Raw genomic sequence first — 47,830 nt, 5'->3', positions numbered from 1 at the left:
AACTTTATAATTGGACACTACAAAGTTACTTAAAATCAACGAGATGCACAACTTTTTCTCCATAAAAATATACTAATTTTCAGGCGGTTTTTTAATTCCGCCAACAGGTAGGTATATATGATTATGAAGAAAAATACAGCTATTGCGCGTTTCGCAATATTCATTTTCACAGTAATGTGTTCTCTGCCTGTCATGGCGCAAGACGAGAATATCGGATTTCATCAAGCTCTTAAGACGAAGTTCATAGAGGGTAATGCCGGCTTTATGTCGCTCGTTGCCATCGCTCTCATCGTGGGTCTGGCTTTCTGTATTGAGCGCATTATCTATCTCAGTCTTTCTGAAATCAATGCCAAGAAGCTGATGCAGGATATCGACCAGAAGGTAGAGGCAGGGGATGTGGAAGGTGCCAAGGAACTTTGCCGCAATACCCGTGGACCTGTAGCTTCTATCTGCTATCAGGGATTGATGCATATGGATGAGCATCTTGATGATATCGAGCGCTCGGTAAGTGGATATGGTACCGTGCAGGCTGCCAACCTGGAAAAAGGATGCTCCTGGATCAAGCTCTTCATCGCCATGGCTCCTTCCCTCGGATTCCTGGGTACGGTGATTGGTATGGTGATGGCTTTCGACCAGATTCAGCAGGCGGGAGATATCAGTCCTACCATCGTGGCTTCGGGTATGAAGGTGGCGCTGATTACTACCATCTTCGGTATCATTGTTGCCTTGATTCTGATGGTGTTCTATAACTATATCCTTTCCAAGGTGGAGCATCTCACCAGTCAGATGGAAGAATCGGCTGTAACTTTGATGGATATTATCGCCAAGAATAAGTGAAGAGTGAAGAAACAACGTTCAAAGTTGAAAGTTCCATGTTGAAAGTTCAAAGTTCAAAGTTCAAAGTTCAAAGTAACAAGTCTGCCGAACAGATATCTCAGAAGGTTTTCCGTCTGATGATAGGTTTGGCTGTGCTGGTTTTCGGTCTGTTCTATCTGATAGGCTATGATTTGCCTTTCGATGAGAACCCCGACTTCAATGCCCCTCTTTTTACCGATGTGCTCATCTTCCTGATGTGGCTTTTCCTGATAGGAGGAATAGGCTTGGCGGTCTATTCGATGGTGAAGGATTACCGGAGCAGCAAGTCGGAAGCTGTGGTGAATGGTGTGCCGGTGCGTCGTATCTTCCGTATCACCTGGCTTACCTTGCTGGCAGTTCTGATTCTTACCTTCCTCTTGGGAGGTTCCGCCCCGATGCTCATCAACGGTGAAAACTACGCCGACTGGTTGTGGCTGAAACTTTCTGATATGTTTGTCATCACCTCGCTGCTGATGTTGCTGGCAGGCATTGGAGCCGTTTGCTTCGGTGCCACCCGATATATCCGAAAGAAGCAATAACAGTCTGTAATTATCAAACAAAAAAATAGTTAGTATCATATCATAACGCAATGCTGATAAGAAGGAATCGTAACGAAACTCCGGGATTGAATACCACCTCAACAGCCGACATCTCGTTTATGCTGCTGATATTCTTCCTTGTAACCACATCCATGGATGTGGATAAGGGATTGTTGCGCCAGCTTCCTTCGCCTGAACCTCAGAAGAAGGAACAGCAGGAATCGGTGGTGGATAAGAACAATCTGATGGCGATTCATCTTACGGCTGGAGATACGCTGCTGGTGAACAACCAGCCGATGAAGCTGGAAGATCTGAAGCTGGAAACCGTCCGCTTTGTACATCGCCTGGGTAAGAAACATCTGATTTCCATAGAGAGCGATCGTGATGCCAACTACAACCTTTATTTCCAGATGCAGAATGAATTGATGGAAGCCTATGCGCAACTTCGCAATGAGGCAGCCCAGAAAAAATATCATAGAGACTATGCGCTTTTGAGCAATGATCAGAAGGAGCAGGTGCGTAAGCTCTGTCCTCAGCGCATTACGGAGTCGTATGCCAATGCGATGACTCATGAAGACAAGAGTGTAGATGCTGATGCGGAAGAGAAACAGGAAACCCAGTCAACACCGGAGAAAGGAGGCACCAAATGATGAATTTTCGTAAAAAATCGCATTCGGTTCCAGAATTGAATACCTCATCTTTGCCGGATTTGATATTCTCGGTACTCTTTTTCTTTATGATTGTTACCCACATGCGACAGGTTACCTTAAAGGTGGAATGCCGTATGCCTGAAGGAAAGAATCTCACACGCCTGACCAAGAAGTCGGCTGTAAGTCATATTTATATAGGAAAGCCAACCAAGGACCTGCAAGGCAAATACGGCTCAGGTACTCAGATACAGATGAATGACAAGTTTGTCAGTGTTTCAGATGTGCAGGATTATATCTCTGCCGAGAAGAAGCGGATGTCGCCTGAAGACCAGAAACTGATGACCGTTTCCATCAAGGCAGATCAGGACACCAAGATGGGAGTGATTACCGATGTGAAGCAGGCGCTGCGCCAGGCAAAGGCACTGAAAATAAGCTATTCTGCTGTTGAAAATAGGAAATAATATGCTCTAAAAGGAAAAATAATATTAATTTATTATTTTTTTTATTAGAAAAGTTGCTTTTTTTAAAGAAAAGTGCTACCTTTGCAGGCAAATAATAATTAATTATGGCAAAACAAGTATTAGATTCATTAGATAGGCATATTCTGAAGCTGATTTCTCAGGATGCCCGAATTCCATTTCTGGAAGTAGCACGTGCTTGTAATGTAAGTGGTGCTGCCATTCATCAGCGTGTTGCTAAACTCACTAACCTTGGCATTATTAAAGGCTCTCAATTTGTTATCGATCCAGAGAAGATTGGTTACGAAACCTGTGCATATATGGGACTGTTCCTCAAGGAACCTGAGAAGTTTGATCAGGTGGTTGATGAACTCAAGAAGATTCCTGAGGTAGTAGAGTGTCATTATACTACGGGCGGTTTTGATATGTTCATCAAGATTTATGCAGTCAACAACCACCATCTCCTGGAGATTATCCACGATAAGTTGCAGCCATTGGGGCTTTCTAGAAGCGAGACCATCATCTCCTTCAATGCAGCCATCGACCGTCAGCTTTCTCTGAAGGATATTCAGCAGGTTGCTGATGAGGATGATGAGACAACAGAAGAATAGGAATTTATTCAACCGTACTGGTCGAATTTATTTTCTGATATAGGTGAGGAATGAGAACGACAATCCGTTTTCATTCCTCATTTCTTTTTCCGTCACTTCCCAGGCAGAACTGTCGATGGCAGGGAAGAAGGTATCTGCCTGTTCCGGCTCCTTATCTACGATGGTGAGATAGAGTTTCCGGGCAGCAGGAAGAGCCTGGCGATAGATGCTTTCTCCGCCAATGATGAAGATTTCTTCCGGACTGGCTATTCCTGCATCTTCCTTGGGGGCAGACAAGGAGTCGCCTTGTGCAGCCCTGAGTGCTTCTTCCAGGGTAGGATATACTTCGCCCCCATCTATCTCTTTCAGACTTTTAGAGACAACGATGTTGCGGCGATGTGGAAGAGCACCGTTAGGGAGAGAATCAAATGTCTTTCTGCCCATGATGATGGTATGCCCCGTGGTAAGTTCACGGAAGCGTACCATATCTGATGGTAAATGATAGAGCAGTCGGTTCTGGTAGCCGATGGCCCTATTGTCTTTAGAGATACAAGCGATGATGCTGAGCATATTCATTCCTGATGATTGGTTCTTCTTGATGAATTCTTATCTTGTTTCTTGATATTTATTTATTGCTGATAACACAGGGCTCTTCCGGCACGTGGCTGCTCTTGATTTTCCACTCTTGTGGATAGAGGTTGTTGGCACGGTTGCCGATGTTCTTCTCCCAGCCCAGAGGCATCTGCTGATAGGTAACGAGCACGTAGCCTTTAGGGGTGTCTGCAGGAAGATTCACAGCCTCTTTGCGCAGGTAGCGGATGGCATCCTCGTAGGAGAGTTCTACCTGTGGGAAAACCTCTGTGTTGAGTTCGGTGGAGAGTGCCAGACTCTGGTCGGGAATGATGTCTTTGCCCTTGGTTGTTCCCAGTTTGATGCCGGCATGTATCACCTTCAGGTTTCTGGCAGCATCCTCATAGATGGCTTTCCATCGGCTTGGGATGGCATAGAAGTTATCGTCTTCGGTTATCGTTTCATAGTCGGAAGACTTCAGCCAGTCTGTTGGAACCTGCAGACCCTTTCCCTTGTTTCCTCTGTTCTTTCCTTTATCCTTGTTCTTGTCTTTTTTCTTCTTTTTATCTTCCTTCTCCATTTCCGGTTCTCCCTCTTTTCTGAGTACCGCGAGGAAGATGCCTTCTCCGCGGGTCTTGCCTGGGAGGAAACGATAGACTGGGATGTCTGTGCCTATGAGATTGCCCGTGATATTCCAAGCTTCATCGATATCGTTGAGTGCAATAGCATCAGCCCCTAGCTCCTCACAGATCCAGGAGATATTCTCTTCGTCTTCGTGGGCATTGAAAGTGCAGGTGGAGTAGATGAGGATACCGCCGGGTTTCAGACAGTTCCAGATATCGCTCACGATTTCACGCTGCAGATGCCAGCAGTTGTCCACATTCTGCAGACTCCATTCACTGATGGCACCATCATCCTTGCGGAACATACCTTCGCCGGAGCAGGGAACATCAGTGAGGATGACATCAAACTGAAGCTTCGACTTCTTGTAGTCGCGTGGATAGTTGTTGGTGACGATCATGTCGGGATGACCGAACTTCTGGATATTCTCTGCAAGAATCTGCGATCGGGTGCGCATCGGTTCGTTGCTGAAAAGAAGACTACCTTCCGGCAGGGCAGCACGGACTGCGGTAGATTTTCCACCTGGAGCCGCACAGAGATCAAGCATCATCACGGGTTCGTTAACGAGTTGTCTAATCACCAGATCCACGAACATGGAAGAAGCTTCCTGCACATAATACTTTCCGGCATGGAGCCATGGATCGAAGGTGAAGTTAGGACGGGTGGAGAGATAGCGACCGGTGGAAGGGCACCATGGAATCGGTTCGCCCTCTACTAGCCGTTCTCCATTTTCGGGAGAATTCTCCATCCTTACATCTTCTCCCTCCTTGCATTTGAAAGGATTGAGGCGGATACTGGTAGGTGCTTCTCCCTCGGTGATGCCCTGTTTCAGTTGCTGGAACAGTTCATCGCCCATCAACTCTTGGGTATATTTGATGAAATCTTCTGGTAATGTCTTCATTTTATGCCTTTATTCTTGATTTTGTTTGCAAAAATAAGAAAAATTTTGTTTCTTTGCAACTTATTTCCCAAGAGATGCGTCTAAGACATAGAAAAAATAATAAAAAACAAGGTAAAACTATAAAAATATTGTTAGATATGAAGAAAGCGATATTAACATTGGCGCTCATTATGAGCATCGGAGCTACCCAGGTATCTCTGGGATCTTCTGCTCCAAAACATCGGTATCATCCAACTACCCAACAGGTGGATAAGCAGGCTTCTCCTGCCGCAGCAAAGCAGGAAGACAAGCAGGCTACAGCCGAGCAGGCATCCGCGGCTCAGGATGATGAGGCTATTGAAGCCTATTCTGATACAACCGCAACGGATACTTCCGACTATGCTGATGCAGATGACAATGACAACCGTGCTTATCATTCCAAGTATAGTCTGGGCAACTATGATGATCCTTTCGATTTCATCGGTTCGGTATTTGGTGGCGGAGCGCTGTCGGTTATCATCATCTTCTGTATCATCTTCGGACTGCTGTTTGTCTTTGCTCCGCTGATCATCGTGTTTCTGGTTATCAGATATCTGATTCGCCGCCACAACGACCGGATGAAGTTGGCGGAGATGGCGATGGAGAAGGGCATCAATGTTCCGGAAGGCGACCGTCCGATAGACAAGCAGAGCGATGAATATCTGGTGAAGCGAGGATTGAGAAATGCCTTTCTGGGAGCTGGCTTGTGCGCCATGTTCTCATGGTGGGATGCTGACTTCCTGGCTGGTATCGGAGCCCTGGTCTTCTTCTATGGATTGGGACAGACCCTGATAGGTTCGCTTCCAGCCATCAAGGATTGGTGGAAAAACCGTCATGGCGATCAGGGCACAGGTTATAATGGAACTCCGGTGTAAAGAATCAAGGAAAGATAAATTATTAGTTAATATATAGTGGAAAAGTTATCCGATATTTCTCTCGTCACGAAGGTGGTGATGCTTCACGACCGCAAGTCGTTCGACTTGCTGGTCAAGAAGTATCAATCACCTATTCGTGGGTTCTTCCTGCGGCAGACGCTGGGGGATGCGCAGCTGAGTGACGACTTGGCGCAGGATACCTTTGTGAAGGCTTATACCCATCTGGCGAGTTTCAAGGGTACAGCCAGCTTCTCCACTTGGCTTTATCGTATCGCCTATAATGTGTGGTATGATTATACCCGCAGTCATAAGGAAACACAAGACATCGATACGCCGGCTGTTGCCCGACAGAATGCGCAGGGAGTGAACGCCGGACTGAAGATGGATTTGCTCAATGCCCTACGGATATTGAGCGATAACGAACGGACATGCATCACGCTGCAGCTGATGGATGGTCTCTCTATAGATAAGATTGCAGAGGTGACGGGAATGGCGCAAGGCACCATCAAGTCGCATCTCTCTCGTGGAAAACAGAAACTTGCAAGTTACTTAAAGCATAATGGTTATGACCGATAAAATGATTGATAATATGAATGGTATGGAGCTTGAACCGCTGAGCGCCACAGACGATCAGCTCCTTCAGGCTTTCTTTGCTGATAACAGGATGGAGGAGGTTCCGGATGATGGATTCTCTGATAGGGTGATGCAGGCATTGCCGGGTCTTGAGCCGGAAAAGACCTTGCTGGCTCTTGATCAGGAAAAGACCGTGCTGTCTCTTGAGCAGGAGCAGGCATTGGCTAAGCGTCGCCGATTGGAACATCTGTGGACGGCAGCCTGTGTGGCTGTCGGCATAGTTGCTGCTGTGGTTTGCCAGGGATGGGAGCAGATTCAGGGATGGCTCTTCTCTATGAAGATAGATTTCCTGCTGACCGGTTCACGTGCCCTTACCCATTTGGCTGATGCAATCACGCCGACGCAGAATCTCCTGATGATGCTGGCAGGTATCGTAGTACTCGTGATGGTCTGGGGATATAATGAGCTGGCGGATGCCAGATGATAGGACATATTAGATTACAGGTGATAGATTGTTCCTATTTATTGAATCATCAATCGATAAGATAAGAAAAAACTCTTTCTGCTAGTAGAAGAATGGTCTTCTGCTAATAGAAAGAGTTTTTTTATAGGGATGAAAGTTATGTTCAAAGCTTTTGAACCTATGTTCAGCAGTGTTGAACTTATATTCAGCAGTGCTGAACTTAAGTTCAACACTGCTGAACATAGATTATGCCTAGGAGAAAATACTTTTATTCCCTATCAAAGTTGATTTTATATCCGTAGCCTTCGGATTCTTTCTCTTGTCTTGGCTTTGACTTTGGCGGGTTCTGCAGGTTACCATCGTGGTCGAACATCTTATAGGTGGTACGAAGAACAGTAAACTCGGTACGGCGGTTCAGCTGGTTGCATATCTCCTGATGCTCCTTGGTCTGCTTGAGGATGAAATCCTGGGTGAGCACATCGTCTTCCTTCAGCCAAGGATATTTCTCCGTGAGCTTCCTGCGGATTGTCTTCGGGCGTTCCTTGCCATATCCCACAGGGGTAAGGCGCTCTTTTTCGATGCCGTGATCTATGAGGTAATCTACTACCGACTGGGCGCGGCGCTGAGACAATCGTTTGTTGTACTCGCTGTTGCCTTTGTAATCGCAATGGGCACTCAGTTCGATGGTTACGTGGGAATTCTCTTTCAGTAAGGCTACGAGTTTATCCAGAGCATGGGTGCTGGCTGGCGTTAGGGTAGCTTCGTCAAAATCATAGAATATGTTGTCGATGAGTACTGGGGCTGAGATGGAAGCCAGAGGGAACTGGAGCACATACTCCTTGCTCTCCTTAGCCGAATCTATCCGCAATTCCTCCTTGTGGTTGAGGAATCCCTTGCAGGAAGCCATCACAAGATAATCTACCTTAGGATGGACAGGCATCGTAAACGAACCGTCGCCCTTGACCGGTAGTTTCTTGTAGGTTCCATCGTTGCCTACTACCATCACCTGGGCAGCAGGAAGTTCGTAGCCGTCTTTTTCGTAAACCCATCCCTTCATCGTGGTGACAATCTCCGGATTTTCGAAAGAATAGATATGATCGTAGCCGCGGCCATCCTTCTGTTGGAAGAGAAGAAGCCACGGTTGTGCAGTCCCTCGAAGGTCATTCCGAAATCATCTGCTTCTGAATTGAGGGGATAGCCGGGGTGCTCTATCTTATACTGCTGGGTCTTTTCGTCTGTTCGGGCGATGTAGATGTCGAGACCGCCCATTCCGATATGACCGTTACTGCTGAAATAAAGGTCGCCATTGGGACGGAAGGTAGGGAACATCTCGTCGCCCGGAGTATTGATAGGGGCACCGAGGTTTTCCACACCTCCCAGACCTGAAGGAGTGATGCGCACACGCCAGATATCGTAACCACCCAATCCACCCGGCATATCGGAGACGAAATAGAGCCATTCGCCATCAGGACTGACGGCAGGGTGGGCGTAGGTACTCAAGGTATCCTGGGTGATTTCCAGTTTCTGAACCTTTCCCCAGGCAGCATTCGAACGGGAAGAGGTGACAATCTGGGCAAATCGGGGAGAGGCAGGATCGGTGACGCATTGGGTGAGATACATTTCCCTGCCATCGGGAGTGAAGCAGCAGGATCCCTCATCATAGTCGGTATTCAGACCGGTGGCGATGGCTTCCGGTCTGCTCCATTTTCCCTTGTCGTCTTTTTCAGAATAGAAGATATCGCCTGCCTTGGTTCCGGTGATTCCGCAGAGTTCATCTCCCTGTGCTTCGTTGCGGGTGGAGGTGAAGTAGATCTGTTCGTATTCATCGCCCAGGAGCATCGGTGAATAATCGGCTCTTCGGGAGGTGAAGATATCCATCTTCTTTACCTGATATCTGCTTCCGGCTTTTTTCCAGCTGGGAGCCATCTGGGCAGATTTCAATCCGTTCTGGGCAAGAATATTGTTGGGCATGGAATCCACGAGGATTCTGAATTCCTTTTCAGCCTGCTTGTAATCACCGTTTTTCTGGAGCAGACGGGCGTAAGCCAGACGATCATCGAGGGAAGCCTGGTTATAGCGGATGGCATTGCGGTAAGCATTCACAGCCTTGGGGGTAGCATTGATCTTGTTGTAGCAGCGCGCCATCTTCAAGGCTAGCTTTCCTCGGTTTTCACGCTCCTTGGGAGGTGTCTTGGTGTAGGCTTGCTTGAATTGGTCGGCAGCATCATAGTATTCGCCTAAAGAAAGGAACTTCTCTCCCTTCTTCAGGTTCTTGTCAATGCCGCAGCTTATCAGAAGGAGGCAGCAGACGGCTGTTATGATTTGGTATAATCTAATCTGCTTCATATAATATTTAAATCTGCTTCATAAAAAATCTAATCTGCTTCATATAATTTAGAAATAGAAACCCCTGATTTTAAAAACAGGAAACTACATCTGTGAGAATGGCTGGCGATATTGACAGCCAGATTTCCAGTTGCTGCAACCATAGGCGGTCTTGCCCTTGATGATGACGCCCTTGCCGCAGAGCGGACAAGGCTTGCCTACCATTGGGTCGGCTGAAGCCTGAGGAGCAGGAACTGGTTGAGAACTTGCATTCTGGGCTGTATCTTCATCCTTCTTCTTGGCTGGTGACTTCCTGGCTGTTGCTTTCTTGGTTGCCGGCTTTTTCTTGAGATCTTCCTCTGTCATGATGGTTACTCTTCGGTTGCTGTTATCCGATAAGACATCGATGACAATCTGGTTGATCTGCTCTTTCAAACCGTTGATGAATTCGGCTGGGTCGTAGGTCTTGTGCTCGATGTCTCGGAGCTTCTTCTCCCAGATACCGGTCAGCTCACAACTCTTCAGAAGTTCCTCGTGGATGGTGTCGATGAGCTCGATACCTGTCGGGGTTGCCATCAGATTCTTACGCTGGCGGCGGATGTAGTGGCGCTTGAAGAGAGTCTCGATGATGCCGGCACGGGATGATGGACGACCGATTCCGTTCTCCTTCAAAGCTGCACGAAGCTCCTCGTCTTCCACGAATTTACCCGCAGTCTCCATCGCACGGAGCAGGGTTGCCTCGGTGTAATACTTAGGTGGTGTGGTCCATTTCTCGGTCAGGGTAGGCTGATGCTCGCCCGATTCGCCTTTTGTGAAGGATGGGAGGGTTCTTTCTTCTACCACTTCCTTCTTGGCGCCGTTTCCTGAGTCTGCATTTCCGATGGTGTTATCAGAAGCATCGTCATCATCGGCATTCTTCGCATCCTTGGCATAGACTACTCGCCAGCCTGGTTCCAAAATCTCCTTGCCGCTCACCTTGAACTCTATCTTCTCCGGTTTGGGACCATCTTCGTTGATTACCTCGCCCAGAACGGTGGTGGTTGAGAATTTACAGTCCGGATAGAACACGCTGATGAATCGCTTGGCGATGAGATCATAGACATTCGCCTCCATATCGGTGAGTCCGGTTGGCGGAACACCGGTTGGGATGATGGCGTGGTGGTCGGTCACCTTGCTGTTATCGAAAACCTTCTTGCTCTTAGGCAACTTCTTGCCAGTGGCTGCGAGCTGCTGGATGAGCGGCAGGTATTTCTGCTGACTGGCTATCTTTGCCTGGCTTACGCCATTCAGAATCTGCGGACATTTCGGATAGATATCGTCTGTGAGAAACTGGGTATCTACACGAGGATAAGTGGTGTACTTCTTCTCATAGAGACTCTGGATGAGCTTCAGCGTAATATCTGCAGAGTAAGCAAACTTCTTGTTGCAATCCACCTGCAGCGAGGTGAGGTCGTAGAGATGAGGTGGCGCCTCGTTTCCCTTCTTCTTGCTTACGTCGGTAACGGTGAAGGGTTTGCCGGCGATGGTGCTGAATGCCTTCTCGCCTTCCTCCTTGCTGGTAAACTTGCCGCTGGTAGCCGTAAATTGGGTGTCGCGATAGATGGTGGCGAGTACCCAATAAGGCTCGGAAACAAAGTTGTCGATTTCCTTCTGGCGGTTTACGATCAGGGCAAGGGTAGGGGTCTGCACTCTACCGATGCTGAGCACCTGTCGGTTCTGACCATATTTCAATGTATAAAGTCGGGTGGCGTTCATACCGAGAATCCAGTCGCCGATGGCACGGGAAAGTCCGGCAAGATAGAGCGACTGATATTCTCCCTGGTCTTTCAGTTCCTGGAATCCCTGCTTGATGGCTTCATCGGTCATGGATGAAATCCACAGTCTCTTGACGGGGCATTTCGCCTGCGCCTTCTGCATCACCCATCTCTGGATGAGTTCTCCTTCCTGTCCGGCGTCACCGCAGTTGATGATGCTGTCGGCAGCCTGCATCAGTTTCTCGATGGTGGCAAACTGCTTCTTGATGCCTTCATCATTGATGAGCTTGATGCCGAAGCGCTGTGGAATCATCGGCAATGCCGAAAGGCTCCAATGCTTCCACATTGGAGTATAATCATCCGGTTCCTTCAGCTCACAAAGGTGACCGAAAGTCCATGTTACTTGGTAACCATTACCTTCCATATAACCGTCGCGTGCCGACGTAGCCCCGATGATTCGGGCAATATCCTTAGCCACGCTAGGTTTCTCTGCTATACAAACTATCATTCTTTATTTTTATTTCTGTTTGCAAAGGTACAATAAAATAATGAGATAGCCATCATTTCGCCTCCTTTTTCTCATTGCAGGGAATAAAAAAAGCCCTGTAAGGCTTGGGCACAATCATTGGTCTGTGCCTTGCCTTACAGGGCGTATTCATATAAATCTGTGAAATCTGTGGGAATTTTACTCGTACTCCTGCCAGCTCTTGATCTGAAGCTGATCCTGGCTCAATGTGCAGAATGCCTCGATGAAGGCTGAAGCCAGACGGGCATTGGTGAACAGAGGAATGTTGTGGTCGATGGCGCCACGACGGATTCTGTAACCATTGGTCAGCTCACGCTTGGTGTGATTCTTAGGGATGTTGACGATGAGGTCGAACTTGTGATCGGCAATCATCTGCATCACGTTAGGAATATCCTTGTGGTCCTCATCAGGCCATCCTACGGCTGTTGCCTTCACGTTGTTCTCGTTCAGGAACTTCGCTGTACCTGCTGTAGCGTAGATGGTGTAACCGTTTTTCACCAGAGCCTGGGCACCGTCGAGCAGAGAAGCCTTCTCCTTAGCACCACCGCTTGAAAGCATGATGCCCTTGTCCTTTGAAGGAATCTTGTAGCCGGTGGCAATCAATGAGTTGAGCAATGCCTCCTCGAAAGTATCACCCATACAGCCTACCTCACCGGTAGAGCTCATATCTACGCCCAAAACTGGGTCGGCGTTCTGCAAGCGGGCAAATGAGAACTGTGAAGCCTTCACACCCATGCGGTCGATATCGAAGGCAGACTTATCCGGTTTCTGATATGGAGCATCGAGCATGATGCGGGTAGCAGTCTCGATGAAGTTGCGCTTCAATACCTTGCTCACGAATGGGAATGAACGGGATGCACGGAGGTTACACTCGATAACCTTCACATCACGACCCTTAGCCAAGTACTGGATATTGAAAGGACCAGAGATGTTGAGCTCCTTGGCGATGGCACGTGAAATCTTCTTGATCTGACGGGCTGTAGCGAAGGAAATCTGCTGAGCAGGGAAGGTCATGGTAGCGTCACCTGAGTGAACACCTGCATACTCTACGTGCTCAGAAATACCATACTCTACAATCTCACCATTCTGGGCAACACCGTCGAACTCAATCTCGTTGGTCTCGGTCATGAACTGAGAGATAACCACTGGGTACTCCTTAGAAACCTCAGAAGCTGCCTCCAGGAAGCGACGCAACTCGTCGTCATTGTGGCAAACGTTCATGGCTGCACCAGAAAGAACGTAGGATGGACGAACGAGAACAGGATAGCCTACCTCGTCGATGAACTTCTGAACATCCTCCATAGAAGTGAGGGCGCTCCACTTAGGCTGGTCGATGCCCAGCTTATCGAGCATGGCAGAGAACTTACCACGGTTCTCGGCACGGTCGATGTTGACAGGAGAGGTACCCAGGATTGGCACAGACTGGCGATGAAGCTTCATAGCCAGGTTGTTTGGAATCTGACCACCCACAGAAACAATCACACCACGTGGTGACTCCAGGTCGATGACATCGAGTACACGCTCGAATGAAAGCTCATCGAAGTAGAGACGGTCGCACATATCGTAGTCGGTAGATACAGTCTCTGGGTTATAGTTGATCATGATTGACTTGTAACCCAACTTGCGGGCTGTGTTGATGGCGTTTACAGAACACCAGTCGAACTCTACAGAAGAACCGATGCGGTAAGCACCAGAACCGAGAACGATGACAGACTTCTCGTTCTTGTAGTAGTTGATATCGTAACCCTCTACGGCATAAGTCATGTAGAGATAGTTGGTGAGGTCTGGATGCTCGCTAGCCACAGTAGGGATGCGCTTCACGGCAGGAAGAATGTTCAACTTCTTGCGCAGTGCACGAACAGCGAGAACCTCCTTTTCCATGTTGGTATCCTTGGTCTTCAATACGAAGCGGCCAATCTGGAAGTCAGAGAAGCCCAATACCTTAGCCTCGCGCAATACCTCTGCAGGAATCTCCTCCAATGTTTTGTATGTAGAAAGCTTGTGCTTGTAATCTACGATATTCTTCATGCGCTCGATGAACCAAGGGTCAATCTTGGTCAACTCCTCGATGCGCTCGATGGTGTAGCCTTCCTCCAGAGCCTGGGCAATGGCGAAGATACGGAGGTCGGTAGGGTTGGAAAGCTCCTCATCCAGGTTTTCGAACTTGGTATGGTCGTTGCCTACGAAACCGTGCATTCCCTGACCAATCATACGGAGACCCTTCTGGAGCATCTCCTCGAATGAGCGGCCGATAGACATGATTTCGCCTACAGACTTCATGGAAGAACCAATCTTGCGGCTTACACCGGCAAACTTGGTAAGATCCCAACGAGGAATCTTGCAGATCATATAGTCGAGTGATGGAGCTACATAAGCTGAGTTAGGAGTACCCATCTCGCCAATCTGGTCGAGTGTATAACCGAGGGCAATTTTGGCAGCAACGAAAGCCAGAGGATAACCTGTAGCCTTAGAAGCGAGGGCAGAAGAACGGCTCAAGCGAGCATTGATCTCGATGATACGGTAGTCGTTGGTCTCAGCATTGAAAGCATACTGGATGTTGCACTCACCCACGATGTTGAGGTGACGGACGCACTTCACGGCGATGTCCTGCAACATCTTCACCTGCTCGTCGGTAAGAGAACAGGTTGGAGCTACCACGATAGACTCACCTGTGTGGATACCCAGTGGGTCGAAGTTTTCCATAGAGGCAACGGTGAAGCAACGGTCGTTGGCATCACGGATGCACTCAAACTCAATCTCCTTCCATCCCTTCAAGCTCTCCTCAACGAGTACCTGAGGTGCGAAAGTGAAGGCTGATTCAGCAATCTCCTTGAACTCCTCTTCGGTCTTGCAGACACCAGAACCGAGACCACCCAGTGCATAGGCAGAACGGATCATGATAGGGTAGCCGATGTTGCGTGCCGCAGCCACAGCCTCCTCCATGTTCTCGCAAGCGTGGCTTACTGGAACCTTGAGGTCAACCTTATTAAGCTCCTTCACGAAGAGGTCGCGGTCTTCCGTATTCATGATAGCCTCTACAGAGGTACCCAACACATCCACACCGTACTCCTTGAGCACCCCGCTGAGGTAAAGCTCTGTACCAACATTCAAACCAGTCTGTCCACCCCAAGCGAGCATGATGCCGTCTGGGCGCTCCTTCTTGATAATTTCAGTTACAAAAAAAGGTGTCACCGGCAAGAAATAAACCTTGTCAGCAATACCTTCACTCGTCTGAATTGTAGCAACATTAGGATTGATGAGGACGGAACTAATACCCTCCTCGCGCAGCGCCTTGAGAGCCTGCGAACCGGAATAGTCAAACTCACCTGCCTGGCCGATCTTCAAAGCACCGGAACCCAGGACGAGGACTTTCTTAAGCTGTTTCTTCATCTTTATATAACTATAAGTTTATTCTTAATAATAAAAAGTCTCTTCTGAAAATGTCTTGTTTAGTATCTATTTAGTTTCTTAGTCAGATTACTAAGGAAGATACACTATTTCGGGCAGCAAAGATACGTTAAATATCTGAATCATCCAAATTTTCTGCCATTCTTTACAGTTAAATAACATCAATTATTAAAAAATCCTTTTAGGAATGTCTTATTTTTGCTATTTTTTTGTTACTTTTGCAGCGCCTACAGAAGATGTAGTAGAATGTTTCGAGAATAATAAAACAATAGCTAACAAGAGTATATAGAACAATGAAAGTCGGATTATTCGTCCCTTGTTATGTAGATGCTTTATACCCTGAAGCGGGTGTGGCTACATACAAGTTACTAAAGCACTACGGACTGGATGTTGACTATCCCGAGAAGCAGACTTGCTGCGGTCAGCCGATGGCAAACGCAGGGTTTCAGGACAAGTCGGAGAAGGTCATAGAGACATTTGATGAGCTATTCAAGGATTACGATTACATCGTAGCTCCTTCAGCTTCATGTGCCGCTTATGTTAAGGTGTATTACCCTAAGATTCTGGAGGGTAAGCACGAGTGTGTTTCATCAAAGAAGATCATGGATGTTGTGGAGTTCCTTCACGATGTGCTGAAGGTGGATCATGTACCTGGTAAATTCCCTCACGTGGTGAGTGTGCACAACAGTTGCCATGGCGTGCGAGAACTGGGCTTGTCGTCTCCATCTGAGCGACACATCAAGCCATTCAACAAAATTATCGACCTGTTGAATATGGTGGAAGGCATTACTATCCACGAGCCGGAGCGCAAGGATGAGTGCTGCGGATTCGGCGGTATGTTCTCTATCGAGGAGCCTGCCGTTTCTACCCGAATGGGCGAGGATAAGATCAAGCGCCACATGGCTACGGGTGCCGAATATGTTACCGGACCGGATTCTTCCTGTCTGATGCACATGGCTGGTATTGCCAAGAAGGAGAAGATGCCGATCAAGTTTATCCATGTTGTTCAAATTTTAGCTGCAGGACTATGAGTACAGAACATTCCAAGAGAGCTGCGAAGTTTACGCAGAATGTAGAGAAGACCACCTGGCACGATGCTACCTTCTGGTCTGTTCGTCAGAAGAGAGATAAGATGGCGCAGGAACTTCCTGAGTGGGAAGACCTCCGTGAGCATGCCTCTGAAATCAAGATGCACACCATCACCCATCTTGCCGATTACCTCGATATGTTTTCCAAGAACCTGGAGAGCCGTGGGGTAAAGGTGCACTGGGCGAAGGATGCGCAGGAATTTAATGAGATTGTGCTCGGTATTCTCAAGGATCACAACGTGAAGAAGATGGTGAAGTCGAAGTCGATGCTCACCGAGGAGTGCGAGATGAATCCTTATCTCGAACAGCACGGAATCGATGTGGTAGAGACTGACCTGGGTGAGCGCATCATTCAGCTCTTGGGTCAGAAGCCAAGTCACATCGTCATGCCTGCCATCCACCTGAAGCGTGAGGAAGTGGGAAAGATGTTCGAGGAGAAGGGAATCTCCAAGGAAATCGGAAACTACGATCCTACTTATCTGACCCGCTGCGCCCGTCATCATCTCCGCGACCAGTTTATGGAAGCCGGAGCAGGTATGACTGGCTGTAACTTCGGTGTGGCTGCCACTGGCGATTGCGTGGTTTGTACCAACGAGGGTAATGCCGATATGACCACTTCCATGCCTAAGCTCCATATCGTAGCGATGGGTATCGAGAAGCTGGTGCCTGATTATAAGTCACTGGCTGTATTCCAGCGCCTGCTCTGCCGCTGCGGAACCGGTCAGCCTACCACCGCCTTTACCTCTCATTTCCGCCAGGCTCGTCCGGGTGCCGAGATGCATGTGGTTTTGGTAGATAATGGCAGAAGCGATATTCTCGCCGACAAGGATCACTGGCAGACCTTGAAGTGCATGCGGTGTGGAGCCTGTATGAACACCTGTCCGGTTTATCGCCGTTCGGGCGGATACAGTTACACCTATTTCATTCCGGGTCCTATCGGTGTGAATCTGGGTATGCTGAAGAATCCTCAGAAATTCAGCGACAATGTTTCAGCCTGCACCTTGTGCTTGTCTTGCGACAATGTCTGCCCTTCCAAGGTGGGTCCTGGTTCTCAGATCTACGCTTGGCGCCAGAGTCTGGATAAGTTGGGTAAGGCAGATCCTGTGAAGAAGGCAATGTCGAATGGTATGAAATATCTCTTCGACCGTCCGGCGCTCTACACCACCGCCCTGAAGTTTGCTCCGCTTGCCAATCTGATTCCTGAATGCTGCACGCACTTCAGCAACTGGAATGCGTGGGGTATCGGTCACGCCATGCCTGAGTTTGCGAAGAAGAGTTTCCATCAGCTTTGGAAAGAAGGAAAGGTGAAGTAGTGGGTACTCATAAAGTTCAAAGTTCAAAGTTCAAATTTCAATGTTAAAAGAAGATTTCCTGAACAAGTTGCGTAAGAATACGCACGTTCAATTCGATATGCCTGCCGTAGATGTCAAGGGAATCCAGTATGAGGGCACCTTGAAGCAGTTTATAGAGATGACTGAGTCTGTGGGTGGACACGTGATAGAGGCTGAGGAAGGCGAGAGCCTGGATGAGCTGGTGAAGAAGGCTTATCCGGAAGCGAAGGTCTTTGCTTCCAACCTGCCTGAGATTACCATCGCACAGAAGAATCCTGATACCGTGGCTGATGCCAACGACCTGAATGGTACCGATGTGGGTATTGTACGTGGAGAAGTGGGTGTTGCCGAGAATGGCTGCATCTGGATTCCTCAGACCATGAAGGAGAAGGTGGTGCTTTTCATCTCCGAATATCTCGTGATTTTCCTTCAGAAAGATAAGGTAGTTAACAATATGCACGAGGCTTATGCCCGTATCGAGATGGATCCGAAGTATAATTTCGGTACTTTCATCAGCGGTCCTTCCAAGACTGCCGATATTGAGCAGGCGCTGGTCATGGGTGCGCAGGCTGCTCGTGGTGTGACGGTTATACTCTTATAAATAAGGAATAATAGCTGGCAAGTATAAAAAAACGGCTGTTAACTGTTAACCTGTTAACTCCTATACTATAAATCCCGAAGTTCCGCCTTTGTGAACCTCGGGATTTATTTTTCTAAAATTATAATGTCCATTCATAGGTGTCATAAACCACGCCTCTTCCTCCATACCCTTCCTTGTGGGCGATGAGGCCCTCGTTGATCCAGGCTCCCTGCTGTTCCGTAGAACTGCCGAAATCCAGGTAAGGATAATCGGGGTAATCATGATACATAATCTGTTCGTAGATAGCCTCCATGGCTCCGAATTCCTTGCCTTCATCGTTGGTAGAACTATATTGTCCATGTATCACTTGCTGGGTAATATAAAAGGTGAGACCTCCTATTATGTGCCCGTTGCGATAAGCATTATATTGGATGATATTCTCGGGGAATCGACTTTTCAGAAGTTCCATTTCCTGAAGCGTGTGTACCGGTTTGGCACCAAATCGCTTTTCCAGGTTCTCATTCAATACCTCCCAGAATTCCGGCAGGCTTGCATCTCTCACTACGGTCACTCCATTCTGATGAGCCTTCTTCAGGCGGCGCAGGTGGTCTTTGCGCCAACGCAGTTTCTGCTGCATGAAGATGGTTGTGCCGATATTGCGGAGCGAAAGATAGGCCTTGCATTTCCAGAAGATGGCATAGAGATCTTCTTCTGAAGGATGGAGATGATAGATCCAGGGAATAGGACGATACTGTACCTTCTCGAAACCCTGAAGACGCAGATAGACATTCAGTTCCTCAAAGAGTTGGCAGACATCTGAAATCGTGACGTGGATGTTCATGATCAGTCCGCCATAGGTGAGTCCGAAATGCGAGCAGAGGGTCTTGTCTGCCTGATGGGCTGGCAGGATGGAATGGAGCTTCCCCTTCTTGAAGAATAGGAGAGAATAGTCCTTGAACCTATCGGAATGGTAATCCATATAGTTGCGGTAAAAGAGAAACGTAGCGTTTCGGGCTTTAGCCACATACTCATCCCATTGCTGGCGATATTCGGGGGTGTATTTGATGATTTCAAACATGATGTCTTGCTTATTTGAGAAACTCAAACATGATGTCTTGCGTATTTGAGAAACTCCTCGTAATCATAGATATAATCTGCTTCATCGTATAATTCCGAAGCCAGGACCAGACAGACTGAACCGGCAGAGAAGTTTTCCAGCGTTCGCCAGATACCTGTGTTGACGAGTAATCCCTGGTCGGGGCGGTTGAGAAGATAGGATTGCTTCCGTTTTCCATCATCCAGCGTAACCGTGAAGGAACCGCTGGCTGCAACAATCACTTCCAGGCATTCCCTGTGGGCGTGACCTCCACGGGCTGCCCCCTCCGGAATATCGTAGGTCCAGTAAGTGCGCCTGATGTGGAAAGGCACATCCTTGAAATCCTCCACATTCGTAGCCTGGAAGTCTTCGGATTGATGCGTGTTCTGGAAACGGATGATTTTTCCTATTTCTTTCATGAATCTTATTTCTTCATATATGGGTCGGTGCCCAAAACCGTCTTGGCAAGGCGCTTTGCCTTGTCGCGCAGGGCATTCAGATCATCGCCCTTCTCGCCGTAGCAGAGAACGACACCCATACGGCGACCTACGTGAGCCTCTGGCTTTCCGAAGATGCGGATGCGGGTATGATCCTCCTTCAGTGCATCAAGCATGTTGTAGTTCAATGGCTCTGTGCTTTCCTCAGGAGAGAGGATGACGGCTGAACAACCTACGTGCTCCAGATGGATTCCGGCGATAGGCAAGCCCATCACGGCACGGAAGTGGAGCTCAAACTCGCTCAGGTTGGTGGTGTGACCAAGCGTTACCATACCTGTATCGTGTGGACGAGGACTCAACTCAGAGAAGATTACCTCCCCCTGCTTGCTCAGGAAGAACTCTACGCCCCAGAGACCAGCACCTGTCAGCGCCTTGGTTACTTCGCCGGCGATGTGCTCAGCCTTCTTCAAAGCCTCCTCTGGAAGCTGGAATGGCTGCCAGCTCTCGCGGTAGTCGCCGCCCTTCTGTACGTGTCCGATAGGTGGGCAGAAGAGGGTAGGACCATCCTTCTGGGTTACGGTGAGGAGGGTGAACTCTGAATCGAAGTCGATGAATTCCTCGATAATCACTTCCTTCACGTCGCCGCGACCTTCCTCCATTGCCTCCTTGTAAGCCTCTACCAGCTCATCGTCGTTGTGGACATAGCTCTGTCCATGACCGCTGGAACTCATCAGTGGCTTCACTACGCATGGGAAACCAATCTCATCGGCAGCGTTCTTGAACTCTTCGAAAGTCTTTGCGTAGAAATACTTGGCTGTGCGCAGACCCAGTTCCTTGGCAGCCAGGTCGCGGATGGCACGGCGGTTCATCGTATAGTTCACTGCACGTGCCGAAGGTACAATCTGAATGCCCTCCTTCTCGAAGTCGAAGAGTCGCTCGGTGCGGATAGCTTCAATCTCAGGCACGATGATGTCTGGGTGATGTTTCTCAACCACAGCGGTCAATGCGTTGCCATCAAGCATTGAGAACACTTCTCGCTCGTCGGCAACCTGCATGGCTGGTGCATTGTCATACTTGTCGCAAGCGATGACGTACTGTCCTGCTCGCTTTGCGGCGATGGTAAACTCCTTGCCCAGTTCGCCTGAGCCCAAAAGCATAATCTTCTTCATTATATTATATGAGTTAAATTTCTTATAGATTGAATTTCTTTCTAATAAATTCTGCGATAAACTTCTCTGTCTCTTCTATTCCCAGCAGGCTGCTGTTGATGCAGAGGTCGTAGCTTTCGCTGTGTCCCCACTTCTTGCCTGTGTAGTAATCGTAGTAAGAGGCACGCTGCTCCTCGTGGTTTTCTATGAACTTGCGGGCGGTGGCTCTGTCGATGTTCTTTCGCTTGCAAACAGCCTTGATGCGGTCGTCAATGTCGGCGGTGATGAAGATATTGATCACGTTCTTGTAGTCGCGCAGCACATAGTCGGCGGTTCTGCCCACAAACACGCAGTTGCCCTCATCGGCAGCCTTTCTAATGGCGTCGCTCTGGAACTTGTACAGACCTTCCTGCGAGAAGTCGTTGTGATAGAAATTGTTATCGCTCAGGAAAGGCAGATGGGTATGAAAGAGAGACTTGAAGAATCCCTTCTGCTCATCGTTCTGCTCGAAGAATTTCTCCGAAAAACCGCTCTCCTTGGCAGCAAGGTTGAGCAGTTCCCGGTCGTAGCATTTGCAACCGAAATCTTCCGCCAGCTTCTCAGCGATGATATGGCCGCCGCTACCAATCTGGCGACCTACGTTTATGATAATCTTGGTCATAAGCTTAAAATTTTAGCTGTTAACTGTTAACTATTAACCGTTAACTTTCATGTTTTCTTTATGTTGTCTTTTCAACTTGTTCATGTACCATGACATTACGATGGCAGCGATGACTGCAGCTGAGAAATCGGAGATAGGCATACTGTACCATACGCCGTCAATATCCCATATCATCGGCAGGAAAGCCAGGAGCGGCAGGAGGATGAGCAACTGTCTCGACAAGGAGAGGAAGATGCTGATCTTCACCTTTCCGATACACTGGAAGAAGTTCGTGATGACCATCTGGAAACCGATGATCGGGAAGCAGAACATCACCACTCTGATTGCCTTGATGCCCAAGTCTATCAGCTGCTTATCGGTAGTAAACATTCTTGCGCAATAGTAAGGCAGGAATATCGCTATCAGCCAGCCCGTCACCATGATGGCGGTGGCGGCGATGATGCTCAGGTTCAGCACGCGCATCAGTCTATCCAGTTTCTGGGCACCATAGTTGTATCCGGCAATAGGCTGCATTCCCTGGTTGACACCTAACACGAACATGATGAACACCATCGCAATACCGTTGGCTATTCCGTAGGCACCCACGGAAAGGTCGCCTCCGAAACGCACCAGCTGGTTGTTGATGAAGATGACGATGATGCAGGCGCACACGTTCATCAGAAACGGCGAAATGCCGATGGCGAGGATGTTATCTACGAGTTTTCTCTTCAGCTTGTAGATGCCTTTCTTGAAGTGGAGCAGCTCGCTCTTGTTGCTGAAGAGCTTGAACTGCCACATCAGCGCCATCAGCTGCGATAGGATGGTGGCGATGGCGGCACCCTGTATTCCCCATTTGAAGACAAGGATGAAGAGGGCATCCAGTATCACGTTCATCACCACCGTGAAGATGGTGGCGTACATCGCCTGCTTGGGCTTGCTCGCCGCCCTGAGCAGGGCGTTCATGCCGAAATACATGTGGCTCACCACATTGCCCAGCAGGATGATGACCATATACTCATGGGCATAGACGAGCGTCTGGTCGCTGGCTCCGAAGAATCTCAGGATAGGGTCGAGGAAGAGCAGACAGATGATGCTCAATCCGATACCGATGATGAGGTTCAGAGAAATCGTGTTACCCAGAATGTTCTGCGCTGTGGCATAATCCTTTTGTCCCAGCTTCACGCTGATGGCAGTGGACGCTCCCACGCCAACGCCGGCTCCGAAGGCGGCGGTGAGGTTCATGAAGGGGAAGGTGATGGCGAGACCTGAGATGGCCATGGCTCCCACACCCTGACCGATGAAAACGCGGTCAACAATGTTGTAGAGTGAGGCGGCGGTCATTGCAATCATCGCTGGCAGGGCGTACTGAATGAGCAGCTTGCCCACCGGCTTCGTACCTAATTCTAATGTCGCTTGTTTATTTTCCATTTATATCTGTTTTTGCCTCATAGACGATCGTCTTGCTTCTTTCAGAAAGCAACCACGTCGCCTACTTGTCTGCAAAATTACAAAAAATATCTGATACCTTATTATATATATAAGAAAAACTTGCATTTCCTGATAAAAACTTCCCTTTTCTTTTGGCATTCTCGTACAAAAACAGTACTTTTGCAGCTTAGTATAAACAATAACAATCTGATTTGTCAACAGCAGTCAGACGAGAATATTTCAATATAACAATCGTACTACCGATAAATGATGAAAAGATATTTGATGCTTTATGCATTTATTCTGTCCACCTTGACATTGTTGGCTCACGATGGCAAGGTTACTGGCATTCTGGAGACCGATATGGTGTCTTTCCCAGGTGGAAAATGCCAGATGTATCGCCTTTACCTCAAGGATAAAGACCTCGACCATACGCCTTTTTCGGTGAACCGCCCTTCGGAATTCCTCTCCCAGCGTTCCATCGACCGACGTAAGCGCCAGGGCATTCCTGTGGATCTGACCGACCTTCCTGTGGCTCCGGCTTACGAAAAGCAGGTAGCTGAGGCTGGCATCGAGATTGTAGGGAAGAGCAAGTGGAACAATACGCTGCTCATCCGCATCCATAAGGACAAGGAGCTCCGCAAGCTGGAAGGGCTGGAATTCATCACCAAGATGAAGAAGGTGTTCCAGGCTCCCGATTCCGTAAGTCAGAGAATGCGCTCGAATGTGCGCAATGGACTGAACGAGTGGAGTTCCGGCAATGGAGTGTATGGTGCAGCTGACACCCAGCTGAAGTCACTGAACGGCAAAAGGCTCCACGAAAGTGGCTATAGAGGCAGGGGGATGATGATAGCCGTATTCGACGGCGGATTCATGAATGTGGATAAGATTCCTGCCCTGCACAACATCAAGCTGGCGGGGGTGAAGGATTTCGTGGTTCCTGAATCCAAGAATGTCTTCGGAGAGATGGAACATGGCACGATGGTGCTCTCTACGATGGCTGCCAATGCGCCCGATTTATATGTGGCGTGGCTCCTGAGGCGCAGTATCTGCTGATAAGATGCGAGGATGAGCGCACGGAGAGCCTTGCCGAGGAGGATTACTGGGCGAGTGCTGCCGAGTATGCTGACAGCTGTGGCGTGGACGTCATCAATTCTTCGCTCGGCTATCATGGCTTCGATGATTCCTCTATGAATCATCACTATTATGAGCAGGATGGCAAGACCGTCCTCATCTCCCGAACCGCATCGATGTGTGCTGACAAGGGAATCGTATGCGTGAACTCTGCCGGAAACGACGGTATGGGTTCCTGGAAGAAAATCAATTTCCCTGCCGATGCCAAGGATATCATCACGGTGGGAAGCATCAACGAACACGGTGCGAATGCTGCCTTCAGTGCCGTAGGACCTACGGCGGATGGCAGAATCAAGCCTGATGTGATGGCATTCGGAAGTCCTGCCTGCGTGATTACTGGCAGGGGAAGCATCATCAATGATAATGGAACTTCGTTCTCCTCGCCGCTGGTAGCGGGTATGGTGGCTTGCCTCTGGCAGGCGCTGCCTGGCAAGACTGCCAAGCAGATTATCAAGCTTGTAAAACTGGCAGGCGATAACCAGCAACATCCAGACAATGTCTTCGGATATGGTGTGCCGGATTTCTGGAAAGCCTATCAGACGGGAAAAGCGATTAAGTAAAGTAATGATAAAAAATCTATGTCCAATATGAAACGTTTAACTGTGACGCTCTTTGAACTCAATTCCATGGTGAGCGAAGTCATTTCGATGTCCTTACCCGACAGCTATTGGGTGGAAGCGGAACTCTCTGAGGCTCGCGAGGGCTATGGCGGGCACTGCTATCTGGAACTCATCCAGAAAGATGAGCGGTCCAATACGCCGATAGCCAAGGCTCATGCCAACTGCTGGCGAAACCGCTGGATGCTCATCAAGCCGAATTTCGAGCGGGTGACGGGACAGCGCATCCATACCGGAATGAAGGTGCTGCTCAAGGTGCACGCCCAGTTCCATGAGAACTATGGTTTCTCTTGGATTGTAGATGACATCGACCCCAACTATACGATGGGCGATATGGCGCGCAAGCGGTTGGAAATCATCAATACATTGAAGGAAGAAGGCGTCTTCGAACTGCAGAAGGAGCTGGTGCTCCCGATGTTCTGCCAGCGCATCGCCGTGATTTCGAGTGCCACGGCAGCCGGCTATGGCGATTTCTGCAATCAGCTTGCCGATAATGATTATGGCTTGCAGTTCACCACCCGCCTCTTTCCTGCTACGATGCAGGGCGAGGGAGTGGAGCAGAGCATCATCGCTGCCCTGGACAGCATCAATGCCGAATATGAGGAGTTTGACTGCGTAGTCATCATCCGTGGCGGTGGTGCTACCAGCGACCTTTCCGGTTTCGACACCCTGGCGCTTGCCGAGAATGTGGCTAACTTCCCGCTGCCTATCATCACGGGTATAGGACATGAGAGGGATGAGAGTGTGCTCGATATGATTTCCTTCCAGCGGGTGAAGACGCCTACTGCCGCTGCCGCCTTCCTCATCAATCATCTCGCCGAGGTCTATGCCCGGGTGATGGATGCGCAGGAAACCATCGTACAGAACGTGAAGCACCGGTTGCAGGTAGAGAAGATGAGGCTCGAAAGATTGAGCAGCACCATCCCCGTGCAGTTCTCGCTGGTGAAGACGAAGCAGGGGGCGTATCTCGACCGTCTGATGACTCGCATTACGACGAATCTGCAGTCGAAGGTTTCGAATGCCCAGCGCCGTTTAGAGATTCTCTCGCAGAATATCCAGCCGGTACTGGAGCGGAAGATGCTCAATGAGAGTCATCGTCTGCAGCTTCTCCAGCAGCGCATCCAGGCGCAGGATCCCGAGTTGCTGCTGAAGCGTGGCTACAGCATCACGCTGAAAGATGGCAAGAGCATCCGTTCTGCCTCGCAGCTGAAGGCTGGCGACATCATCGAAACGAGATTCGCCGAGGGCAATGTGAAGTCGGAAGTACAGAATTTCAGCTGTTAACTGTTAACTCTGTTAACTCAGTACGCTGTTATTTGAATCAAAAGTAAACATTAACATGATAAAGAGATGGCAAAAGACGAAATGAAATACGAGCAAGCTGTAAGAGAGCTTGAGCAGATTGTAGAAAGAATGGAGAATGATGAACTGGATATTGATCAGCTCTCCGAGCAGTTGAAGCGTGCCAAAACCTTGGTAAAGCTCTGCAAGGACAAGCTCACCAAGACTGATGAGGAAATCAAGAAGCTGCTCAGCGAAGATTGATTCCCCAAAAATGCGATATTCAAGCATAAATTCGGCAAAATCATGCACTAAAACGGCAGAAATACGTAAAATAATAACGTTTCTACTAAATTTATCGCAAAATAGTTGCAGATTAATAGAATATTTTGTACTTTTGCATTCAAAATATTAGTAGAACATTAAAAAATAAGATGTTATGAAAGACTTAGATTGGTCTAATTTGTCATTTGGCTATCGCCAGACTGACTACAATGTTCGCTGTTACTATCGCGACGGCAAATGGGGCGAAATAGAAGTTTGCTCTGATGAGTATTTGAAATTGCACATGGCTGCAACCTGTCTCCACTATGGTCAGGAGGCATTCGAGGGCCTGAAGGCTTATCGTTGCCCAGACGGCAAGGTGCGCGTGTTCCGTATGGACGAGAATGCTGCCCGCCTGCAGAGTACATGCCGTGGTATCATGATGCCAGAGGTGCCAACAGAGTTGTTCGAGGAGATGGTGAAGAAGGTGGTCCGCCTCAACCAGGAGTGGATTCCTACCTACGAGAGTGGTGCTACGCTCTATATCCGTCCGCTTCTCATCGGTACAAGCCCTCAGGTGGGTGTGCATCCTTCTAAGGAGTATTGCTTCCTCATCTTCGTAACCCCAGTGGGTCCATACTTCAAGGGTGGATTCTCTACCAACCCATACGTCATCATCCGTGATTTCGACCGCTCTGCTCCTCTCGGAACAGGTATCTATAAGGTAGGTGGCAACTATGCTGCTTCTCTCAGAGCCAACAATATCGCTCACGAGAAGGGTTATGCGTGCGAGTTCTATCTCGATGCCAAGGAGAAGAAATACATGGATGAGTGTGGTGCTGCCAACTTCTTCGGTATCAAGAACAATACATACGTTACTCCTAAGAGTACATCCATCCTCCCATCTATCACCAACAAGAGCTTGATGCAGTTGGCTGAGGATCTCGGTATGAAGGTAGAGCGCCGTCAGATTCCTGAGGATGAGCTGGAAACCTTCGAGGAGGCTGGTGCATGCGGTACTGCAGCCGTTATCAGCCCTATCAGCTACATTGATGACCTGGATACTGGCAAGCGCTACAACTTCGGCGAGAAGCCAGGTCCTATCTCTAAGCACCTGTATGATACCCTCCGTGGCATTCAGTATGGTACCATCGAGGACAAGCATGGTTGGACAACCGTAGTTATTGAGTAAAAACCAATAAGAGATAATGTTAAGTTCAGAGCACTTTGAGGAGTTTTCGCCCCTTGGAGTGCTTTTTTTATGCTTTTTCCCTTGGAATTTCATAAAAATATCGTATCTTTGCCCACAGAAAATATAACTTCTTAAAAGAAAGAGGATATGAGACAGGTAAGCGTCTTGATGATAAATGATAAAGGCATTATGCTTTCTGTGAAAGGAAACGATTATTTTATATCTTATAATCGGATTCCTTGGATGAAGAATGCATGTATTTCTGATGCTCTTGATGTACAGATGAGTGGAAGAAACGCTATAGAGTGGCCTAAACTTGATGTCGATTTAGAAATTGAGAGTCTAAAACATCCTGAGCGTTATCCTCTTATCATGAAGAGAAATGAACTGGAAGTTTTATAGTGGGGTTAACAGGTTAACAGTTAACAGTCGATTTTTCGATAGTCCCCCTCGCGTACCTTATAATATAATATATATATATACTTTTTTTATAGATAGAGAGGGGGGTACCATGCATTTTTCGGCTGTTAACTGTTAACCTGTTAACTCTGCCCATTTTTTCAAGCCAACTCTATGCTTTAGGATGGAGAACTCATAGAGTTGGGGGATAAGAAACTATCACTTAGCTTCTTTAACACTTTCCGAGCTTCATAGATGGCAAGGCTCGGTCATCATTTAAGCCTTCTGCTTGCCATCTATGAAGCCTCTTTTTAGTCATATTTCCCTTTATCTCGTAACCGGGAATACGTAGTATTCTCTATCTACATCGAAATCAAGCACCCACTGGTCAACGATGATATTGTCATCCAGCGCCTTGATTTCTACAGTATGATAGCCGTCGAGCAGGGTTACGTAGAAGCTCTTGAGCGCCTGACCGCGCCAATGATTCATCTTCCATTCCTTGGAGTTGTAATCCTCCTTCATCTGGCAGATTACCGGCTCTGCGCCGTCGATGCTCACGCTTACCCGCATATTCTTCTCGTATGGCAGATAGCTCGGGATGGTGGCGAGGGTGAATCTCGCGTCTCCTATGCTGCTGCTTACGAATTTATATCTCAGGATGGCTCCCTTTGGCAGCTTCACGGCATTGTTGCTATGACCCAGCAGCGGCTTCAGCTGGATCTTCTCCGCAGTTTCACCCTTGGCTGCTGGCGCCTGGAAGGCATTCGTCCAGTCGTATGCATTCTTGGCGGTGATGTTCTTGGTGAATGTCACCAGTGGCTGGAGATCTTGATTTCTGTCGAAGGCATCCTGCATCAGAAGCTTGATATCCTTTGACGATAGCGTGCCCGGCAACTGCGGAGCCTGCATTTCTGCCCCATTTGTGGCGATGATGCTGCTCCATTTGCCCTTGCCCAGCTTCAGATAGTAGGCGTTGAGCTGCTTCAGGGTGTTGAAGGCGTTGAGGCTCACAGCCGCCGAAGCCTTGGCTTCATCATCATTTGGGAACAGCCCCGGACGGGCGATGTCTCTGGCTTCCTGTGCCTCCAGCTCCTTTTCGGCGATGAGGGCAGCAGAGAAGATAGGATATTTCACGATTTCGAAGAAACCGTCTCGCTGATCGGCAGGAAGGGTTCTTTCCAGATTGGCAGTCTTGGTCTTCAGCAGGTCGTAGGCGTAGAGATAGCGCTCCAGCTCATTGCCGAATTCGCCCGAATGAAACTCCGTATCGCCGTAAGGCATTGCCATGAAGGCTGGCTGGCGGATACTGGTCAGGCGATAGTATTCCTCCATCAGAGGCTTGATTTTCTTGGCTGCTACGTTGCCGAAGAGACTGCTGAGCCAGTTATGTAGGTAGCTGTTGATGCCTCCCTGCAGCGCCTCGCCGTTCCAGGCGAGATCTGAAATCATGGCAAGCTGCAGCGAAACCATCTTCGGATTGGTTACGTTGGCTATCCATGCGCAGTCTTCATCATGGTGCATCTCCGAGCGATGGGATTTCTCCCTGTGCTCCGACTTGGTTTCCAGATAATCTCTGTTGTTGAGCATCTCGAGCACCAGGGCAGGGGAAACATTCTCCAGCTGCATCTGGTTGCCGGCGCAGATCATCTTCACGTTCTCCAGGGTCTTCTTATGCTTCTTCTTGTGTTTCTTGCCGGTGATTTCCGTCACCTTGTAGTTTTCGGCAATGCAGATGTCGAAGCTATCTACACCGCCTTGTTGTAGGCAGCCTCGTGCTTGCCGTCCACCTGCCAGAGGGTGTTGGCTCTCAGGCGCAGCATCAGGCGTGCCAGCTGACTGTAGTTCTTCTGGTTCATCCACTTGCTTCCGTTCAGGGCAAGGCCTCTGAATTCGATTCTCGGGATTTCTATCTTCTCCGTTCCCACCTGGGTAGAGAGATTCTGACGTGTCTGCGGCTTCAGGTCGTTCCATCCTGCCATAGGCGAAACGCCAGCCATGCGCGAGAGCTCCATGATGGCGTAGGCAGTGCCTCGTGCGTCGCTTCCTATCACGATGATCTTACCCTTTCGGGTTCCGATATAGAAAGCATCCTTGGCTGTGATGAACTTGTGGAGAGGAGCGCCGAGCTTTTCTACGGCAGAAAACTCCTTGTTGGTAAGCAGGTTGAGCTGGTAAATCTGGATGTTGGCACCGGCTTTCTCTTTCGCCTCGTTGCCGGTTACAGCCTTCATGTCGTTGGAAAACATCCTGAGGGCAATCTTCACCACAGGCGAAGTGGTGGCGTTGGTAGAGTAGCTTACCTTGCCCGAAGCATCCGCCCAGTTGATGCTGGTAGCAGCAGCTACATTCTCTTTCTTCTTACTCTTGCTGAAGGTTTCGGCACCAGCCTGCTGCACAGAAAGACAAGCCAGAGAAAGGGCGAAACCTACTATGATTTTCTTATAATTCATTTTTATTCAGTTTTGTCGTTTTTGAAGGTGGAGGGGGAATCCGAAGTTCCTGATGTCGCTTCATCATCGTCTCCATTCTGCAAAGATACATAAAAGTGTTTAATAACTGAAATTATTTAGTTTTTATTTGCTTATTACATTATTTATTGTTACTTTTGCACCAAACAAAAAAAATAATTATGACATTATATCCAAAATTAATTGAAGAGGCTCTTGCTACCGTCATCTATCCCGGTACCAAGAAGAACCTTATAGAGAGTGAAATGCTGGCAGATACGCCTAGCATCAATGGTATGAAGGTGAAGGTGGTTCTGCTCTTCCCTAGAGATACCGATCCTTTCCTCAAGAGTACGGTGAAGGCGGCTGAGGCTGCCATCCATTATCATATCTCCAAGGAGGTAGAGGTGGAGATCGTTACTGAGTTCAAGTCGGCTCCTCGCCCAGAAGTAGGAAAAATGCTTCCTCAGGTGAAGAACGTCATCGCTGTAAGCTCTGGTAAGGGTGGAGTAGGTAAGAGTACGGTTTCTGCCAATCTTGCCATTGCACTTGCCAAGTTGGGCTATAAGGTAGGCTTGCTTGATACTGATATCTTCGGTCCTTCCATGCCTAAGATGTTCGGTGTAGAGGAGGAACGTCCTTATTCTGTTCACAAAGATGGCAGAGATCTCATCGAACCTGTCGAGAAATATGGTGTGAAACTGCTGAGTATCGGTTTCTTCGTAAGTCCTACCACGGCTACCTTGTGGCGTGGCGGTATGGCTTGCTCTGCCTTGAAGCAGCTGATTGCTGATGCTGACTGGGGTGAGTTGGATTACTTCATCCTCGATACTCCTCCTGGCACCAGCGATATTCATCTTACCCTGCTCCAGACACTCGCCATCACGGGTGCGGTTATCGTAAGTACTCCTCAGCAGGTAGCTCTTGCTGATGCGAGAAAGGGTATTGACATGTATCAGAATGACAAGGTGAATGTGCCTATCCTCGGTCTTATCGAGAACATGGCTTACTTTACTCCTGCCGAGTTGCCGGAGAACAAGTATTATATTTTCGGTAAGGAGGGTTGCAAGAACCTAGCCAAGGAGATGAACGTGCCATTGCTCGCCCAGATTCCTATCGTTCAGAGCATCTGCGAGGGTGGTGATGATGGTGCGCCTGCTGCAACCAAGGTTGATTCCATCACTGGTCAGGCTTTCCTGAGCCTTGCTCAGAGCATCGTTACTGTGGTGAACCGCAGAAATGCCGAGAAGGCTCCAACTAAGATTGTAAGTACGCATAAGTAAATAAAAAGAGGGTGTGTCAAAAGTCCAAAACACATCCTCTTTTTTATGTTTTTTTATCGATTTTCTTCATCGGATTACGATGAGTTAACGGAATATTCTTGCTTCACGGATTACTCACGGAATTAAAACGGATTTGGCCTTACGGCCATTGGGCTAGCGCATTAGCGTTCCAGCTTTAGGGGGTATCGCCACGACCGTCAGGTCGAGTTTCCGTTTAAAATCCGTGAGTAATCCGAAGAAGGCGGTTAAGGTTCTGATTCATCCGCGTAATCCGATGAATAATGACGTACCCTCTTTTTTATCAGGGGTTAACAGTTAACAGCTGTTTTTTGTATGGTCAACCCCTGATTCTTGCATTTTAGATCTTTATTTTTTAGTCTCCAGAAGCGCTTCTGCCTCCTCCTCTTCTTCTGCAACTTCGGCAGTAAGATTGGCCTTGAGTCTTGATGAGCGCAACTGCTGCCTGAAAACCAGGCAGGTGGCGAGGAAATAGACGCCCGTCTGTATCCAGAGCGCTCTGAACTCCGGCAGAATATCGGCAAGAGATGCTCCCATACTGCTGATTCTCAGGAATCCTCTGATACCGAAGGTAGATGGGAAAACCCAGGCAAATCCCTGCCAGAAGGCTGGAATATTGCTCTGTGGCCACGAAATACCCGTCATGAATAGCAATGGCACTGAGGTGAAAACCACCAGAAGCATTACATTCTCACGGTATCTTACCAGACAAGAAAGCATCAATCCGAAGAATACGCACGACAGAATATAAGGCAGGAGGAAACCCAGAATGGTGGTCCAGGTTACCATACTGACGAAGCCGAAAAGTTTCGGAACTACCAGCGTCAGGTACATTCCCATCACGGCGTAAACCATGAAATAAACCATCGACTTGCCGAATACGATTCGGAAAATACCGCCATAATGCTTGCTTATCGGTATCAGTTCGCGGTTTCTGTTCAGCTCTCTCGATGTTCCTGCTGCCATTCCGATGCCCAGCAGCATGGTTTGCTGAAGGATGAGTACCAGCACACCCGGAAGAATCGCATTACCATATCCCCCGGTGGTATTGAATATCGGAACTTCATCGAATTCCAACGGATGGGCGGTTATTTCATCATCCCGATCCGTGAACCCTCCTCCCTTGGAAATCTGAATTCCCGAGTTGATCTGGCTTGCCACACCCTGCGCGGCTGGTAAATCGCCTTATAGGTCAGCATCAGACTCATATCGCAATATACGCCCACATGCGCCTGTTCGCCACGGTTCAGCTTCGTGTCGAAATCGGCTGGAATATAGATGATTCCATGCACCGCCTGCCTTTGCACCAGCTGCTTCGCCTCGTCGAGACTGTTGCAGTAATAGGTAGCCTTGACATCCGGAGAAGCATCGTAATCGCGGATAAACTCGCGGGAAGTATGGCTGTGGCTCAGGTCAACAATCGCCGTATCCACCTCTCTCACCACCTCGTTGTTGTAAATCCATGAGTAGAGCAGCGGATAGCCCAGCGGTACCAGGATGCAGAAGATGAGCACACCCTCATCGCGGAAAACATTGCGCATTTCCGTCTTCCAGATGTAGCACATATCCCAGATGCCATTGATAATCTTATATAATAAACTACTTTTCTTCATTATGGTAGGTATTTATATACTAACATTGCCTTCTTGATATTCCAGATGGTGAGGATTGGCAGGGCACAGAAGAGTACTATCGCGCCCCAGTGGAGCACAGCATCGCTCATCGGAAAACCATTGAAGATGTTCATCTGGTAAATCATATAATAGTGGCGCATAGGGAAGAGCTGTCCGATGGCCTGGATTGGCGAATCCATGGAGAAGAGTGGATAGGTGGCTCCGCAGATGGAGAAACTCACCACACCCCAAAGCGAACAGATACTCATCGACATGCGCAGGGAAGGCATCAGCCCGAAGGCAAAGATACCGAAGCACTGGCAGGACAATACGCTCAGAATGCCCAGCAGTATGATTGGCGCTGCACCGCCCGGATGCGGGAATCCCAATACATAATAGATGTAGAACTCGAACAGCAGGAAGATGCTCAGGAAGATGAGCGTCTGAGGCAACATCTTACCTGCGATGGCGAGATAAGGATTGTTGTTCGCCATTCGCATCCAGTCTCTGGCTCTGTTGAACTTCAGTTCCGTTCCGATGGAATAAGGGGTGATCAGGAAGATGAACAGCATGATGAGTCCCGGCACCATCACGCTCGACAGATAATAGTTGTAGTTGGCGTAAGGGTTGCCTATCATGTGCAGATCCAAGGTGATAGGCTGCAGGAAGGTCATGATTTCATCGTTCGTCTTTCCCAGTGCCGACAGCTTCGCCATACCTGCCGCTGCGCCTCCCAGGGTAGAAATGGTCTTCAGGTCTCGGAAGAGCAGGGAGCCTGCTGCCAGCGAAACGCTGCTGTAGTAGAAGGAAATCTTAGGCTGTCGGGAAGCCATCAATCCTGCCTCTGTTCCGTTAGGAATCACCAGGAAGGCATAGATCTCGTTCTTCTGGATAGCATGTCTTGCCTCGGCTATGTTCTCATAGTGAGCCACCACCTTGGTGGTCTGGAAAGCGTCGAGCTTGTGCACCAGCTGGCGGGAGGTATGAGTATTGTCCTGGTCAACAATGCCCACAGGCATGTCGGTAGGCACACCTCCCTGCATCAGGGTGGTGAAGAAGATCACCACCACGATGGGAAAGATGACCATGCAGAAGAGATAGATGGGATTCTTCCGCATGATGCCGCACTCTCTACGGGCAATATGATATAATTTCTTAAACATAGAAGTTATTTAATGATGAGTGACATTCCCGGGCGCAATCCCTCCAGCTTGGTGATAGGACGGGCCTTCACCTCGAAAGTCTTGCGGTCGTAGTCGCCATTATCCTTGGTTGCCTTCCAGGTAGCATAGGAGCCCTGGTCTTTCAGGTAGTAAACCTTCATCTTGATTTCCTTGTTGAAGGCTGGCACGAAAGCGGTGAACTCATCGCCCTTGTTCAGTCCCTGGAGATGATCCTCGCGAACATTGAAGGTACCCCACATATCGCTCATGATAGAGATGCTCATGATAGGAGAACCGAGACCCACCAGCTCGCCTACCTTTGGATAGACATTGCTTACCTCGCCCTCGCACTGAGCCACCTGCACGGTCTCCTTCAGGAGATTCTTCACTACATCTACTGCGCTCTTCGAAGCCTGGGTGTTGTTGGCAGCCATGCGCTTCTCCTGCTCGCGGGCACCATTCTTCGCCATCTCATACTGGCTCCTGGCTGCTGCCACCTGAGCCTCTGTAGCCTTGTAGGCTGCAAATGCTTCGTCGCGCTTCTGACCGCTGATAACGCCGTCGTTATAGAGGTTCTGCATGCGGTCGTAAGTCTTCTTGGCAATGGTTGCAGCAGCTTCTGCCTGCTGAACCAGCTGGAAGGCACCCTGAATCTGCTCCTTGCGGGCACCGGCATCGGTCAGGTCCTTCATCGCCTCGGCTGCCGCATTGGTAGCCTGGAGCATCTGCTCCTGCGATTTCATCTCTGGAACTTCGAGGATGGCGAGGGTGTCGCCCACGTGGACGTAGTTGCCCTCCTTGACTCTCAGTTCTACGATGCGGCCTGGCAACTTGCAGGATACTCTGTATTCTGATACTTCTACCTCGCCCTGGATGGTATCGTCCTTCTGCTCAAGCGTGAAGAAGCCGATGATTCCCACGAGTATGACAACTGCCGTAAAACCGATGACGGCGAGCAGTATATTGTTATGCTGTGATTTTTTAGACATATTTTTATCTGAATTTGAATTTTGAAAAATGTTATTTTTGTCGTTACTGCAGTTACTGCAGAATACCGAGCGCCTTGTTAAGCCCTACCTGTGTCAGCTTCACGTCGATTTCCGCATCGATCTTCTGGCTCTGTGCCTGCTGCCAGGCAGTCTGAGCAGCCATCACATCGGTAACTTCCATCACTCCCTCCTTGAATCCGAGGTTTGCGCATCTCAGGTTCTCATTGGCGCTGTCAATGTTCTTGGTGGCCATGCTGAGCTTCTTCTCAGCTTCCTTCACCTTGAACTGGCTCTGGGTAATCTGGAGATGAATCTTCTCGCGGGTATCGTCGAGGTTCATCTGGGCAATGTTGGTGGCCGCCTTGGATGCACGCACCTTATAGGCACCGTCAAACCAGTTCCATACCGGAATCTGCACGATGACACCAATATTCCATACGCCGGTAAACTTCTTCTGGAAACCATTGAACACATTTGGATTCGAAATAGTGTAGCCGCCGGTCAATGCCACATGAGGCAGATAGACGGCGCGAACCAGATTGGTGGCTTGTTTGGAAATATCGACCGTGTTCTGGAGCATGCGCAATTCCGGACGGGTATTCATCGCAGAATCAGAAGCTGCTACCCGCTGCTGCTCTGTATCCACTGGAGTTCCCGAAAGAGCCAGCGTCTCCTTGTCTTCATCGGCAAGAGTCACTTCCTGGTTCATCGGAATGCCGCAAAGCTGACAGAGAAGCATCTTGGAGAGCATCAGACCGTCTTCTGCCTGGGTAATCTTCATCTCCGCCTCGTTCACCTTCACATCTACCTTCAGGCCATCTGCCTTGGTGGCTACGCCCTGCTGAATCATCTTGTGAACATCATCATTGAGCTTTTTCACCAGGTCTCTGTAGCTGGTGGCGAGCTTGTACTTCTGCTTCAGCGAAACGGCAAGCCAGTAAGCCTGGTCTATGCTGTAGAGAGTCTTCTGGGTCTGCATGTCGAGATCATTGTCTGCTATCTGCTCACCGATGTCTGCAATCTTGTTGGCAGCCAGGATGGCGCCGCCCATATAGATAGGCTGGCGGAGCATCACGCTACCAGCCCACATGTTGCGGGTGTCGGTGCGGAAAGCATCTACCACGCTCTGTCCGATGGCATTGCCCTGCTGCTGGATAACGCTTCCTTTCTCGTTGAGCAATCCTCCGATTTTCTGTGCCTGTTCAGGGGTGAGCATTCCCTTGCTTACCAAATCGGTCATTATGTCGTTGGCATTGCCGGTGATTCCACCTACGATATTGGAACCTAAACTACTGAATGCTGACTTCTGACCATCATTGAGCAAAGAGATTTCTCTGCTGAACCATTCATATCCGCCCATGGCATCTACCTTTGGCAAATATTTCGTGCGCGCCGATTTCTTCAGGTTGGTCGCCACGTCCTTCTTGAGCTTTGAGGCATTGATCTGCTTATTGTTGCGTAGCGCCATCGCACGACAACTGTCGAGGTTCAGAACCATCGTTTGAGCCTCGGCTGCAGTCATTGCTCCCATCAGCATGATAAGAGTTAATATTTTTTTCATTCCTTTACTATAATATTATAATATCGGTGCAAATTTATGGAAATATTCGCAAACCACAAAGGATTTTTTATTATCAAATCTTTAAGAATCGAAAAATGCCTTACATTATGGAAAAATGGAACATTCTTCTATTCAAATTCAACAATGATTTCTCCTTCCCAGTCGGGATTTACGGTGAATCCCAGGTTTCCTTTTCCGGAATCATCATCTTCTTTCTGGTCAGGGTCGGAGATGGTATGATCTTTGATGCTGATATTGCTCTGGGTGATGTTGTTGCATTTCACCGGGATGCCTTCCTTGGAATATTCCTTGATGCTCTGAGCATCTGCATCCAGGATGTTGATTGTCATTTTCAATCCCTTGTTCTCTTCGCGAGGGAAGGTATAGACCGAATAATCCCTTTTGCCTTCCTGAAGCTTGAAGCTTTCGGTCTGCCGGCTTTGTACGCATCCATAACCCGTTACGGCGTCAAGGGTGCTGCTGCCTCCCGTATAGTAAAACTTGATGCTGTGCGCCTCGGCGGGGATGGTGGCATCGGTGATATGGACCTTAAACTGTGCCACGGCTCTATTCAGCAGGATGTAATCATCCGTATCTTCTCCATCTGTCACATTGAAAGTGCCGTAATAGAAGAAGGTATCGGTCATCTTGTTCTTGTAGAATTTCACTTTCTCTGGGGAACTGATCGTACAGTTGCCGCTTCCGTTGTGGCCGATGGCAACCATTCGGTATTTTCCCGCATCCAGATTAATCCCGATATCATCGTAGCCGTCTTCTGCTTTCAGATTCAGGGTCTTCACCTTTTCCTCTCCATCAAAAATGGCGATGGAGAGCCGGGAGCAGTAATCTTCTAGAGGCTTTCCCTCTATTTCCTCATCTCCTTCATCCAATCCGTCTTCATCTCCTTCTTCCTCATCTCCGGAATCTCCTTTTCCGCTTCTTGTTCTCGTAGAATTGTTTTTCTGAATGGAACTGTTGGATTGTTGTGACTTCTTTGCCACGGACGCATGGATGATTACATTGGCGTTTGCGTCATGTGAATTGGTACCCGAATCATCGAGTGCAAACTTTTCGCATGAAGTAAGCGTAGCTACTAGCATCAGTAAGAGGGATGCCAGCCAGACATAGGTCTTCTTCTTCATATCACTAAGCTTTTAGTTTGCTTTCTATGCGTGGTGCAAGACGTTTTCTTGCGCATGAAAGTCGCTGCAAATATACGCTTTTTCTGCGAAAATGGCAAGGATATTTAAAAAAAACTGCATATCTTTGGCTAATTATCTGTTTTTTCGTATATTTGCACCCGTTTTTTCAGCGAGAAGAATCATTTGTATCTATATATAATAAGGTACGCGCGAGAGAAATGATAAATACGGCATGGTATTTACATGATAAGGATTTGGGTTTAAATAATAAGGAACAAGATATATTTATGGATAAGAAGATAAAAGCATTGTTTTTCGACATCGACGGCACGTTGGTGAGTTTTAAGTCTCACAGGATTCCGCAGAGTACTGTGGATGCTTTGGAGCAGGCTAAGAAGAATGGGGTAGAGGTGTATATTTCTACGGGACGCCCCAAGCAGATCATCAATAACCTCGGTCAGATAGAGCATCTCATCGATGGTTACATCACAGCCAATGGGGCTCGCTGCTTTGTGGAGGATACATTGGTGAGCCAGCACGCCATCCTTCCTTCTGACGTGAAGAAAATCATCGAGCAGCTGATAGAGACAACTATCCTGCCATCGTGGTAAGCGAGAGCCGTTTTGCCATTCATCATTATACCGACGAGGTTTATGAAATCTTCTGCAAGGGATTGGGAGTAGATAGCAGTATCTTCATCACGGATGTAGATGCTTTGGGCGATGAGGCCATCTTGCAGGTCACTCCTTTCTGCACCGTAGAGCAGGAAGCGCTCCTGATGCCTACGCTCGCAAACTGTACTTCCGGAAGATGGCACCCTGCCTTTACTGATATTACGGCGCGTGGAGCCGATAAGGGAAAGGGGCTCCACGCAATGGCTGATTATCTCGGCTTGAACATTGAAGAAACTATGGCGTTCGGTGATGGTGGCAACGACATCTCTATCATCAAGGAGGCAGGTGTAGGTGTGGCAATGGGCAATGCTGGTGAAGAATTGAAGCTGGTAGCCGATTACATTACGACTCATGTGGATGAAGATGGAGTGAAAAATGCCTCATCAAGTATGGTGTTATTTAAAATAGATGAGGATTTTGATTCCGATTCTAAATGGAAGCAGATGGGTGTCTTTCGTTTTGTTATAGAATATAAGGTAAGCGTGGTGTTTTGTTTGAAAACATCACGCTTATCTTTTGTTTTGAAAACCGTCTGTTTGTCTGATGCTTTCTTGAAAACGTGTCTTTTTGTAGATTAAAGTGCTTTAAAACTGTCGAAAAGTAGGGAAATATGCGGAAAATATACAAAAAGTAGAAGGAAAATGGTTTTAGGTAGCATTTTGTTAGCTAAAAATTTGTTTATTTTATAAAAAGTATGTATCTTTGCATCCGATATTTGTAAGTTGTTAAATTTAATAGAGAGAAATTATGACAAAAAGACTAACCATGTTAATGGGAGGGCTTGTTCTTTCAACAGGAATGGCTCTCGCACAGACTACTGTTACAGGTAAAGTTGTTTCTCAGGAAGACGGTGAGCCAGTGATTGGCGCATCTGTTAAAATCGCAGGAACAAAGACTGGTACAGTGACAGATGTGGATGGTAACTTTACTCTGCCAAATGCAAGTAAGGATGCTGTTCTCGAAGTTACTTATCTTGGTATGGAGCCAAAGAAAGTAAAAGCTTCTGCTAAGATGAAGATTATGCTGGTTGCAGACTCAAGAAACCTTGATGAGGTTGTTGTTACTGCGATGGGTATTTCCCGTTCTAGTAAGGCTTTGGGATATTCTGCTGCTGTTGTGGGCGGTGAGAAAATCTCTGAGTCTCGTACCAACGACGTTATGTCTAGTCTTGCAGGTAAGGTAGCTGGTGTGCAGATTTCTTCAACATCTTCTGACCCAGGTTCTTCTAATTCTGTCATCATCCGTGGTGTCAGTTCATTGTCGGGTAACAATCAGCCTTTGTATGTTGTTGATGGTGTGCCATTGAACAACTCTTCTGTTTCCAGCAGTAATGGCTTGGATAATGGTTATGACTTTGGTAACGGTGCCAATGCCGTAAACCCTGACGATGTTGCCAGCATGACCATTCTGAAGGGTGCTGCCGCAACAGCACTTTATGGTAGCCGTGCTGCCAATGGTGTTGTGTTGATTACTACCAAGAGTGGTAAGAAGCAGAACAAGGGTATTGGTGTAGAGTATAATGGTGGTTTGCAGTTTGAGTCAGTGCTTCGCTTGCCTCAGCTCCAGAACGAGTTCGGTATGGGATGGTATGGTGACAAGACTGATATCGAGAATGGTTCTTGGGGACCAGCTTTCGATGGCTCAACCTTGAAATATGGTAATGTTTATGATAACTCTCAGAAACTGAAGAGCTATCTTCCTATAAAGAACAATGTCAAGGACTTCTTTGACACGGGTCTTCGCTACAGCAACAGTGTATCTTTCAATGGTGCAACTGATGCTAGTAATTTCTTCTTGAGTCTTTCTCAGATTCATGATGATGGTATTATCCCTACTGATGCGGATAGTTACAACAAATATACATTCTCTGGTCGAGCTTCTCACAAGATCAAGAATGTAACATTGAGCATGTCTGCCAACTATGCTTATCAGAAGAACAACTTCGTGACTACTGGTCAGAAGACGGGTTCTATGTATAATGCCATCATGCAGACTCCTCGCGATATCAGTATCGTAGAGATGAAGGACCTGAATGATCCATTCAATACACCTGGTTATTACTATACTCCTTACGGTGTAACCAACCCATACTATATCTTGAATAACTACAAAAATGAGTATGAGTCAGAGCGTTTCTATGGTAAGTTGCAGTTTGACTGGGATATCTTCACCGATTTGAAGTTCTCTACCCGTTTCGGTCTTGATACAACTACTGGTGATCATAACACCGGTGAACCAAACATGTCTGCACTTTATGCAAACACTCCAAACTGGGCGGATGCATTGAAGTCATTGACAGGTTCTGTAACTGAGCAGACTGAGCGTCGCCGCGAGATGGACTTCAATGCAATGTTCAATTACACCCATAAGTTCATCGATAAGTTGGATGTAAACGCAGCTCTCGGTTTCAATGGTAATGAGCGTAAATACACATACTTGTATGGTGCAGTTACTAATTTGACTATACCTACTTATTTCAACTTGACAAACTCTTCTGAGAAACCAACTCTTGATCAGTATCAGTCACTTCGTCGCTTGATGGGTGCATATGGTCAGGTCGAACTCGGATGGGACGATTGGGCTTATTTGACAATGACCGCCCGTAACGACTGGTCTTCAACTCTTCCTAAGGGTAACCGCTCATTCTTCTATCCTGGTGTAACAGGTAGCTTCGTGTTCTCTAAGTTCCTGTCTCCTGAGGCTCAGAAGATCGTGACTTTCGGTAAGTTCCGTGCTGCTTGGGGTAAGACTGGTAATGATGCCAGCGTATATATGACAAACTCTGTCTATGCTCAGGCTTCAGCTAATACTTCAGGCTGGGGTTCTAGTAAATTCCCATTCACCAATGGTAACTACAATGCTTATACCAAGGGCAATACTCTGGGTAGTAATACTTTGAGTCCTGAGATGACTACAGAGTTTGAGTTTGGTTTGAACATGGCATTCTTGCAGAACCGTATTTCATTTGATGTTTCATATTACGACAGAAACTCAGACAAGCAGATCTTCTCTTTGAATATGGATCCAGCTTCTGGTTACACATATCAGAACATGAACCTTGGTAAGATTCGCAACCGTGGTATTGAGGCTTTGGTAAGCGTAACTCCTATTAAGACCAAGGATTTCAAATGGGATCTCTCTTGGAACTTCACCAAGAACAAGAGTAAGGTAATTTCTTTGCCTGAGGAACTCGGCGGTGAATCTGTTATCTATGGTTTCTCTGGCGGTACTTCTCTCTATGCTATCGTAGGTGAGGAACTCGGTGTGTTCAAGGCTTATACTTCTAAGCGTGATGACCAGGGACGTTTGATCGTAGATGCAAATGGTCTTCCTCAGAAGACTGATAAGCAGGAAATTGTAGGTAGCATGAACAGTAAGTATCAGATGGGTATTTCTAATACCTTGTCTTATAAGGGTGTCAGTTTGTCATTCGACTTTGATATCCGTAAGGGTGGTGTGATGTTCTCTCGTACCAAGAATATTACATACTTCACCGGTAATGCTATCCAGACTGCATACAACCATCGTAACCCATGGATTATTCCAAATTCTGTGGTTCAGTCTGGTACAGATGCTAATGGTGCTCCTATCTATACAGAGAATACTACAGCTCTGACGCCAACCAATATCTACAACTATTGGAACAATGGTGCTGATAATTACGATGCAGAATTCTTGGTTGACAAGAGTTATGTAAAGCTTCGTTCTGTAGTTCTCTCTTGGGATTTGCCAAAGGCTTGGTTGGCTAAGACATTCTTGACTGGCGTTAAGGTTTCTGTCTTCGGTAACAACCTCTTCCTCTGGACACCTTCTAGCAATACATTCATCGACCCAGAGTCAAGTTCATTCGGTAACGACTTGTCTGGTAACTTCGGTGAGTATTCTGCTAACCCAAGCTCACGCAAGATGGGTTTCAATGTTTCTGTTAAATTCTAAAGGTGGATCATTTATGAAAAAAATATTATTATATAGTGCAGCTTGCCTCTTGGCGCTTTCTAGCTGCGATATGGATATCAATGAGAATCCAAACTATCCTGCTTCTGGTGATATTACACCTTCATTGGAGTTCCCTGCTGTGCAGAATGCCATAGCTGCGGTTCCTGGTGATGCGATGTTCACCTATGGTGGCTATTTTGCTCAGTATTTTGAGCAGCGTCCTGAGTATAATCAGTATAACGACATTGCTGAGCTTCACTTTGATGAGGCTTCTCAGCTCTTCGACCGTTGCTATAGTACCATCTATGCCGGTGCGATGACTGATATCAAGGATATTGAGAGTAAGACTACTAATACTGCCAACCTTTATGTATGCAAAGTAATGACTGCTTTGGCTATGCAGTATATGGTAGATGCTTGTAGCGATGCTCCTTATACAGAGGCCTGCCAGGGTAGTGCTAATCCTAATCCGGTTTGGGATGATGGTCAGAGTGTCTATGAGAATGTTTTGAAGGCAATGGATGAAGCTGAGGCTGCTATTGCAGCTTCTGACAACATCGATATGACCGACCCTATGTTCAGCAAGAATCTGGATAGCTGGAAGCGTTTTGCCAATGCCCTCCGTCTTCGTATGTATATGCGTCTGATTGATGCAAATGTAGATGCGGCTAATTATACTGCCAAGGCTAAGGCTATCGTGGCTAGCGGTATCCTCCCGGTTTCTGATGTAGTATTTAATGTATATAGCAATGCAGAGGGACAGTATAATCCTTGGTATAGTAATATCTTCTCTTTGAATGCAAACAATTTCTGTGCTGCATACCCATTGGTAACCTACTTCAATGCTACCAACGACCCTCGTGAAGCCTATGCTTTGAACAAGGCTGCTGCAAGTGGAAAGTATGTAGGTGAGATTCCTGGTGCAAAGACTAAGTATTTGGAATGGGATGGTACTAAGTTGATGGATAAGGATGTAAGCCTCGTTAATACCGAGGTTGCCAAAGCTATGCCGGTTTATCTCTTTACTCTTAGCGAGGTTGAGTTCCTGAAGGCCGAAGTTGAGTTGCGATTCAACAATGATGAGGCTGCTGCCAAGGCTGATTATGAGGCTGCTGTTGAGAATGACTTCTTGTCTCGTCAGGTTGCAGGCTACTCTGATTTCATTGCGGGTGATAAGGTAAACTTTGATAAGCAGGCTACCAAGGAAGATAAGTTGAAGCTGATCTATATGCAGAAGTGGGTTGCTTTGTTCTATCGTAATCACTTTGAGGCTTGGTCTGAGCAGCGTCGTACTGATGTTCCTGCCGTGTCTTCTGCTTCTGCTGAGAAGGTTCATAAGGATCCTACAAGCTATACTGCCGGTAATCTGATTGTGCCTGCTGTTAATTACTATGGTAAGAACGGCTTGTGCAAGCGTATGCCTTATCCTTCATCTGCACGTCAGTTGAACAAGAATACTCCTGCCGTTAAGACTTTGGCAGATCCTGTATTCTGGGACGTAAAGTAATCAATAGGTACTTTTATTCATTCATTATATAAAGATAAAAGATATGAAAAAGATATTGTTTTTGGCCTTGATGCTCAGCATGACTGCTGCAGGATTTACTTCTTGCAGCGATGATGAGGAGTTTACTGATTCAAGGATTACATATTATCCGGTTTTGGAAATCCAGGGTGATGACTTTGTTCAGGTGCCTATCGGCACCACTTATACAGAGCAGGGATGTAAAGCTACATTGAATGGAGAGGATTATTCTTCTAAGGTAGTAACTTCTGGTACTGTAGATGCTTCTAAGGCTGGTTTGTATTACATCACTTATTCAGCAACAAATGCTGATGGCTTCTCTGTATCTACTACTCGTACGGTAGCCGTCTGTGATCCAACCATTACAACAGATATGTCGGGTACCTATACTCTTCAGGCTGGTTCTCATCGTGATTATCACAAAGATGATGGTTCTGTAGCTACTACAGCTTTCTCTGGTTATACCGTGAAGGTTACTAAGGCTGCACCTGGCATCTTCTATGTAAGTGATATGATGGGTGGTTACTATGACCAGAAGGCTGGTTATGGTTCAAGTTACGCAATGACAGGTTACTTCCAGTTGTTGGCTGATAATTCTCTGGTCTTGCTTTCTAGTTCTGTGGAAGGTTGGGGCGATTCTGCTACTGGCTTTAAGGATGGAAAGTATGATCCTGCTACAGGAGAAATCTCTTACGTGGTGAATTATGCTACATCAATGGATTTCGTCATCACATTGAAGTAATAAAAAAAATAAGATTTTAAAGGAATAAGATTATGAAGAAATATATTTCAATGTTTATGTTCGCCTTGCTGGGCTGCTTCGCTCTTGTGTCTTGTGATACTGAGACTGATGAGTCGGCTGGTGGAACTGCCGTTGAGCAGATGGCTGGTATTTGGGAAGTACAGGTTGATGCTGTAGATGAAAACGGTAATGTTTTGTATGAAGATCCGTATGGATTGGGTACCATTACTGTGAATACCTACAATACTGCTGCCAATAGCGATAAGGAAATGTGGTTGCAGGATGCTGGCTTCTGGGGCGTCCAGATGAAAGTGAATGTAGATTATGCTGCCAAAACTTTCTCTGCAGCTGCTGGTTCTAGCTATAATCCTTCAAATGCTGAGGCAGGCAATGTTGAGTTGCTCGAAGGTCAGGTGTTATTGAATCAGGGAAAGAACCTTCATGGACTTCCTTGTGATAGCATCTGCTACAAGGTTAAGTTCAGCGATGATGATAATGCTTTGACTTATCGCATCTCGGGAGTTAGACATTCTGGCTTCTATGAATAATAGATTAAACTCTATTAAAATAATAAATGGATATAATATTAGGCAAAGTGATTTGCCTCGTTGTTGACTTAGTCAACACTTATATCTCTCTCGTCTTGGGGACTGGCAGTGGCCGGTCCCCTTTTTTGGTTATAGGATGGAAGGTAAAAAATCGTTCAAAAAGGAGTACTTTTCTGCATTTTAATGACTACAAGGGGGGTAGGGTTTGGTAGTTTCTGGAAAATGTTGTAATTTTGCAGCATCATCTTGTAATTGTCAACTAACAAATTAAAAATAAATGAAAAAGAAATTATCTACAGTACTTCTGGCTTTGGCTGCTTTCATGCCAACGACAGCACAGAATTTAGTAAAGGGTGATTATGGTTATCTCTATTGTCACATGAGTGATAAGGGAGAGTGGACCGCGTATGCAGTATCTCGTGATGGCTACAACTATCAGGACATTATTGATGGTAAGCCAATCTTCGATCCTGCTGAGCATGCGCGTATCGAAGGGGGAACCCGAGACGCCTATATCACCCGAACCCATAATGGAAAGGGATATATTATGGTGACCACGGATATGTGTGTGGCAAAAAGCCATAAGTGGGATAACTATGGTATCGATCTCTTGAAGAGTGATGATCTAATTCGCTGGACCAGTGTAACTTTCGATTATCGTAAGGGTATGCAGAATTTCTGTGATGCAGCTACCGCTCAGTCTCCTTACAAGAATTGGAGTACCATCAACCGTGTCTGGGCTCCTCAGATATTCTGGGATCCTGACTATCGTTGGGAAAATGGTGAGAAGGGTGGATACATGATCTATTATTCTATGCTTAATCGTGCGGAGGAAAAATACGATCGAATGTATTATAGCTATGCTGACAAGTCTTTCACCAAGATTACTACTCCAAAGCTTCTTTTCGATTGGGGGTATGCTACCATTGATGCTGACATCAACTTCTTGAAGAGCGATGGTCTTTATCACATGCTTATCAAGAAGGAAGGTGGAAAACCTGGTATCTATACTGCTACCAGCAAGCATTTGAACCACGGATGGGGTGAACCGGTAGAGGATGACTACGTAAGTTTCGAAGGTAAGAAGAATTGCGAAGGTAGCTCTGCCTTCCAGTTGATGGGCGATGATACCTGGCGTGTAGCTTATATCCAGTATAGCGATCAGCTAAGCACTATCGCATCTGTAAGGCAGATAAGTATCTCCGCAAATTCTCAGATCCTGTTGATATCAAGGGCGTAACGGGTCCTCAGCATGGTAGCTTTATGCGAATTACCAAGAAAGAGTATCAGCGACTCTTGAAATGGGACAAGGAATTGAAGGCAAGTCATTGATAGAAAAAATAACTTCCCCCGCTGCTCTTGCAATATTTGCTTAAGAGCTGCAGAATGAACTCGGCATTCTCACGTACGTGTTGTTCGTCACCATCATATCCATTGATGAGAACCACGAGGTGAGTGGTGCCGAGTGTCATTTTTGTACGTTCGTGGTCGCTGGTAGGAGTTCCTACACCTCCCGCTTCATCTCTATATACAGGTAAGCCTTCTATATTGATCATTCCTCTTCCTATGCCTTCGTAAGGCTCGCCTGCCTTGCCTACTCCTAAAGTAAGCGTGTCGCCTCGAACTTGTCGGCATCAAAACCACCTATGCTATAGCCATAGGCTATGCTTGCCAGGTTTACCAGATCAACTAAGGTGTCTCTCTGATAGAGTTCCTTGCCCTGCAGTATTCTGCGGATAAGGGCTTCAGATGCCGGGCGATAGCGTGAAGGGTCCTTGCCGCAGGCGCGATATACCCTTCTTGTTGCAGCAATACCGCTTATCTCCTTGAGCGATTCTGTTGTGAGAGAACTTTTAAACTTTTCTCCGAGTGCATTTATCTCATCCCAAAGTTCCTTGCAATAAGGCGAGTTCTCAACATGAGCTTCTACGCATGCACCTACAAAAGTAGGACATACTGATTCTATTTCTTGTGAAACGATTATCTTCATGATACTTTTCTCCTTTTATATAATTAAAATCTTTTTATATAATCAAAAACTCTTGAATAGGCAAGGCAAAAATACGAAGAAATACTGTAATAGCCAAATAATATGCCTCTTTTTTGTGAAATGTTTCAAGATATTCCTTCTTTTATGGATAGAATTTGCTGAATCCTGATAAATGTTTTAGTCTTGCTAGCTTAAAATGTGCATGTGTGCCCGAACACAAACTGTCTTTCGCGCGTATATATAATAAGGAGATGAATGGATTTTAAATGCGAAAAATGTTTATGAGTGTTAAATTCGAAAGAAAAATGCAACTTTCTTCTCGGAAAATTTGGTGGAATGAAAAATAGTTAGTACTTTTGCACTCGCTTTTGAGAAATACACTTTCTCTTAGCAACATAAAGAAAGAGTTCTTTGAAAGATTTTACATAAACAGAC

At 47.3% G+C, this 47,830-nt stretch carries 35 protein-coding genes and 6 pseudogenes; 23 read left to right on the top strand and 18 right to left on the bottom strand.

Annotation, left to right across the window (positions count from 1 at the left end; genetic code table 11):
* The first annotated feature begins 123 nt into the window (after window positions 1-123).
* The 5 genes from DW830_RS09720 to DW830_RS09700 all read left to right on the top strand — a co-directional run bounded on the left by DW830_RS09720 (window position 124) and on the right by DW830_RS09700 (window position 3,113).
* Window positions 124-837, top strand: coding sequence for a MotA/TolQ/ExbB proton channel family protein (locus tag DW830_RS09720; protein WP_117661418.1), 714 nt, complete (start codon window positions 124-126; stop codon window positions 835-837).
* A gap of 35 nt (window positions 838-872) precedes the next feature.
* On the top strand, window positions 873-1,394 hold the full coding sequence (locus DW830_RS09715; protein WP_119249741.1) for a hypothetical protein: 522 nt from the start codon (window positions 873-875) through the stop codon (window positions 1,392-1,394).
* 50 nt (window positions 1,395-1,444) lie between these two features.
* Window positions 1,445-2,044 (top strand): ExbD/TolR family protein, encoded by a 600-nt coding sequence (locus DW830_RS09710; RefSeq protein ID WP_119249740.1) that lies wholly within the window; start codon window positions 1,445-1,447, stop codon window positions 2,042-2,044.
* On the top strand, window positions 2,041-2,505 hold the full coding sequence (locus tag DW830_RS09705) for an ExbD/TolR family protein (protein ID WP_119249739.1): 465 nt from the start codon (window positions 2,041-2,043) through the stop codon (window positions 2,503-2,505). Before DW830_RS09710 ends, DW830_RS09705 begins: the two co-directional genes overlap by 4 nt.
* Window positions 2,506-2,609: 104 nt before the next feature.
* Entirely contained in the window at window positions 2,610-3,113 is a 504-nt protein-coding gene (locus DW830_RS09700) for an Lrp/AsnC family transcriptional regulator (RefSeq protein WP_119249738.1), read from the top strand.
* Window positions 3,114-3,140: 27 nt separating this feature from the next.
* Here the strand turns inward: DW830_RS09700 and DW830_RS09695 are convergent, their stop codons facing one another.
* Together DW830_RS09695 and DW830_RS09690 are read right to left on the bottom strand one after the other, a co-directional pair.
* The gene (locus tag DW830_RS09695; protein ID WP_117661417.1) at window positions 3,141-3,662 is read right to left on the bottom strand and encodes a dihydrofolate reductase; all 522 of its coding nucleotides are present in this window, start codon (window positions 3,660-3,662) and stop codon (window positions 3,141-3,143) included.
* 55 nt (window positions 3,663-3,717) lie between these two features.
* A complete protein-coding gene (locus DW830_RS09690; protein ID WP_119249737.1) occupies window positions 3,718-5,184 on the bottom strand; it encodes a methyltransferase RsmF C-terminal domain-like protein in 1,467 nt (488 codons plus the stop codon).
* A 137-nt stretch (window positions 5,185-5,321) separates the two neighbouring features.
* Between DW830_RS09690 and DW830_RS09685 the strand changes: the two genes are divergently transcribed.
* From DW830_RS09685 to DW830_RS09675, 3 genes are read left to right on the top strand one after another with little or no spacing between them, the layout of a single operon-like run.
* A complete protein-coding gene (locus tag DW830_RS09685; protein ID WP_147487245.1) occupies window positions 5,322-6,077 on the top strand; it encodes a DUF6249 domain-containing protein in 756 nt (251 codons plus the stop codon).
* Window positions 6,078-6,113: 36 nt separating this feature from the next.
* Window positions 6,114-6,653, top strand: coding sequence for an RNA polymerase sigma factor (locus DW830_RS09680; RefSeq protein WP_119249735.1), 540 nt, complete (start codon window positions 6,114-6,116; stop codon window positions 6,651-6,653).
* Entirely contained in the window at window positions 6,643-7,134 is a 492-nt protein-coding gene (locus DW830_RS09675; protein WP_233544469.1) for a DUF5056 domain-containing protein, read from the top strand. The genes DW830_RS09680 and DW830_RS09675 overlap by 11 nt, the downstream gene beginning before the upstream one ends.
* Window positions 7,135-7,381: 247 nt before the next feature.
* Here the strand turns inward: DW830_RS09675 and DW830_RS09670 are convergent.
* The 3 genes and pseudogenes from DW830_RS09670 to carB form a co-directional block, all read right to left on the bottom strand.
* Window positions 7,382-9,459: pseudogene (locus tag DW830_RS09670) on the bottom strand (OmpA family protein).
* A gap of 84 nt (window positions 9,460-9,543) precedes the next feature.
* On the bottom strand, window positions 9,544-11,700 hold the full coding sequence (locus DW830_RS09665; RefSeq protein WP_119249734.1) for a DNA topoisomerase 3: 2,157 nt from the start codon (window positions 11,698-11,700) through the stop codon (window positions 9,544-9,546).
* A gap of 177 nt (window positions 11,701-11,877) precedes the next feature.
* The gene (carB, locus tag DW830_RS09660) at window positions 11,878-15,108 is read right to left on the bottom strand and encodes a carbamoyl-phosphate synthase (glutamine-hydrolyzing) large subunit (RefSeq protein WP_119249733.1); all 3,231 of its coding nucleotides are present in this window, start codon (window positions 15,106-15,108) and stop codon (window positions 11,878-11,880) included.
* Window positions 15,109-15,419: 311 nt separating this feature from the next.
* Between carB and DW830_RS09655 the strand changes: the two genes are divergently transcribed.
* From DW830_RS09655 to DW830_RS09645, 3 genes are read left to right on the top strand one after another with little or no spacing between them, the layout of a single operon-like run.
* Window positions 15,420-16,157, top strand: a complete 738-nt coding sequence (locus tag DW830_RS09655; RefSeq protein ID WP_119249732.1) for a (Fe-S)-binding protein — start codon at window positions 15,420-15,422, stop codon at window positions 16,155-16,157.
* Window positions 16,154-17,527 carry a lactate utilization protein B gene (locus tag DW830_RS09650; RefSeq protein ID WP_119249731.1) on the top strand — a complete coding sequence of 458 codons (1,374 nt, stop codon included), beginning with the start codon at window positions 16,154-16,156 and terminating at the stop codon, window positions 17,525-17,527. The genes DW830_RS09655 and DW830_RS09650 overlap by 4 nt, the downstream gene beginning before the upstream one ends.
* Window positions 17,528-17,567: 40 nt before the next feature.
* Entirely contained in the window at window positions 17,568-18,146 is a 579-nt protein-coding gene (locus tag DW830_RS09645) for a lactate utilization protein C (protein ID WP_119249730.1), read from the top strand.
* 118 nt (window positions 18,147-18,264) lie between these two features.
* Here DW830_RS09645 and DW830_RS09640 read toward each other — a convergent pair whose 3' ends face one another.
* The 5 genes from DW830_RS09640 to DW830_RS09620 are packed head-to-tail and all read right to left on the bottom strand — an operon-like array spanning window position 18,265 to window position 22,874.
* The gene (locus DW830_RS09640; RefSeq protein ID WP_119249729.1) at window positions 18,265-19,203 is read right to left on the bottom strand and encodes a GNAT family N-acetyltransferase; all 939 of its coding nucleotides are present in this window, start codon (window positions 19,201-19,203) and stop codon (window positions 18,265-18,267) included.
* Between the two features lie 23 nt (window positions 19,204-19,226).
* A complete protein-coding gene (locus DW830_RS09635; RefSeq protein ID WP_119249728.1) occupies window positions 19,227-19,640 on the bottom strand; it encodes a sugar 3,4-ketoisomerase in 414 nt (137 codons plus the stop codon).
* Window positions 19,641-19,645: 5 nt separating this feature from the next.
* A complete protein-coding gene (purT, locus tag DW830_RS09630; protein WP_119249727.1) occupies window positions 19,646-20,827 on the bottom strand; it encodes a formate-dependent phosphoribosylglycinamide formyltransferase in 1,182 nt (393 codons plus the stop codon).
* A 22-nt stretch (window positions 20,828-20,849) separates the two neighbouring features.
* Window positions 20,850-21,467 (bottom strand): AAA family ATPase, encoded by a 618-nt coding sequence (locus DW830_RS09625; protein WP_119249726.1) that lies wholly within the window; start codon window positions 21,465-21,467, stop codon window positions 20,850-20,852.
* Between the two features lie 33 nt (window positions 21,468-21,500).
* Window positions 21,501-22,874, bottom strand: coding sequence for an MATE family efflux transporter (locus tag DW830_RS09620; protein WP_119249725.1), 1,374 nt, complete (start codon window positions 22,872-22,874; stop codon window positions 21,501-21,503).
* A gap of 285 nt (window positions 22,875-23,159) precedes the next feature.
* Between DW830_RS09620 and DW830_RS17355 the strand changes: the two are divergent.
* The 5 genes and pseudogenes from DW830_RS17355 (at window position 23,160) to DW830_RS09590 (ending at window position 27,764) form a co-directional block, all read left to right on the top strand.
* Window positions 23,160-24,568: pseudogene (locus DW830_RS17355) on the top strand (S8 family peptidase).
* An 18-nt stretch (window positions 24,569-24,586) separates the two neighbouring features.
* Window positions 24,587-25,909, top strand: coding sequence for an exodeoxyribonuclease VII large subunit (gene xseA, locus DW830_RS09605; RefSeq protein ID WP_410524511.1), 1,323 nt, complete (start codon window positions 24,587-24,589; stop codon window positions 25,907-25,909).
* A 66-nt stretch (window positions 25,910-25,975) separates the two neighbouring features.
* Window positions 25,976-26,170, top strand: a complete 195-nt coding sequence (gene xseB, locus DW830_RS09600; protein WP_119249723.1) for an exodeoxyribonuclease VII small subunit — start codon at window positions 25,976-25,978, stop codon at window positions 26,168-26,170.
* Window positions 26,171-26,345: 175 nt separating this feature from the next.
* The gene (locus DW830_RS09595) at window positions 26,346-27,362 is read left to right on the top strand and encodes a branched-chain amino acid aminotransferase (RefSeq protein ID WP_119249722.1); all 1,017 of its coding nucleotides are present in this window, start codon (window positions 26,346-26,348) and stop codon (window positions 27,360-27,362) included.
* A 168-nt stretch (window positions 27,363-27,530) separates the two neighbouring features.
* The gene (locus DW830_RS09590; RefSeq protein ID WP_119249742.1) at window positions 27,531-27,764 is read left to right on the top strand and encodes a DUF2442 domain-containing protein; all 234 of its coding nucleotides are present in this window, start codon (window positions 27,531-27,533) and stop codon (window positions 27,762-27,764) included.
* Window positions 27,765-28,088: 324 nt separating this feature from the next.
* Here the strand turns inward: DW830_RS09590 and DW830_RS09585 are convergent, their stop codons facing one another.
* Complete coding sequence (locus DW830_RS09585) at window positions 28,089-29,624, bottom strand: glycosyl hydrolase 115 family protein (RefSeq protein WP_158573470.1); 1,536 nt, start codon at window positions 29,622-29,624, stop codon at window positions 28,089-28,091.
* A complete protein-coding gene (locus DW830_RS15850; protein WP_158573469.1) occupies window positions 29,510-30,214 on the bottom strand; it encodes a hypothetical protein in 705 nt (234 codons plus the stop codon). Before DW830_RS15850 ends, DW830_RS09585 begins: the two co-directional genes overlap by 115 nt.
* Window positions 30,215-30,393: 179 nt before the next feature.
* Between DW830_RS15850 and DW830_RS09580 the strand changes: the two genes are divergently transcribed.
* The gene (locus DW830_RS09580; RefSeq protein WP_117661265.1) at window positions 30,394-31,494 is read left to right on the top strand and encodes an Mrp/NBP35 family ATP-binding protein; all 1,101 of its coding nucleotides are present in this window, start codon (window positions 30,394-30,396) and stop codon (window positions 31,492-31,494) included.
* Between the two features lie 366 nt (window positions 31,495-31,860).
* Here the strand turns inward: DW830_RS09580 and DW830_RS09575 are convergent.
* The 5 genes and pseudogenes from DW830_RS09575 to DW830_RS09555 all read right to left on the bottom strand — a co-directional run bounded on the left by DW830_RS09575 (window position 31,861) and on the right by DW830_RS09555 (window position 37,980).
* Window positions 31,861-33,125, bottom strand: a pseudogene (locus DW830_RS09575) (ABC transporter permease).
* Window positions 33,125-34,288, bottom strand: a complete 1,164-nt coding sequence (locus tag DW830_RS09570) for an ABC transporter permease (protein ID WP_119249720.1) — start codon at window positions 34,286-34,288, stop codon at window positions 33,125-33,127. The pseudogene DW830_RS09575 and the gene DW830_RS09570 overlap by 1 nt, the downstream one beginning before the upstream one ends.
* Window positions 34,289-34,293: 5 nt before the next feature.
* Window positions 34,294-35,277, bottom strand: coding sequence for an HlyD family secretion protein (locus tag DW830_RS09565; RefSeq protein ID WP_119249719.1), 984 nt, complete (start codon window positions 35,275-35,277; stop codon window positions 34,294-34,296).
* Between the two features lie 52 nt (window positions 35,278-35,329).
* A complete protein-coding gene (locus DW830_RS09560; protein WP_119249718.1) occupies window positions 35,330-36,838 on the bottom strand; it encodes a TolC family protein in 1,509 nt (502 codons plus the stop codon).
* Window positions 36,839-36,966: 128 nt separating this feature from the next.
* Window positions 36,967-37,980, bottom strand: coding sequence for a FimB/Mfa2 family fimbrial subunit (locus tag DW830_RS09555; RefSeq protein ID WP_119249717.1), 1,014 nt, complete (start codon window positions 37,978-37,980; stop codon window positions 36,967-36,969).
* A 287-nt stretch (window positions 37,981-38,267) separates the two neighbouring features.
* On the opposite strand from DW830_RS09555, the pseudogene DW830_RS17350 reads away from it, so the two are divergent.
* From DW830_RS17350 to DW830_RS09525, 6 genes and pseudogenes are all read left to right on the top strand, one after another.
* A pseudogene (locus DW830_RS17350) lies at window positions 38,268-39,057 on the top strand (Cof-type HAD-IIB family hydrolase).
* A gap of 344 nt (window positions 39,058-39,401) precedes the next feature.
* Window positions 39,402-42,590, top strand: a complete 3,189-nt coding sequence (locus DW830_RS09545) for a SusC/RagA family TonB-linked outer membrane protein (protein WP_119249716.1) — start codon at window positions 39,402-39,404, stop codon at window positions 42,588-42,590.
* Window positions 42,591-42,603: 13 nt separating this feature from the next.
* Entirely contained in the window at window positions 42,604-44,097 is a 1,494-nt protein-coding gene (locus DW830_RS09540; RefSeq protein WP_119249715.1) for a SusD/RagB family nutrient-binding outer membrane lipoprotein, read from the top strand.
* A 43-nt stretch (window positions 44,098-44,140) separates the two neighbouring features.
* Complete coding sequence (locus DW830_RS09535) at window positions 44,141-44,857, top strand: BT_2262 family domain-containing protein (protein WP_119249714.1); 717 nt, start codon at window positions 44,141-44,143, stop codon at window positions 44,855-44,857.
* Window positions 44,858-44,889: 32 nt separating this feature from the next.
* Window positions 44,890-45,405 (top strand): lipid-binding protein, encoded by a 516-nt coding sequence (locus DW830_RS09530; protein ID WP_117661256.1) that lies wholly within the window; start codon window positions 44,890-44,892, stop codon window positions 45,403-45,405.
* A gap of 277 nt (window positions 45,406-45,682) precedes the next feature.
* Window positions 45,683-46,737 (top strand): annotated as a pseudogene (locus DW830_RS09525) (glycoside hydrolase family 43 protein).
* On the opposite strand, the pseudogene DW830_RS09520 reads toward DW830_RS09525, so the two are convergent.
* Window positions 46,731-47,395, bottom strand: a pseudogene (locus DW830_RS09520) (B3/4 domain-containing protein). The pseudogenes DW830_RS09525 and DW830_RS09520 sit on opposite strands and share 7 nt — an antisense overlap.
* Window positions 47,396-47,830 lie beyond the last annotated feature (435 nt).

It is taken from the genome of Prevotella sp. AM34-19LB, assembly GCF_003468525.1.
In the GTDB taxonomy this organism is placed as follows: Bacteria; Bacteroidota; Bacteroidia; order Bacteroidales; family Bacteroidaceae; genus Prevotella.
This window is presented reverse-complemented; position numbering and strand designations above follow the sequence as displayed.

Excerpts from the sequence above, each read along its gene's own strand:
- DW830_RS09720 (WP_117661418.1), top strand. The coding sequence starts at position 124 with ATGAAGAAAAATACAGCTATTGCGCGTTTCGCAATATTCATTTTCACA.
- DW830_RS09715 (WP_119249741.1), top strand. The coding sequence starts at position 873 with ATGTTGAAAGTTCAAAGTTCAAAGTTCAAAGTTCAAAGTAACAAGTCT.
- DW830_RS09710 (WP_119249740.1), top strand. The coding sequence starts at position 1,445 with ATGCTGATAAGAAGGAATCGTAACGAAACTCCGGGATTGAATACCACC.
- DW830_RS09705 (WP_119249739.1), top strand. The coding sequence starts at position 2,041 with ATGATGAATTTTCGTAAAAAATCGCATTCGGTTCCAGAATTGAATACC.
- DW830_RS09700 (WP_119249738.1), top strand. The coding sequence starts at position 2,610 with ATGGCAAAACAAGTATTAGATTCATTAGATAGGCATATTCTGAAGCTG.
- DW830_RS09695 (WP_117661417.1), bottom strand. The coding sequence starts at position 3,662 with ATGCTCAGCATCATCGCTTGTATCTCTAAAGACAATAGGGCCATCGGC.
- DW830_RS09690 (WP_119249737.1), bottom strand. The coding sequence starts at position 5,184 with ATGAAGACATTACCAGAAGATTTCATCAAATATACCCAAGAGTTGATG.
- DW830_RS09685 (WP_147487245.1), top strand. The coding sequence starts at position 5,322 with ATGAAGAAAGCGATATTAACATTGGCGCTCATTATGAGCATCGGAGCT.
- DW830_RS09675 (WP_233544469.1), top strand. The coding sequence starts at position 6,643 with ATGACCGATAAAATGATTGATAATATGAATGGTATGGAGCTTGAACCG.
- DW830_RS09665 (WP_119249734.1), bottom strand. The coding sequence starts at position 11,700 with ATGATAGTTTGTATAGCAGAGAAACCTAGCGTGGCTAAGGATATTGCC.
- carB (WP_119249733.1), bottom strand. The coding sequence starts at position 15,108 with ATGAAGAAACAGCTTAAGAAAGTCCTCGTCCTGGGTTCCGGTGCTTTG.
- DW830_RS09655 (WP_119249732.1), top strand. The coding sequence starts at position 15,420 with ATGAAAGTCGGATTATTCGTCCCTTGTTATGTAGATGCTTTATACCCT.
- DW830_RS09650 (WP_119249731.1), top strand. The coding sequence starts at position 16,154 with ATGAGTACAGAACATTCCAAGAGAGCTGCGAAGTTTACGCAGAATGTA.
- DW830_RS09645 (WP_119249730.1), top strand. The coding sequence starts at position 17,568 with ATGTTAAAAGAAGATTTCCTGAACAAGTTGCGTAAGAATACGCACGTT.
- DW830_RS09640 (WP_119249729.1), bottom strand. The coding sequence starts at position 19,203 with ATGTTTGAAATCATCAAATACACCCCCGAATATCGCCAGCAATGGGAT.
- DW830_RS09635 (WP_119249728.1), bottom strand. The coding sequence starts at position 19,640 with ATGAAAGAAATAGGAAAAATCATCCGTTTCCAGAACACGCATCAATCC.
- purT (WP_119249727.1), bottom strand. The coding sequence starts at position 20,827 with ATGAAGAAGATTATGCTTTTGGGCTCAGGCGAACTGGGCAAGGAGTTT.
- DW830_RS09625 (WP_119249726.1), bottom strand. The coding sequence starts at position 21,467 with ATGACCAAGATTATCATAAACGTAGGTCGCCAGATTGGTAGCGGCGGC.
- DW830_RS09620 (WP_119249725.1), bottom strand. The coding sequence starts at position 22,874 with ATGGAAAATAAACAAGCGACATTAGAATTAGGTACGAAGCCGGTGGGC.
- xseA (WP_410524511.1), top strand. The coding sequence starts at position 24,587 with ATGTCCAATATGAAACGTTTAACTGTGACGCTCTTTGAACTCAATTCC.
- xseB (WP_119249723.1), top strand. The coding sequence starts at position 25,976 with ATGGCAAAAGACGAAATGAAATACGAGCAAGCTGTAAGAGAGCTTGAG.
- DW830_RS09595 (WP_119249722.1), top strand. The coding sequence starts at position 26,346 with ATGAAAGACTTAGATTGGTCTAATTTGTCATTTGGCTATCGCCAGACT.
- DW830_RS09590 (WP_119249742.1), top strand. The coding sequence starts at position 27,531 with ATGATAAATGATAAAGGCATTATGCTTTCTGTGAAAGGAAACGATTAT.
- DW830_RS15850 (WP_158573469.1), bottom strand. The coding sequence starts at position 30,214 with ATGAATTATAAGAAAATCATAGTAGGTTTCGCCCTTTCTCTGGCTTGT.
- DW830_RS09580 (WP_117661265.1), top strand. The coding sequence starts at position 30,394 with ATGACATTATATCCAAAATTAATTGAAGAGGCTCTTGCTACCGTCATC.
- DW830_RS09570 (WP_119249720.1), bottom strand. The coding sequence starts at position 34,288 with ATGTTTAAGAAATTATATCATATTGCCCGTAGAGAGTGCGGCATCATG.
- DW830_RS09565 (WP_119249719.1), bottom strand. The coding sequence starts at position 35,277 with ATGTCTAAAAAATCACAGCATAACAATATACTGCTCGCCGTCATCGGT.
- DW830_RS09560 (WP_119249718.1), bottom strand. The coding sequence starts at position 36,838 with ATGAAAAAAATATTAACTCTTATCATGCTGATGGGAGCAATGACTGCA.
- DW830_RS09555 (WP_119249717.1), bottom strand. The coding sequence starts at position 37,980 with ATGAAGAAGAAGACCTATGTCTGGCTGGCATCCCTCTTACTGATGCTA.
- DW830_RS09545 (WP_119249716.1), top strand. The coding sequence starts at position 39,402 with ATGACAAAAAGACTAACCATGTTAATGGGAGGGCTTGTTCTTTCAACA.
- DW830_RS09540 (WP_119249715.1), top strand. The coding sequence starts at position 42,604 with ATGAAAAAAATATTATTATATAGTGCAGCTTGCCTCTTGGCGCTTTCT.
- DW830_RS09535 (WP_119249714.1), top strand. The coding sequence starts at position 44,141 with ATGAAAAAGATATTGTTTTTGGCCTTGATGCTCAGCATGACTGCTGCA.
- DW830_RS09530 (WP_117661256.1), top strand. The coding sequence starts at position 44,890 with ATGAAGAAATATATTTCAATGTTTATGTTCGCCTTGCTGGGCTGCTTC.